The sequence below is a fragment of the Pseudomonas sp. BJa3 genome (assembly GCF_026343815.1).
Classification (GTDB): Bacteria; Pseudomonadota; Gammaproteobacteria; order Pseudomonadales; family Pseudomonadaceae; genus Aquipseudomonas; species Aquipseudomonas soli.
The window spans coordinates 115,343-168,581 of sequence record NZ_JAOXMC010000014.1; the positions used below are offsets into that span (position 1 = coordinate 115,343).

The following is a 53,239-nucleotide window of genomic DNA, read 5'->3' on the forward strand; positions in this document are numbered from 1 at the left end:
TGGGGGTGACGCCGAAGCCCGAGTAGCCCTGCACGTAGAAGGCGTTGGGGCGGTTGCTGAGGGTGCCGATCTGCGGGAACAGGTTGGCGCTGGTGGCCATCGGCCCGCCCCAGGCCAGGTCGATGCGCACGTCCTTGAGGTAGGGGAAGATCTTCAGCATCAGGTTGCGGTTCCAGGCCTTGAGGTCCTTGGGGATGTGCTCCACGAACGGCGTGGCGGCACCGAACAGCAGGCGGTTCTCGCGGGTGACGCGGTAGTAGTCGATCACCGGGCGGATATCGCTGTAGGCGCCGCGGATCGGGCTGATGCGCTGGATGAGCTCGTCCGATAGTGGCTCGGTCATCAACTGGAAGGCATAGGTGTTGACGGTGCGCGCATGCAGTTCGGGTTCGAGCTTGTTGAGGAAGCTGTCGCAGGCCCACAGCAGCTTGCTGGCCTTGACCGAGCCGCGCCCGGTGCGCACGGTGATGCGCTCGCCGTAGTGCACCTCCAGCGCCGGGCTGTGCTCAAAGATCCGCGCACCGTGGCCGACCAGGGCCTGGGCCTCGCCAAGCAGCAGGTTCAGCGAATGCACGTGGCCTCCGCCCATGTGCAGCAGGGCGCTGCTGTAGGCGTCGGAGCCGATGATCTGCCTGACCTCCGAGCCGCCGAGGAAGCGGATCTCGTCCTTGCCGTTGATGGCTTTGAAGTCTTTCTCCCAAGCGCGCAGGGTCTTTTCCTGGCGGGCGTTGAAGCCCATGTAGCCGTAGCCGTGGCAGAAGTCGGCGTCGATCTGGTAGCGGGCGATGCGCGCCTTGATGATGCCGGCGCCCAGCTCGCTGATCTCGAAGATCTCGCGCAGGCCTTGATCGCCCACACTGCTCTTGATCTTCTCCAGGTCGTGGCCGATGCCGGCCATGATCTGCCCGCCATTGCGCCCGGTGCCGCCGAAGCCCAGGTAGCGGGCCTCGAGCACGACGACATTGGTGATGCCTTGCTCGGCCAGTTCCAGGGCGGTGTTGATGCCCGAGAAACCGCCGCCGATCACCACGACATCGGCTTCGATGTCGCTTTCCAGGGTGGGGAAGCTGAGGTTGTACTTCTTGGTGGCGGTGTAGTACGTCGGCGTTTCGATGTTGATCATGGCGCAGCCTGGACAGTTGGAATTATTGGACAGCACGGCTTGCACAAGCGCTGGCGGTTGCAGGTATTGAGCACCTAACGACAGGTAGGTGTCTTGCCTGGGACTGCCAGGGTTTTGCTTCAGGCTGCCAAGTTGTCCATCGCGTCCAACACCGTAGGCATACGGCGGCAGCATGACCTCCACGGGAGAAGTGGTGATCATGCGCCTCATGAATATGTTAAGTAAATCACCCTCTGTGGTTGCTTGCCTGTAGACGCCAAATGGCGCTTACTTGAAATCCCACTGCATCTGCGTGGCGATGCTCACACCGCTGGACGACTTGACGCAGACGTCCAGGTAGTCGGTGAAGCGTGGCGGCATGGCAATGCCTTCTTCCAGCAGGCGGCTGTTGTCGAACAGGTAGTTGAGGTCGGCGAAGCCGCTGTACAGGCGCAGTGCGCGCAGCACCAGCCGTGGGTTGGCCGGGCCGATGCGGGTTTCGAAATGGCTGGCGAGCGATTTGAGGTCGTCCGCCTCGACCTTGCGATAGCGCTCGCCCACCGGCTCCGCGCCATTGGCCAAGGCGAAGGCCTGGTCGATCTCGGCGAAAGTGCAGGCCGAATGATGGCCGGCGGAGATATGGTAGAGGTCATGACCCAGGAGTGGCTTGAGCGCCAGGCCGATCAGCGCCTCGGCGCAGTAGTCCACCGGGATCACGTCGATCTGCTCGTCCAGGCCGCAGGTGAAGCTTTCCAGGGCGAAGCCCATGCGGAACACCCAGAAGATGCTGCCCGAGGCCTGGCAGCCGAGGCTGCGGTGGCCGACCACGATGGATGGCCGCGCCACCACCAGCGGCAGGCTGGGCAGCTCTTCACGCATGCGCCGTTCGATCTCTGCCTTCGAGGCGGTGTAGTCCACCAGTTGCTGCGCGGCCTCGGGGAACTCCCACGATTCGCTGATCGGCGACTCGCGCTGCGGGCCGCAGCACATGGCGGTGCCGACGTGGAGGAAACGCTTGAGACGACTTGAGCGGCTCAGCACCTGGGCAAAGGCGTAGGTGCCCTCGACGTTTACCGGCCAGATATTGGGGTTCTTCGAGAACGAGGCCACGGCGGCGCAGTTGATCACCCGGTCGACCTGCATCAGGCGCGGGGTCTCGCGAGCCAGCCAGGCAGTGTCGAGGAAGTCGCCGCAGAGGATCTGCGCTTCGCTCAGGGCCTGGCTCTGGCTGTCGCCGACACCGTGCTGGCGCAGGTTGTCGCGCAGGCGTTGCAGGCCCTGCGCCGGGTTGTCGGCGCGAACGAGGAAGCACAGGGCCTCGGCATGCCCTTCGGCGATCATCTGTGCGGCGACGGCGCCACCGAGAAAACCTGTGGCACCGGTCAGCAGAATACGCTCCTGGGCTGGACACGGGAGGGTGGGCGTATGAATGGCGGGGGTGTTCATAGGTTTCCTCGGCAAGTAATTTGCCAGTGCTTCATTCTTTGGAATGGGTGTGAAAGTTACGTGAAAAGTTTGCTCGTGCGACTAATTCAAGTCCGGAGCTATTGGGTTTTTGATAAACATGGCGTGAGCCGATATCACCTCGGAAAGCGCGTCGCATGGGAATCATGGCCCTGCACCGCGCAGGCAGATAGCGGCGAAGAGCAGGGCGGCGAGTTATTGTCTGGCGGGGCGAGGGTTATTTCAATTAACTGTTGGCACGGTTATGCAGGTTTTTGGTGAAACAATTTTAATGGGCCATGAGCAGGTGTAAGCAGCTGTATCGAATGTGTAAATATATTTAAATTTGCATGCGGTTAATTGTTCGTATCACTTCAATTGTTCGGGCACTTCCCAGATCCCTCCATCACCGATGACATAGACCCGCTGACCCGTTCCCGGCTGCAGCGTCATCGCGCCGGTGAAGCTGCCGAACGACGGCAACAAGGTCAGGTGCTCGCCGACCAGGAAACAAGGCAGGCGCACCTGTTGGCGGCCACGGCCGCGCAGGCGGTACGCCGGATGCACATGGCCCGCCAGTACATGCCGCTGCGGGTGCGTGCAGGGCTCGTGGTGCAGGGCGAACGGGCCGAGCGCCAGCGGCTCGGCCACCACCTCGATGCCCAGCCCGGCCGGCGGATCACCGGCATGCCGGTCATGGTTGCCACGCACCAAAGTGATGGGCAGCGCCGCATGGCGGGTGCGCCACTCGGCAAGGGCCGCCAGGGTTTGCGGGGTCCTGCCTTTGGCGCTGTGCAGGAAGTCGCCGAGAAATACCAGGTGCTGGCAGGCAAAGCGCTGCAGCAGGGCATCCAGGCGCTGCAGGTTGCAGGCGGTGGTGCCACTGGGCACCGGCTGGCCCAGTGCCCGGTAGCCGGCGGCCTTGCCCAGATGCAGGTCGGCGATCAGCAGGGTCCGCCGCTCTGACCACCATAGGGCTTTTTCCGCCAGCAGGCAGAGTTCGGTGCCGGCCACCTTTACGCTGATGTGCGAAGGAGGGGGGCTGGCCATGGCCTCAGGACCGCTGCCTGGCCGGGCGTGGCCGGCCGTCCTTGCTGCGCCTGGCCTTGCGCGCGCGGCCAGGTTCACGCGTGTCATCCTCGACCATCAGCGTGGTCAGCGGCGCAGGCTCCTGGGCCCCGGCACCTGCGGCCTGCTCCAGGTCGCTGACCATGCGCCGGATCCGGTCGGCGAGTTTTTCCGAGCTGAGGCTCTCGCGAAAGCGCTCGACCATCAGCGGAAAGGCGAACGGTGTGGCGCGCCTGATGCTCCGCAGTTGCAGCGGCAGAGGCTGCAAGCGCTGCAGGGTCTGGCGCAGGCGTTGCACATCCAGTTCCTGGCTCAGCACCTCCTGGCGGGCCTGGGTCAGCAGCAGGTTGTCCGGGTCGTGCTGCCTGAACACATCGAAGTACAGCCCGCTGGAAGCCTGCAACTGGCGCGTGCTCTTCGGCGCACCGGGGTAGCCGGTGAACACCAGCCCGGCGATCCGGGCGATCTCGCGAAAGCGCCGGCGCGCCAACTCGCCGGCATTGAGGCTGGCCAGTACCTCGGGCAGCAGGTCTTGGCTGTCGAACAGCGCCGGGGTCAGGGCACCGGCGTAGTCGATGGCGCTGGCGCACAGCAGTTCCAGGCCGTAGTCGTTGACCGCGATGGAGAAACTCAGCGGCGTATCCCGGGCCAGGCGCCAGGCCAGCAAGCTGGCCAGGCCCAAGTGCACCGAGCGCCCGGCGAATGGATAGAGAAACAGGTGCCAGCCCTCGCGGGACTTCAGGGTCTCGGCCAGTAGGACGTTTTTGCCGGGCAGCGCCGACCAGGCTTTCTGCACCTCCAGCAACGGGCGCAGCAGGCGCATTTCCGGGCCTTGGTACATCCCTTGGTCCGCCGCGTCCAGCTCGGCCAGCATCGCTTCGGCCAGTTCGCCCGAGAGCGGCATGCGCCCGCCGTTCCAGCGCGGGATCGCGGCCTTGCGGTCGCTGGCGCGGCGCACGTAGACGGTCATGTCGCGCACTTCCACCAGCTCAAGCGTGCGGCCAGCGAACAGGAAGTGGTCGCCCGGGCGCAGGCGGGCGATGAAGCCTTCCTCGACGCTGCCCAGCGATCCGCTGCCGCCGCGGGCCCAGAACTTCACGGTCAGGCTGGCATCGCTGACCAGGGTGCCGATGCTCATGCGGTGACGGCGTGCCAGGCGTGCGTCGGGCACCCGCCAGCGGCCTTCGGCGTCCGGCTCGGCGCGGCGGAAATCGGGGTAGGCCGTGAGCGAGAGACCGCCGTGGCGGATGAACGCCAGAGCCCATGCCCATTGCGTCTCGCTCAGGTCGCGGTACGACCAGGCGCTGCGCACTTCGGCGAGCATGTCCTGGGCATCAAAGCCATCGCCGAGGGCCATGCTCACCAGGTGCTGGACCAGCACATCCAGTGGCCGCTCGGGGGCCTGGCGCGCCTCGACCTTGCCTTGCGCCACCGCCCTGCGTGCCGCCGCCGCCTCCAGCAGCTCAAGGCTGTGGGTCGGTACCAGCGTGGCGCGCGAGGGCCGGCCCGGGGCGTGGCCGGAGCGCCCGGCGCGCTGCATCAGGCGCGCCACCCCCTTGGCCGAACCGACCTGCAGTACACGCTCCACGGGCAGGAAGTCCACGCCAAGGTCCAGGCTTGAAGTGCACACCACTGCCTTCAGCTGGCCTTTCTTCAAGGCCAGCTCCACCCAGTCGCGCACCTCGCGTGACAGCGAGCCATGGTGCAGTGCCAGCAGCCCGGCCCAGTCGGGGCGCGCCTGCAACAATGCCTGGTACCAGGTTTCCGCCTGCGAGCGGGTATTGGTGAATACCAGCGTGGTGGCACTGCCCTCTAGCTGTTCGACGACCTGACCGAGCATGCGCAGCCCAAGGTGCCCGGCCCAGGGGAAGCGTTCGATGGCGGCCGGCAGCAAGGTGTCGATGCGCAGGTCCTTGGCGTCATGCCCCTGCACCAGGCGGCCTGCCGGCATCAGTACTTGCCGGGCATGTTCCAGGTTGCCCAGCGTGGCCGAAAGCGCCCAGACCATAAGCGACGGCTGCCAAGAGCGCAGGCGGGCGAGGGCCAGTTGCAACTGCACGCCCCGTTTGTTGCCGAGCAACTCGTGCCATTCGTCCACCACCAGCATGCGCAGGCCGGCGAACGCCTCGCGCGCATTGGCCTGGGTCAGCAGCAGGGTCAGGCTTTCCGGTGTGGTGACCAGGGCGCTGGGCAGGCGCCGTGCCTGTCGGGCGCGTTCGGCGCTGCCGGTGTCACCAGTGCGCAGGCCGATGCTCCAGGCGATCCCCAGGTCATCCAGGGGGGCCTGCAGCGCCCTGGCCGTATCGGTGGCCAGGGCACGCATGGGGGTGATCCACAGCACGGTCAGCGGCGCCATTGCAGGCTTGCCGCGACCTGCTGACGTGGGCAGGGAGGCACACTGCCCGGCAAAACGATCCAGCGCGGCGAACCACACGGCATAGGTCTTGCCGGCGCCGGTGGCGGCGTGCAGCAGCCCCGATTCGCCGTCGGCCACGGCTTGCCAGACGGCCTTCTGGAAGCTGAACGGCTTCCAGCCGCGCTCGGCGAACCAGCGGCTGGAGGGCTGGCGGCGCTTGACCATCAAAGCAGCCCCTGCAAGGTGGCCAGCGTGTCGGCCTGCTCGATGGTCTTGTCGGTGCGCCAGCGCAGCATGCGTGGGAAACGCACCGCGATGCCGCTCTTGTGGCGCTTGGACAGGGCGATGCCTTCGAAGCCCAGTTCGAACACCAGGGTCGGCGTGACGCTGCGTACCGGGCCGAACTTGTCCACCGTGGTCCTGCGCACGATGGCGTCGACCTTGCGCATCTCTTCGTCGGTGAGGCCGGAGTAGGCCTTGGCGAAGGGCACCAGCACCCGCTCGCCGGGGGCACTATCGTCCCATACCGCGAAGGTGTAGTCGCTGTACAGGCTGGCACGCCGGCCATGGCCGCGCTGGGCATAGATCAGCACCGCATCGATGCTGAACGGGTCGATCTTCCATTTCCACCACAGCCCCAGGTCACGGGTACGGCCCACGCCGTACAGCGAGTCACGGCGCTTGAGCATCATGCCCTCGACACCCAGCTGGCGCGAGGCCTCGCGCTGGCGGGCGAGCGCCTGCCAGTCGTCGCCGGTCACGCGCGGCGACAGGCGCAGGCGAGCATCGCCTATGCTACCGACCAGCGCCTCGAGCTGTGCCCGACGCTGGTCCTGGCTGCGGCTGCGCCAGTCTTCGCCTTGCCACTCCAGCAGGTCGTAGGCCAGCAGCGCCGCCGGCAACTCGTCCAGCAGCTTCTTGCCCAAGGTCTTGCGGCCGATGCGTTGCTGCAGCAGGGCGAACGGCTGGACGCCAAATGCCTGTTCGTCGCTGTCGGGTGGCGCCTTCCAGATCACCAGCTCGCCATCGAGCACGGTGCCGTCGGGCAGCGCGGCGGCGAGTTGCGCAAGCTCGGGAAAGCGCTCGGTGATCAGCTCCTCCCCCCGCGACCACAGCCAGGCACGCCCATCGCGTTTCACCAGCTGGGCGCGGATGCCGTCCCACTTCCATTCCACCAGCCACTGCTGGGGCGGGCCGAGCACCGCGTCGAAGCGCTCGAGCGGCTCCTGCAGCGGGTGCGCCAGGAAGAACGGGTAGGGCTGGCCGCCGCGCTGGGCATGTTCCTCGGCCGACTCCTGGGCGATCAACGCCAGGTAGCGCTGGGGCGTCGGCTGGTGCGCAAGGTCGGTGTAGCCGACCATGCGCTGCGCCACGCGCTTGGCGTCGACCCCGGCCAACGCGGCCAGGGCGCGGGTCACCAGCAGCTTCGAGACGCCGACGCGAAAACCACCGGTGAGCAGCTTGAGGCTGACCATCAGGCTTTGCCGGTCGAGCCGCGTCCACAGCGCCTGCAAACGCGGCGCCAGTTCCTCGGGGGGCAGGCCGCGCAACGGCAGCAGTTGCTCCAGCCACCACTGCAAACTTTCATCCGCGACCTGGGTCGACTCTGGCAGCAACAGCGAAAGGGTTTCGGCGAAATCGCCGACGGCCTGGTAGCTCTCCTCGAACAACCACTCGGGCAGGCCGCACAGGCGGATCGCGAGGTCGCGCAGCACACGGGTCGGCACTACTTGGCGAGGGCGCCCGCCAGCGAGGAAGTACACCGCCCAGGCGGCATCGGCTGGTGGTGCGTCGGCCAGGTAGTCCTGCAGCGCGGCAAGCTTGGCATTGCTCGAGGTGGTGGCATCGAGCCGGGCGTAGAGTTCGGCGAAGGCTCTCATCGGTTGGTCGGCTCCAGGCTGTCGTCTTCCTCGCCGTACTCGGTCTGGAAGGCTCGGGCATCCAGGCCGCGTTCGGTCAGGTAGCGAACCAGCACGTTGACCTGGCCGTGAGTGACCATCACCCGCTCGGCGCCGCTCTGCTCGATGGCCCAGAGCAGGCCGGGCCAGTCGGCGTGGTCGGAGAGCACGAAGCCGCGATCGACGCCGCGCCGACGCCGCGCCCCACGCAGCAGCATCCAGCCGCTGGCGAAGGCGTCACTGTAGTCGCCGAAGCGGCGCATCCAGGTGCTGCCCCCCGCCGAGGGCGGGGCGAGGACCAGCGCCTGGCGCAGCAATGGGTCGCCCTTGCTGGTCGCCGTGGCGGGCAGGGTTTCCGGCAGGCGCACACCGGCGGCACGGTAGACCTGGTTCAGCGGCTCCACCGCGCCGTGCACCAGCACCGGGCCGATGCTGGCATCTATGCCATGGAGAATCCGCTGGGCCTTGCCGAAGGCATAGGCGAACAGCACGCTTGGACGCCCGGCGGCGGCATTGGCGCGCCACCAGGCGTCGATGTCGGCGAAAATGCAGGCCTGGTCTTGCCAACGGTAGATCGGCAGGCCGAAGGTCGATTCGCTGATGAAGGTGTGGCAGCGCACCGGTTCGAAGGCTTCGCAGGTGCCGTCCGGCCCGACCTTGTAGTCGCCGGAGGCGACCCACACCTCGCCGCGGTATGCCAGGCGTACCTGGGCCGAGCCGAGCACATGGCCGGCGGGGTGAAAGCTCAGGGTTACGCCGTGGTGCTCCAGCGGCGTGCCGTAGGGCAGGGTCTGCAGGTCGATGTCCTCGCCCAGGCGGGCGCGCAGTATCCCGGCGCCGGGCGTCGCGGCGAGGTAGTGGCGATTGCCGCGCCGGGCATGGTCGCCGTGGGCGTGGGTGATCACCGCCCGGTCGACCGGCCGCCAGGGGTCGATGTAGAAATCACCGGGTGGGCAATAAAGCCCTTCGGGGCGCGCGACGATCAGCTCCATGGCTCACCTTGGCCGAGGGGGTTAACAGCTCAGAGCCTGGCAAGGCGTGGCAGGTTCATTGTTCGTTGCAGTCACTTTGCCGCTTCGTAACCGTTCATCGTCGCCGTCGAACACCGCGTCAAAGCGTGGCTCCACTGGAGGCAATGCTGAATTCATAACCGACGAGGCCCGCCATGAATGCAATCGAATTGCTGGTACAAGACCACAAGACCGTGAAAAAGCTGCTCGACGAGCTGTCGGCCACCACCGAGCGCGCGGTGAAGACGCGTGGTGAGCTGCTTGCGCGCATCGAGCAGGAGTTGAAGGTCCATACCGAGCTCGAGGAGCGCATCCTCTACCCGGCCATCAAGCAGGCCGGTGGCCGGGAGGAGGAGAAAATGTACCACGAGGCCAAGGAGGAACACCGCACGGTGGACGCGTTGGTCCTGCCCGACCTGCTCGGCACTGCAACCGACACGGTCGAGTTCGCCGGACGGGTCAAGGTGATGAAGGAGTTGCTCGAGCACCATATCGAGGAAGAAGAGAGCGAGCTGTTCCCGACCGCAAGAAAACTGCTCGGCAAACAGGCGCTGGATGAGATGGGGCAGGCCATGCAGGCGCACAAGAAACTGCTCGGAGCCGGGCATTCCGCAGCCTGACTCGTGTGCCGGGCGAGGTCATTGCAGAAGGTCCTCAAGCGCGCTCGCCGCGCAGCCAGCGTTGGTGGTAATGCGCCAGTCGCGCCAGGCCATGCAGCGCGCCTTGGCGCATCACGTCGGGGCGCTCGCCAAAGAAGCGTTGGGTGCAGGTGAACACGGCCATCGGTTCGCCGGCAAAGGCCCAGGCAAAACACAGGGTGCCTGGGGATATACCGGATTCGGGGGAGGGGCCGGCAACCCCGGTGGTGGCGATGGCGACACTGGCCTGGCTGTCGCGCAGTGCGCCGCGGGCCATTTCCCAGGCCACCGCCTCGCTGGTCAAGCCGAATCGTTCGATGGTCTGCGGGTCGACCCCGAGCAGCCGCTGCTTGGCGTGCGCAGAGTAGACCACGTAGCCGCTCTCCAGTACCTCCCCGGTGCCGGGCACCCCGGCCAGTAACGCCACCATGGCGCCTGCGGTGCAGGATTCGGCGGTGGTCAGTAGAAGGTGATTCTGCTTGAGATAGGCGAGGGCGGCGTGCACCGGGTCTTGTCGCATCGGCATGACTCACTGAGCTGTTGAGTGATGGACGCCTACGCCTGCGGTTTGGTTCAGCGCCACTGCGCGGCGCCCGTCCATCTACGGCGCGGGATCCGCGCTGAACTTTGTCGGCGCCCGGGAATTCCTCTGTTCAAGGCCGCCGTGTCCATCTCCGGATCGGCGTCAGGAAGAGGATCGATCATGAGTGACCCCGTGACGTATTTCTGGATTGCCTTGGTGGCGATCCTCCTGCTGGTCGACCTGTGGGCGATCATCAGCGTGTTTCGCAGCGACAAGTCCGATGGCGTGAAGGTCTTGTGGTCGCTGCTGCTGGTGGTGTTCCCCGTGGTCGGGCTGGCCATCTGGGGTGTCGCCGGTCCGCGAGGCATCAAGCGTGGCACCGGACCGACTTCACCCGAACACAGCAAAGGTTAGGAGAAACGCATGAAACAGCAGGAGGATCGTCGCCCGCGCGAATCTGCGGGCGAAGCCGAGCGCGACAACGACGCCCATCGGCCAGACGGCTCCACCGGCACCCGGCATGACTCGACGGCGCAGAAGACCGCGCGCGGCAAGGGCCGGCGCCAGGGCTGAGCGCCGGCCCGGCCTGTCAGCTACGGAAGAAGGCGAGCAGGTCTTGGTTGATCACGTCAGCGTGGGTGGTGGGCATGCCATGGGGGTAGCCCTTGTAGGTCTTCAGGGTGCCTTTGGCCAGCAACTTGGCCGACAGTGGCCCCGAATTGTCGTAGGGCACGATCTGGTCATCGTCGCCATGCATCACCAGCACCGGCACCGTTACCTTTTTCAGCGACTCGGTGAAGTCGGTCTGGGAGAACGCGACGATGCCGTCGTAGTGCGCCTGGGCGCCGCCCATCATGCCCTGGCGCCACCAGTTGAGGATCACCCCCTGGTCCGCCTTGGCACCGGGACGGTTGTAGCCGTAGAACGGCCCCGCCGGGATATCTTGGTAGAACTGCGCGCGGTTGACCTTGAGCTGGGCCTGGAGGTCGTCGAACACCGATTTGGGCAGCCCGCCGGGGTTGCTGTCGGTCTGGACCATCAACGGCGGCACGGCGGCGATGATGGCGGCCTTGGGCACCTTGTCCTCGGGATGGCGAGCCATGTAGTGGATCACCTCGCCACCGCCAGTGGAGTGCCCGACATGGAACGCCCCCTCGACCCCCAGGTGCTTGACCACCGCCGCCACGTCGTCGGCGTAGTGGTCCATGTCGTGGCCGTCCCAGACCTGGCTCGAACGGCCATGGCCACGGCGGTCATGGGCGACCACGCGGTAGCCTTCGGCGACGAAGAACAGCAGTTGCGCGTCCCAGTCGTCGGCGCTGAGCGGCCAGCCGTGATGGAAGAAGATCACCTGGGCGTCCCGGGGGCCCCAGTCCTTGTAGAAGATCTCGAGTCCTTCCGGGGTTGTGACGTATGCCATTTCGCGTCTCCTGATTCTAGGGTGTGGAACGAGCTTTGCGGCGAAGGCGGGCCATTGAGGGTTCACTGGCCACCGGACAACTCTAGGATTAAAGTGCACTTCAAGGTCAATGCAATTGCAAAGGTGCTGCATGAGAATAGGAGAGCTGGCCAAGCTCACGGGCCTGGCCCCGTCGCGTATCCGCTTCTACGAGGCCAGTGGGCTGATCAGCTCGGTCGAGCGCAAGGCCAATGGCTACCGCGACTACGATGCCGATGCCGTATGGGTGCTGGAGATGATCACCAACGCCCAGGCTGCCGGGTTTTCGCTGGAGGAGATCCGCCGCTTGCTGCCGGCCAAGGCCAAGGGCTGGCAGCACGATGAACTGCTGGGCGGGCTCAGGCGCAAGGTTGAGGAGATCGAGCGCCTGCAGGAGCGTCTGGCACGCAACAAGGCGCAGCTGCTGCTGGTGATCGAGGGCATCGAGAGCAAGCCCGAAGGCATGCAGTGCGTGGACAACTCGCAGCGGGTGCTGGAGCGGCTGCGTGAGGAAATGGTCCAGGAAAAGGCGCGGCGGGGAGCGGACCTGTAGCAGCGCCGCTGCCACAGGGTGCCTGCGTCGTTTCAATCAAGCGCCGCCAATGGTTTGGGCGCATACAGCGCGCTCTGGAACTCGGGCACATACTCATACTTGAGCATCCGTCCCAGCTGCAGCTCATGGATATAGCGCGACAGCTCGCCATCACCCAGTACCAGTTCCGCTGAATCAGCCTGCATGCTCGAGGCATGGCTGACCTGCCGCGAGGTGGCGTAGCCGAAGGCCAGGCGGCCCTGGTGATCGAGGTTGGTGAAGCTGTTGGTCACAAGGCCTGGCTCGTGGGACAGCCCGTCGAGCTTCCTGGCCCTGAACACCACGTCCACCTTGCCGGACCTCGCATCGACGATATCGTAGGTCACCGCCTGGGCGTCCTCGCGCCGGTCGATCCCGGTCAGCCACTTGGGCAGATTGTAGCCCACCACGCCGCGCACCCGTGCCAGCTCGGTGTTGACCGGCAACTTGAGCACATAGCCCCAGAAATCCTTGGCCATCGACTGGCCGACCAGAGAGAAGGGCCCGAGGTTCGCCTTGCCGGGTTCGTTGGTAATGATCGACACGGCAACCTCGTTGTAGCTGTCGTTGTCGCAGTAGTCGTAGGTGTAGGCAGTGAACGCCACCAGGCCGCGCCCAGGCCAGACCTGCAGGGGCTGCACCCGCTCCAGCACGGCGGCGGGCATCAGCGCCCGCAGGCGTTCGAGATCGGCGGTGTAGACGGCGGTGACACGGCTGTTGCGGTAGTAGAAGTTTGGCGAGTACGACTCGAACCCCATGTCGACCCGGGTTTTCTCCAGGCTCTTGAACCAGCTCAGGTCAATGTCCGGCGCCTCGGCCTGGATCACCGCCAGCGGCGGGTTGGAGCGGTAGCGGTCGTACAGCCCGCCCTTGAGCACCGGCACCGGGTGCCCGGCGATGTCAATCTGCGTGGTGCCGGCATGCTCAGGAAGGCCGTTGGCGGCGTGGGTGACGGGCATAAGCAGGGCGCCGGCCAGGGCGGTGGCGGTTCCGAGGTTCACGGTGCGGTATCTCCAGGGTGGATGATGTCGGGGCTGCGTAATCACCCTAACGTTCAACCCAACTTGAGAGTCAATGCCGATTTTTTGGCCGGTTCAGGGCTTGACCTTAAAGTTGACTTTAAAGCTAACGTCTGCGGCACGAACTTTGTTGAGGTAACGCCGATGGACGTGTTCTCCCCCCTGACCCTGCCCAATGGCGCGGTCATCCCCAACCGCATCGCCAAGGCTGCCATGGAAGAAAACATGGCCGACGCCAACCATGCGCCCTCCGACCGACTGATGCGCTTGTACGAGGCATGGGCGCAGGGTGGCGCCGGCCTGCTCATCAGCGGCAACGTGATGGTCGACAACCGCGCCATGACCGGCCCCGGTGGTGTGGTGCTGGAAGATGACCGGCACCTGGAGCGTTTTCGCCAGTGGGCCGCCATCGGCCGCTCGAAGGGCGCGCAGTTCTGGTTGCAGATCAACCACCCCGGCCGGCAGATGCCCGCGAGTCTGGGCCAGGAAACCTGGGGCCCGTCGGCCGTGGCGCTGGACCTGGGCAGTATGTCCAGGCATTTTTCCACGCCGCGGGCGATGACCCACGAAGTGATCGAGGATGTGATCCGCCGCTTCGCCAACACCGCGCGGCTGGGGGAGCAGGCGGGCTTCAGTGGGGTGGAAATCCACGCGGCCCATGGCTACCTGATCAGCCAGTTCCTTTCGCCCCTGAGCAACCAGCGCACCGACCAGTGGGGCGGCACTTTGGAAAATCGTGCGCGACTGCTGCTGGAGGTGGTCAAGGCGGTGCGTGCAGTGGTGTCACCCGGCTTCGCGGTGGCCGTCAAGCTCAACTCGGCGGACTTCCAGCGTGGCGGCTTCAGCGCAGACGATGCGCGGCAGGTGGTGGTCCTGCTCAATGAGCTGGCGGTCGACCTGGTGGAGCTGTCCGGTGGCAGCTACGAAGCCCCGGCGATGCAGGGCCAGGCCCGGGATGGCCGCACGCTGGCGCGGGAGGCGTACTTCCTTGAATTTGCCCGGGACATCCGCACGGTGGCGAAGATGCCGGTAATGGTCACTGGCGGCATCCGCCGCCGACCAGTCGCCGAGCAGGTGGTGCACAGCGGCGTCGACATGGTCGGTATCGGGACCGCGCTGGCCATTGCGCCGGCCTTGCCCCGTGACTGGCAGGCGGGGGAGGAGGCGGTGCCGGAACTGCGCCCGATCACCTGGAAGAACAAGGCGCTGGCCTCGCTGGGCAACATGGCCATGGTCAAGTTCCAGCTGCGCAGGCTGAGCGAAGCCAAGGCGCCCGATCCCCAGGTGGCGCCCTGGTGGGCGCTGCTGCGCCAGCAATTGAGTGACGCCGCCCGTGCCAGGCAGTACCGGCGGCACATGGCGCGGCAGTAAAGGCAAGGAGATGTGATAATGGCCGGGCAATCACAAGAGGCACACCATGCTGACCATCTCCAACAACGTTCATCTGCCGGATGCCGAGATCGAGCTGAGCTACATTCGCGCGCAGGGCGCCGGTGGCCAGAACGTCAACAAGGTCTCCAGCGCCGTGCACTTGCGCTTCGACATCCAGGCATCGTCACTGCCGGCATTCTACAAGGAGCGGCTGCTGGCATTACGTGACAGCCGCATCACCGCCGACGGCGTGCTGATCATCAAGGCCCAGCAGTACCGCACCCAGGAACAGAACCGCGCGGACGCCCTGGCGCGCCTGGCCGAGCTGATCATCGGCGCCGCCAAGGTCGAGAAGAAGCGCCGGCCGACCAAGCCGACCCTGGGTTCGAAGACCCGGCGTCTCGACACGAAATCCAGGCGCGGTTCGATCAAGGCAGGGCGCGGCAAGGTGGACTTCTAGGCGACTACGGTTTCAGCGTCTTGCCGCTTGGCACGTGCAGGTAGGACATCACGCTTTCGGTCAGCTCCGTGGCCAGTTTCACCGCCTCCTTGTTGCGTGCCATGACCCCGGCCACCAGCCCTTCGATCAATGCGAGCACCGCCATGTTGGAGCTGGTCAGCACCGGATGATCGGCGGGTGCGTACAACACATGGTGGGCCATGGGCGCCAGCGGCGAGGCGGGTGAGTCGGTGATCGCCAGTACCGTGGCGTTGCGTTCCTGGGCGAACCGCGACAGCTGCAGGGTGTCTTGCGAATAGCGGGGCAGGGCGATGGCCAGCAGCACGTCCTGCTCGGTGATCGCCGCCAGGCGGTAGGCGGCATTCTCGTTGCCACCTTCCATGCTGATGGCACAGGTGTCCCTGCAGAACGGCACCAGGGTCGAGGCGGCCAGCCCGGCCAGGTAGACGCTGTTGCCGAAGCCCAGCACATAGACCTTGCGCGCTTCGAGCAGGCAGCCGACGAACGCCTCGAAGGTGTCGGCCTGGTTGTTGCTGGCGGTGGTCGCCAGGTTGCTGCTGGCGCACTGGATCTGTTCGTGCAGGCCAAAGTCGCCGGCTGGGCGCAGGGCAAGTTCGTTACGCAGCTTGTCCACCGGCGAGACCATCTGTTGCAGGGTGCTCACCAGCTCGGCCTTCATGCCGCTGTAACCGCCCAGGTCCAGGGCCTTGGCCAGGCGATTGACCGCCGCCGGCGAGGTCGCGGTGGCCTGGGCCATGTCCTCGATGGTCAGCGTCGCGGCCTTCAGCGGGTGGCGCAGGATGTACTCGGCGACCTTGCGCAACGACGGTGGCAGTTCGGCCAGGCTCTCCGACAGCTTGCGCATGACCGGCGCGGCGTAGACGGTGGTGTTCTTGGTATGGCTCGACATCCGGCGCGAAGCTCCCTGTGAATTGCCGGTAGTGTATCCGAAGGCGCTCCGCGGAGCGCCTCGGGGTTACTTCAGGCTGCCAGCGAGGAACTGGCGAAGGCGCTCGGACTGCGGCCGCGCCAGCACCTCGCGCGGGTCGCCGCGTTCCTCGGCCAGGCCCTGATGGAGGAACAGCAGCTGGTTGGACACCTCGCGGGCAAAGCCCATCTCGTGAGTGACCACGACCATGGTCCGGCCCTCCTGGGCAAGGTCCTGCATGACCTTGAGCACATCGCCGACCAGTTCCGGATCGAGCGCCGAAGTCGGTTCGTCGAACAGCATCACCTCGGGCTCCATGGCCAGGGCCCGGGCAATCGCCACGCGCTGCTGCTCGCCTCCGGACATGTGCGCCGGGTAGGCGTCGCGGCGATGGCTGACGCCGACCTTGGCCAGGTAGTGCTCGGCCTTCTCGCGGGCCTCCTTGCGGTTCATGCCGAGCACGTGCACCGGGGCTTCCATGACGTTGTCCAGGGCGCTCATGTGCGCCCACAGGTTGAAGTGCTGGAAGACCATACTCAGCCGCGCCCGCAGGCGCTGCAACTGGCGTGGGTCCGCCGCCCGCAGCCCGCCGCGGGGACACTCGCGCAGCTTGAGCTGTTCGCCGTTGACCAGGATCTGCCCTGCGTTGGGTTGCTCGAGCAGGTTGATGCAGCGCAGGAAGGTGCTCTTGCCCGACCCGCTGGAGCCGATGATGCTGATCACGTCGCCGGCATCGGCCTGCAACGAAACGCCCTTGAGTACCTGGTGGTTGCCGTAGCTTTTGTGCAACTCGTGGATATGCAGTTTGTTCATCAGACGGTACTCGCAGGGTTCAGTCGCTGAGCAGGCGACCTTGGCGGATGGAGGTGTTGCCGGCGACCTTGGCGAGCCACAGGCCGGGCTGGGCGAAGCGCAGGCGTTCACGGGCGTAGAGGATGCCGTCGGTGGTGGCCCTGACCACGCTGTGGCGGTCGCTGAGCGGGTCGAGCACTTCGAACAGCGGATCGCCCACGCGCACCTGCGCGCCCAGTGGCTGCAGGTAGCTGACCACGCCCGGGTGCTCGGCGTAGGCGTATTGCGCGCCGGCGAAGGGCGTGGGTTGGCAGCAGTTTTCCGGAGCGGCCGGCCACGGGCCGCGGATCATCCCCTGGTCGGCGAGGTAGCCGAGGATCTGCTCGGCGCTGGCCTGGCATTGCTCGCGTTCGGTGTCGGCCATGCCGCGCAACTCGATGGTGGTCGCCACGCAGGCCAGGGGGATCTCGGCCTCGGGGAAGTACTCGCGCAGGTGCAGCCAGGGCGCGGCGCAGGCTTCGTCGAAGGCATCGCCACCGGCGCCTTCGGCCAGCAGCGCCGCTTGCGCGCCGAGGCGGGCCGCCAACGGACGCAACTGCGCCCAGTGCTGCGGCATGGCGTACAGCAGCATCACCGACTCGAAATCGCAGTGCAGGTCCAGCACCAGGTCGGCATCGCAGGCATGGCGCAGCAGCAGGCGGCGCAGGCCATCGAGCTCCGAGTGTGGCGCGGGCAGTTCCTCAATGAGTTCGAGCATGGCCTGGCGGATTATCGTGACGTTGGCCTGGCCATCACTGCCCAGGCGGCCTTCCAAGTGCGCGGCCAGCGCTTCGGTCAGCGCCGGAAAAGCGCGATTGAAATTCTTGCCGCTGTTGAACTCGAAGCGGCCCTGGTGGGTGGCCTGGAACATCTGGCCGATACCGATCGGGTTGGCCAGGGGCACCAGTTCGATCACCGCGTCCAGACGGCCGTGGGCCTCGAGCTCCAGCAACCGGCGCTTGAGTTCGATGGCCACGCGCATCCCGGGCAGTTCATCGGCGTGCAGCGAAGCCTGGATATAGGCCTTGCGCGGGCCGCTGCCAAAGCGCAGCACGCGCAGCGAACGCTCGGTGCCGCAGGCGCTCCAGGGCAGGGTATGGTCAATGTGCTGCATGAAAGCTCCTTAGTGCTTGCGCGGGGCCAGGTATGCCAGCCAGTGGCGCTCGGCCAGCTTGAACAGGCGCACCAGCATGAACGTCAGGGCCAGGTAGATCAGCCCGGCGGTGATGAAGGCCTCGAAAGGCAGGTAGTAGCGTGCGTTGAAGGTCTTTGCCGCGCCGGTGATGTCCACCAGGGTGACGATCGACGCCAGGCTGGTGGTCTGCAGCATCATCAGCACCTCGTTGCTGTACTGCGGCAGGGCGCGGCGCAAGGCCGAAGGCAGCAGGATGCGCCGGTACAGCGTCAGGCGTGACATGCCCATGGCACGGGCGGCCTCGACCTCGCCGCGGGGCGTCGAGCGCAGGCTCCCTGCCAGCAGCTCGGCGCTGTAGGCGCTGGTGTTGATGGCGAAGGCAAGGCAGGTGCAGAAGGTCGCGCTGGACAGATACGGCCACAGCGGGCTCTGGCGCACGGCCTCGAACTGGGCCAGGCCGTAGTACACCAGGAACAGTTGCACCAGCATCGGCGTGCCGCGGATCACGTAGGTGTAGAGCCAGGCGGGGTAGCGCAGCAGGCAGGTGCGCGAGACACGCATCAGCGCCAGGGGGATCGCCAGCGCCAGGCCGCAGGCCAGCGAGATCAGCAGCACCTTGAGGGTCAGGGCAACGCCGTTCAGGTACAGCGGCAGGTTCTGCCAGATCAGTTGATAGTCGAGCGTCATCGGGCGGCTCCCCTAGAGTTCGGCGGCTTTGAAGCCGACCGAGTAACGTTGTTCCACGCCGCGCAACAGCAGCAGCGACACACTGGTCAGCAGCAGGTACAGCGCGGCCACGGCGAGGAAGAAGGTGAACGGCTGGTGGGTGGCGTCGGCGGCGTTCTTGGCCTTGAACATCATGTCCTGCAGGCCGATCACCGAGATCAGCGCGGTGGACTTGGTCAGCACCAGCCAGTTGTTGGTGAAGCCCGGCAGCGCCAGGCGCACCATCTGCGGCAGGCTGATCCGCCAGAACACTTGCAGGCCGCTCATGCCGTAGGCGGCGCCAGCCTCGGCCTGGCCCTTGGGGATCGCCAGGAAGGCGCCGCGAAAGGTCTCCGAGAGGTAGGCGCCGAAGATGAAGCCCATGGTGCATACCCCGGCAACAAACGGGTTGATGTCGATGTACTGTTGGTAGCCCAGCGCCAGTGCCAGGCGATTGACCAGGTCCTGGCCGCCATAGAACACCAGCAGGATCAGCACCAGGTCAGGGATGCCGCGTACCACCGTGGCATAGACCTCGCCCAGTCCCGCCAGCCATCGCAACGGTGACAAGCGGCAGGCCGCACCGAACAGGCCCAGGCCGATGGCCAATGCCATCGCCAGCAGTGCCAGGCTGACGCTCAGCCAGGCTCCATCGAGAATGCTCGATCCATAGCCATGAAGCATGATGAAAACCCTCGTCAGCCGGCGTTACTGGCCGTAGATGTCGAACGGGAAGTACTTGCGCTGCACCTGCTGGTAGGTGCCGTTGGCGCGGATCGCGGCGATGGCGGCGTTGAGCCGCGCGAGGTTGGCGCTGTCGCCCTTGCGCACGGCAATCCCGGCGCCGCGGCCGAAATAGTGCGGGTCGCCGATGTCCGGGCCGACCAGGGCGAAGCCTTGGCCCGCCGGGGTCTTGATGAAGCTCTCCTCGGTGTTGACGATATCGGCGAGGGTGGCGTCCAGGCGCCCGGAAACCAGGTCGAGGAAGGCTTCGTTCTGCGAGGCGTAGCGCACGATCTCGACGCCCGCCGGTTCCAGTTGTTCGGTGGCGAAGCGGTCGTAGGTCGAGGCGCGCTGCACGCCCACTTTGCGGCCCTTGAGGTCCACCGCCGGGGTTTCCAGGCGGCTGCCGGCCTTCATCGCGAACTTGCCGGGGGTGTGGTAGTACTTGTCGGTGAAATCGACCGATTTCAAGCGATCCTCGGTGATCGACATCGACGACAGCACGGCGTCTATCTTGCGTACCTTCAGCGACGGGATCATGCCGTCGAACTCCTGGATCACCCACTGGCACTTGACCTGCATCTGCGCGCACAGCGCGTTGCCGATGTCGTAGTCAAAGCCGGCGAGCTCACCTTCTGGGGTGCGGTAGGAGAAGGGCGGGTAGGCGGCCTCGATGCCGATGCGCAGGCTGGCGTCGTCGGCCTGGGCGAAGGCGCTGCAGGCACAGAGTGCCAGCGCGCCGAGAAGTCCTGTCTTGTTCATGTTCTTGACTCCGGTGGGTGGGGCGTACCGTCCAGGGCCTTGCTTGGGAGGGGCCTGGGCACGGAGAAGAACATGACATTAAATATTTCATTATGCAATACAGTGAAAATAATTGTGTCAGTGCAACTGGCTGATGATGCTCAAGCGCTATCGGGAGCCGGGCAACCAGGTGTTCGGCGTCAGAGCTGCGGCGGACACCTGGTGTCTCTCGCTAGACCGCTGTTGCCAGTACGTCGTCGGCAACATGCAAGCCTAATCCGTCCCGACCAGGTGCAAGCTCTGGCCGCAGGGTCAACGCCGGAATCGCATAATCCCCGCCGTTCTGCCGCCGGAACGGGATGGGCGCATCACTCCACAAGCCATCGAGCCGCTGGCCCAGCGCCCCACAGGCTGCCGCGAAGCCCGAGTCGTCGACCCGGCTGGTGCGATACACCGCAAACGGCGGCAGCACCTCGAACCCCGGGTAGAACAGGATGCCGTGCTGGATGGGAAACAGGATGTCGTCGAGCGGGCCGTTGATGCCGCGCTCGCTGTAATGCGAGGCCCAACCGCCCATGCTGACCATCAGCATGGCGCGCTTGCCCGCCATCCGGCCCTCGCCATAGCGATCTCCCCAGTGCCGGTCGGAGTGCTCGCCGACGCCGTAGGCGAAGCCATAGGCGTACACGCGCTCGACCCAGCCCTTGAGGATCGCTGGCAGGCCGAACCACCAGAGAGGAAACTGCAGGATCACCGCGTCGGCCCACTGCAGCTTGGCCTGCTCGGCGACGATGTCGGCCGCCTGGGTGCCTTCGGCGAACGCCCGGCGCGAGGCGTCGGAGGGGTTGAAGCGCTCGCCGGCGGGGTGTTCAACGCTGTCGTCGGCGTCCAGCACAGCCTTGAACTTCATGGCATAGAGGTCCGAGACCTGGACATGGTGACCCTGGCCTTCGAGGTGGCGGACGGCGAAGTCCTTGAGGGCGGCATTGAGCGAGCGGGGTTCGGGATGGGCGTAGACGATCAGGATGTTCATGGTCGGGCTCCGGTAGGGGATGGTCAAAGCATGCGGATACCCTGCATATTGGTGAAATGAATAGATTGAATTGCAGGTATTGCCATGCATGATTCCTTGCGAAGTCTGGACCTGAACCTGCTGGTGACCCTCGACGCGTTGCTCGCCGAGCTCAACGTCACCCGCGCCGCCGAACGCCTGCACCTCGCCCAACCGACGGTCAGCGTGCAGCTGGCACGACTGCGTGATGCGCTGGGCGATCCGTTGCTGTTGCCGGGTGCCCGCGGCATGCGCCCGACCGCCCGCGCCCTGGCGCTTCGTGGGCCGTTGAGCCAGGCCCTGGAGGCGCTACGCCTGGCCATCGCCGCCGAGCGACCATTCGACCCGTCCCAGGCACAACTGACCTGGCGGGTGGCCGCGACCGATTACACCGAAGCGACCATCTTGCGCCCTGCGCTGGGCCCACTGCGTGCGGCCGCCCCCGGCACGCGCCTGGCGATCGTCGACATGAACCCGCCGACGCTGGTGCGCAAGGCCGAGCAGGGCGAGCTGGACCTGGCTTTCCACATAGCCATCGATGCGCCGCCCGGTTTGCGCCAGCGCCCGTTGTTCGCTGACCGCTACGTGCTGGCCGGGCGCGCCGATCATCCGCGACTCAGGCGCAGGCCGACGCTCAAGCAGTTCTGCGCGCTGGAGCATGTGATCGTCTCACCCGACGGCGGTGGCTTCAGCGGCCCCACCGACGACGCCCTGGCCAAACAGGGCCTGGCGCGCAACGTGGTGCTGTCGGTACCGCGTTTCTCGGGTCTTGCGGCCATGCTGGTCGATAGCGACCTGGTGGCCATGCTGCCGCAGCGCCTGGTGGCCGGGAACCCGGCTCTCGCGGTGGTGGAGGCACCCCTGGCGGTGCCGGGCTTCGAGATGCTGATGCTGTGGCCGGAGCGGGTGCACCGCGATCCTGCGCATCAGTGGTTGCGCGAGCATCTGGCCCGGGGGGTATCGATCGCGTTGCGATAGGCGCAGGGCGCGGCCAGCATCGCCGCGAGCGAGGCCAGTACGCCGATCAGGAATACCGCAGGTACCCCTTCCTGGCGGGCGAGCAAACCGGCCAGCGGCGCCGCCAGGCCGATGGAAATATCGAAGCAGGCGTCATACAAACCAATGGCCAGTCCCAGGCTGTGCAATGGCACCGCACGCAGCGCCACCAATGCCAGCAAGGGATAGATCATCGACACGCCGAAGCCGCTCAGTACCGCCCCGAGCATCGCCTGGACGGGGCTCGCCGCCAGCCACAACAGCAACTGGCCGATGGCCTCGATGGCCAGCATCGACAAGGCCATGCCCGGCCCCCCGGTGCTGTCCACCCGAGTGCCGAACAACAGGCGGGCGCAGACGTAACCCGCACCGAAGGCGGCGAGGGCATAGCCGGCGCCGCTCCACTGATGGTGCGCGTAGGTGAGCGTGATGAACGACGAGACCGACACATAGCCCACAGTCGCCATCGCGAACACCAGACCGGGGCGCCAGATCCGAGCCAGCAGCGCCGCCAGGGGCATCGATGCGCCCGGTGTGTGGACGAGGCGGGCCGCCGGCGTGCGCAGTGCAATCAGCAGGCCGAGCAGCGGAATGATCGCCGTCACCGCCGACACCCAGGCAAAGCTTGCGACTTCACCCAACTGCGCTGCCACCGCCGCGCCGCAGGCAATACCGGCGAACATGGCGATACCAATCCAGGACAGCGCCTTGCCGGCCTGCTCTGCGCCGAACAGAGCGATCGGCCAGGTGCTGCCACCGGTAAACAGCAGGCTCTGGGCAAAGCCCATGGCGATTCGCCCGGTGATGATGGCTGCCAGACTGGCCGCAGGGGCATCCTGCAGTTGCGCGGCCACCAGGTAGCAGAGGCCGGAGGCCGCGCTGCCCAGCAGGCCCATAACCACCGTCCGTTTCGGGCCGCGACGGTCGGCAGCGGTCCCGGCGAAATGACGGGTGAGCAGGGTGGCCAGCGACTCGACGCCCATTACACACCCCACCACGAGCATGCCGTGGCCCAACTGCCCATGGACCCACAGCGGCACGCTGGCCAGCGGCATGCCCATGGTCATCAGGCCGAGGAACACCGCGGTGGCCACCGGTAGCAAGCGGCCGGTTTCGGTGTGCTGTGCTGGTTGCGTTTCAGTTGTCATGATCCAGGTCCCTGGTCAGGTAAACGGAGGGCAGGCAGGCGCTTGGGGCCACCTTGCTTTTGCCGTAGCCTATTGGAGAACCCGGGATCGATCTGGGCGATAAATTCCGCAGGTAGCGGAATTTTCGTCATCAATGGAGTAGCTGATGTACGCATCCGAACGGTTGAAGGGAATCGACGTCTTTGTCGCGGTGGCCGAAATGGGCAGTTTCAGCGCCGCCGCCGAGCGCCTTAGTCTCAGTGGGTCGGCGGTGAGCAAGGGGGTGGCGCGGCTGGAGGTGCGCCTGGGTGCGCGATTGTTCAACCGCACCACCCGCAGGTTGTCGCTGACCGAGGCGGGCGTGCTGTTCTACAAGACCTGCACCGGCGTGCTGGCTGATCTGGAAGAGGCCGAGCAGGCTATCTTCGCCGAAAGCGATGCGCCTCATGGCAAGGTACGGATCGACCTGCCAGCCGCCTTTGGCCGACTGCATGTGCTGCCGCTGATCGTAGCGTTCACTCAGGCCCATCCGCGGTTGCAGCCGCATGTATCGTTTTCCGACCGCTACATCGATCCGGTGCAGGAGGGCGTGGACATTCTTGTGCGAATCGGCGGCGGGCAAGCCTGGCCCGCGGCTCTGGGGCACCAGTATTTCGGTGCCCAGCGCCTGGCGTTCTGCGCCTCGCCCGACTATCTGACGCGGCATGGCACGCCACAGGATGAGCAAGCCCTGGAGCGCCACCTGTGCATCGGCTATGGCGAGGCTACAGGCCTGGTCACGCCGTGGTACCTGGGCGGCGGCCTGCCGGGCGAGGTCAGGCAGCGGATCGTCCAGCCACACCTGGCCATCGGCGATGGCGAAGGCATGCTTGGCGCGGTACTGGCGGGCCTGGGCATCGGCCAGCTGCCGACCTGGCTGACCCGGAGTCATATCGAGCGTGGCACGCTGGTCGAGGTGTTGCCGCAGCTCACCTCACAGGGGTTGCCGATGAACCTGGTCTGGCTGAAAAGGCGAGAAGGGTTGCCCAAGGTCCGGACGTTGCTCGATTACCTGTTGCCCCGGCTCACTGCCGAGGGCAGCCTCGGGGAGCCTCAGGCCAGGCAGTGATTCGACAGGGGCTTGGTTGCTCGGCATCCACTCATTCAAGGACAGTCAATGCTCATCGTCTTCAGCGGCTTGCCCGGTACCGGGAAAAGCACCATCGCCAAGCACCTGGCCGCAAGGTTCGGTGCGGTCTATCTACGTATCGACACCCTCGAGCAAGCCCTTCGACGTTCCGGCGAGCTGGCCGGGGAGGTCGGGCGTAGCGGCTACCTGGTGGCCTTTGAACTGGCGCTCGACAACCTGCGACTTGGTCGCACGGTGATCGCCGACTGTGTCAATCCCGTGGCCGAGAGCCGGGCGGCGTGGCGCGATGTGGCGACACGGGCAGGCATTCGGTTGGTGGATGTCCTGGTGATTTGTTCCGATAAGGTGGAGCACCGGCGCAGAGTCGAGCGCCGTGAGGTCGATATTCCGGGCTTGATGCCTCTGACCTGGGCCTCGGTGGTGAATCATGAGTACGAGTCGTGGGAAGAGGTGCCGTTTACGGTCGACACTGCCTTGATCTCTTCGGAGGAGGCTGCGCGGCTGATCGGTGAATGGTGTGTTTGCGGCGGATGAGTGTGGAGAGTCGAGGGTCCTGTGTATGTCTTCATCAGTGGTGAATTAGAAATAATTACATACTACGTGGTACGTATTGTGGTTGTTTCGGAGCCAGTGAACGCGTGATGGCCACAGGTGTTCGCCGTAACCCTTGCAGCGCCTATGAGACCGAGCGCCGCAAGATTTGTCGTCTTACACTTGGCTGCCCTGGCGCAGTCGTTCCCCCTGAAACATCAGACTTAACCGCTTCCTTGTAGGCCATTTCCCAAACATACTCCGACCGCTTTTTTTTCATTCCAAGGGCATCTAGTCTCGCCGGGTCGCTGCACATCAGCGACGCAGCTTTGACAGGTTGCGATGAACTGAAAGCAACATAGTTTCACCTGCAAGGGTGGCTGTGCATAGGGCACGCTCGCGTGCGCCGGTCTTTTCAGTTCCTCCGGTCTGTCAACCTATGCACAGCTGCCACCATCTGTTTGACAGCAGCGTGGATGGTTGCCCACATCAGGAACTGTTTATGCTCAAGATCGTCCCCGACCCACCCACCTTCCTTGAAGACACCCTGGTCCAGACCACCGAACACGTGCTCTGCGCCCTGGCCGTTGCGCAACAATCCGTCGCACTCATCTCCCGCTCTCCCGGTTCGATGTTGGTACTGGCCGCACTGCATGAGATGGAGGCAGTGCGCACGCTACTGGATTCGGCATTGGCGCAGTTACAGATGACCACGCAGTCGCCAACCCTGCACTGAGTATGAGTTGCCGGGCCGGCCCATCGCGGGGCAAGCCCGCCCTCACGCTTTGAACTCAGCTGGAACTCGAAACGTGGGAGCGGGCTTGACCCGCGATAAGGCCAGCCAGGCAAAGCCCTTTTCAAGGAGATCCCATGACGCCAGAAGACCCTCATACCACCGCCGGCAAGACCCGCTTCTACCAAGGCGAAAACAACACCCAACCGCTGTTCTGCATTGAGCCCGGCATTCCCTGTCAGCACGCCCGCGAACAGTCATCGGAACTGATGGACTGCGTACGTCACCTGACCCTGGTCGGGGTGATGGAGAGCGACCCGCGCATGGTCTGGGCCGCTCACTATCTCAGCGCCTTGGCCAAGGCGTTGATGGACGATGCCGAACTGGGTATGGGGCATCAGGTCTGAAAGAGGGGGCGCAAAGCGCCCCCGTGTTTGGGGCAGCCTCCCCAATACCTTCCACTTGTTTCTCCAACACTCTGATTTCAAACAATGTTATTGATGGCATAACGCTTGCTTTCACCCTCCACAGAACCCGTGAGTCCTGTGGAGGTGCAGCATGATCATTCCCCTCGAAGGCGCTACCCCATGCGTGCCGGCATGAACCGCAAGCTTCGCCCTGCATACCTGGGCTTGCTGCTGGGCACCGCGCTGATCGGCCTCGGCGTGGCCTACGAAAAGCTCTGGTGCGACCCCCGCGAACTGCTGCAGGAAGCCGCCGATCCCCAGGCCCTGCACACCCTCAGCCGCGACGGCGTCACCGTGGAGTTCGAGGCGCGGCCCCTGGCCGGCGGCGAACTGCGCGAGGGCGACTTTGCCAATATCCGTTTCAAGGTCAGCGACCAGAGCAGTGGCCAGCCGCTGTCGGGCATGGCCCCCGGCGCCTGGCTCGACCCTGCGCAGTCGGCACCGGTCGGTGACCGCGACAGCAGCTGCAAGGCGCGCGTGGCACTGTTTCTCAAGAGCAGCATCGGCGCTCGCCCTTTGCTCGACCTGAACAGCTACTTCCTGCTGGTGCTGAACAAGGATGCCAGCCTGACGGTGATCGACCCGACCGTGTCGGTGGGTGGGGTCACCAGCACGCTGGCGCGCATCGACCTTCCGGGGCGCCCCATGGACTGGGTGGCCAGCGGCGATGACAAGCAGGTGTTCGTGTCCATGCCCGAGCGTAACCAGGTGGCCTTGATCGACACCGAGACATTTACCCGCGTGGCCACCCTTGAGGCCGGCGAGCAGCCGCTGCGGGTGGCGCTGCAACCGGACCAGCGCCTGCTGTGGGTGGGCAACAACAGCCATGACCCGGCCAAGGGCGGGGTGACGGTGATCGATGTGCCCAGCCGCACCACGCTCAAGTCGTTCGCCACCGGCTCCGGCCACCACGAGATCGCCTTCAGCGCCGACTCGCGCTTTGTCTTCGTCAGCAACCGCGATGGCGGCACCCTGAGCGTCATCGACACCGCGCAGATGCGCCTGGTGAAGACCCTCGAGGTCGGCCCGCACCCGTTGTCGGTGGCCTATTCGCCGCTGTCGCAGGCGGTGTACGTGGTCGATGGCCAGGAGGGCACGGTGCGGGTGATCGACGCCCGCAGCCACACCCTGCGCCACATGGTCAAGGCCGAACAGGGCCTGGGGCCGATGCGCTTCAGCCAGGATGGTCGTTACGGCGTGGTGCTCAACACCCTGGAGAACCAGGCGCTGGTGATCGATGCCAGTACCGACCAGCTGCTCCATCGCATCCCGGTGGCAGCCGAGCCGTACCAACTGACCTTCACCAAGGCCTACGCCTATGTGCGTGGGCTGGCTTCGCCGAAGGTGAGCATGATCAACCTGGCGAGCCTCGGGCAGGGGCGCGAGCCGATTGTCCAGGGCTTCGAGGCTGGCCCGGCGGCGCCGCGCCAGGCCGGCGACCTGCCGTTGGCCCAGGGGGTGAGCATTTCCCGCGACGACAATGCGGTGTTCGTGGTCAACCCGGTGGACAACACTACCTACTTCTATGCCGAGGGCATGAACGCGCCGATGTCGGGCTATAACAACCGCGGCCACCAGGCCCGCGCCGCGCTGGTCATCGACCGCAGCCTGCGCGAGCTGGCGCCCGGCGTGTACGGCTCGACGGTGAAGCTGCCGGCCTCCGGCACCTTCGATGTGGCGTTCCTGCTCAACCAGCCGCAGATCATCCACTGCTTCAGCACCGATGTCGCGGCGTTGCCGCAGTCGGGAAGGGCCAAGCGGGCCCACGCCGAGTTCATCGGCACCGACCAGCCGCTGCTGCAGCACACCCCGTACCTGGCCAGGGTGCGTATTGTCGGCGAGGACGGCAAGCCGCGCCTGGGGCTTGGCGACCTGAGCCTGCGCTACTTCCTGGCGCCTTCGTCGCTGCCGCGCAACGTGGCGCTGGTCGAAGTGGGCGAGGGGCTCTACCAGGCGCCGCTGGAGCTTGCCGAGGCCGGCGCCTGGTACCTGCACGTGCAGTCGCCGAGCCTAGGGCGTGCCTTCACCGAAGAAAACTACACCAGCCTGCGCGTCCTGCCGGCCGCAGCAGAGCCCACCGCTTCCCAAGGGGAACCCAGGAGTGTGCGATGAACCGTCTGCATGGTGGAAAACTGCTGGGCCTGAGCCTGCTGCTGGCCAGCAACCTGGCGCTGGCCCACGCCGGCCACGATCACGGCGGCGCTCCCGAGCAACCGCCGGCCGCTCACCAGGAGAAAGCCAGCGTGCGCTTCGCCGATGTGGCGCTGCTCGACCAGGATGGCATGCCGGTGCGCCTGGAAAAGGACTTGGTTGGCGATCATCTGGTGGTCATGGGTTTCATCTACACCAGTTGCACCACGGTGTGCCCGGTGGTGTCTTCGATCATGAGCAAGGTCCAGCAGCAACTGGGCGGGCGAGTGGGCGAAGAGATCCGCCTGGTGTCGATCAGCGTCGATCCACAGCGTGACGACTCCAGGCGCCTGGCCGGCTACGCCCGGGCATTCCAGCACGGGCCGGGGTGGAGCTGGCTGACCGGTTCACCCTACGCCATCAGCGAAACGCTCAAGGGGCTCGGCAGTTTCAGCGCCAACCTCAGCGAACACCCGCCATTGATCCTGGTGGGTGACGGGCGCAGCGGGCACTGGACGCGTTTCTACGGCTTCACTGACCCCAGCGTGCTGATCGGCGAGGTCAACCGCCTGAGCGCGCGCCGGGTGCATGCCAAGAGCACGGCCATCGCCGGCCAGGAGGCACAGCCATGAGCGCCCACACTTCCCGCCATGCCAGCATGCGCAGTCTCGACTGGCTGGTGCTCGGCGTCTGCCTGTGGATCCTCGCCTCGGTGGCGTTCGCCCACGAAGGCCATGCGCCGACGCCACAACCGGCGCCGCAGACCATGACCAGCGGCGGTGGCACCCGCGATGCGCAGACCTGGTTCACCGACACCGTGCTCAAGGACCAGGATGGCCGCGAGCTGCGTTTCTACAGCGATGTGCTCAAGAACAAGGTGGTGATGCTCAACGTGATCTTCACCCACTGCAACGATGCCTGCCCGCTGATCACTCGCAAATTGCGCGAGGTGCGCGAGGCCATGGGGCCGGCACTGGCGGCGCAAGTGACGTTCGTGTCGCTGAGCAGCGACCCTCTGAACGACACGCCAGAGGTGCTCAAGGCGTTTGCGCAGAAGCAGGGGGTGGATGGGCCGAACTGGCTGTTCCTGACCGGCGACAAGGCCAGTGTCGATCTGGTACTGGGGCGGTTGGGCCAGTTCCTGCCCAGCCCCGAGCAGCACTCGACGCAGTTGATTGCCGGTGACGTGGCGGGCAAGCGCTGGAGCAAGATTCGCCCGGACGCGCCGCCTGCAGCGATCGCCCAGCGCATGCAACTGCTGGCACAGCCGTTGGCGGGGCGCTGACATCATGACCGCCGCTCTCAAGTTGGTTCTGCTCATGTTGTGTTGGTGCCTGAGCGGGGCGGTGCAACTGAGCGAACAGGAACTCGCCGGCAAACGCCTCTACCGCGAAGGCGTCTCCAGCAGCGACGCCCAGTTGCTGGCCCGGGTCGGCCCCGGCGACATGAGTGTCCCGGCCAGCGTGCTGCCTTGCGCCGGTTGCCATGGCAACGACGGGCGCGGCCGCAGCGAAGGCGGAGTGCGCCCACCGAGCCTGGACTGGCAGCGCCTGGCCCTTGGCCCTGGCAACCGCGAGGCCAACAACCGACGCTACCCGGCCTACACCGATGCCAGCCTGGCGCGGGTCATCCGCAGTGGCACCGACCCCGCCGGCAATCGCCTCGACCCGGCAATGCCACGCTTCGACCTGAGCCTGGCCGACCAACGCAATCTCACCGCCTACCTCAAGCGCCTGGGCGAGGACCGTGACCCCGGGGTGGAGGAGGGCACCTTGCGCCTGGGCACCTTGCTGCCCGAGCAGGGGCCGCTGGCCGAGGCCGGGCGGACGGTGCGGGCAGTGCTGGAGGATGGCGTCGCGCAGTTGAACCAGCAGGGGGGTATCCATGGGCGACGCCTGCAGCTGGTCGCGCTGGACCCAGGGCAGGACCCGGTCAGCACCGCACAGGCATTGGACACGCTGATGCAACGAGAACGGGTGTTCGCCTTGGTCGCGCCCCTGGCGCCACTGCTCGACAGCCGCCAGCTGGAGCGGGCCGGCCTGCCGCTGATCGGTGCCACGCCACGTAGCGGTGGCAACGGGCAGGTGTTCGATCCCTTGCCGGGCGTGCCCGGGCAATTGCTCAGCGTGGCGCTGCATGCCCGTGATGCCCTTGGCCTGGCGCCCGCAGCCTTGCGGGTGGTGTATGCCGGCGCAGAGCAGGCCGATGCGGCGCAGGTGCTGCAGCAGCGTTTGCGTCAACTGGGGTTCGCTACCGCGCCGCCCCTGGCGTTCATGGGCCAGGCCCCGGATGGCGAGGGCATCCTCTTCCTCGGTCACGCCCAGGCATTCACCGCGCTGGCGTCGAGCCTGCAGGCGAGCGGGCGCAACCCCTACCTGTTCGCCGCCTCGGGCCAAGTGGCCGGCGCCGTGCCGGGATTGCCACCATCATGGTCGCGGCGGGTGCTGCTGGCCTATCCCTTCGTACCCGGCGACTGGACCGCGCAAGGCCGGGCGACCCTTGCCGGGGTGCAGTTGCGCCAGGGGCTGGAGCCACGCCAGGCGTCGTTGCAGGTCAGTACCCTGTGCGCCTGGCAGCTGCTGGTCGAAGCCTTGAAGCAGATCGGACGCGACGCCAGCCGTGAGCAGTTGTTGGTCGCCCTGGAGCAGTTGCATGACATCGATACCGGCCTCACGCCGTTGCTGGGTTTCGGTCCCGGACGCCGCCAGGGCATGACAGGTGCACATGTGGTGGAGGTAAGCCTGCCGGGCCCTGGTTTCACTGAAGTGGCACCATACCGAGCGGTGCCGGACAGCCTTTGAGATTCAGGAGAAGATCACCATGCGCACCCTGATTGCCTGCCTGTTGTCGCTGCTCGCCCTGGCCAGCCACGCCGACACCCCAGCGGCGCGGGTCAATGGCGTGGAGATCGGGGTGCTGCGCCTGGAGCGCTACTTCAGCGAATACCTCCAGGCCCAGGGGCGGGCGGTGGCGAGCATCCGCAACCCCAACCTTTACCAGCGCCTGCGCGCGCAGGCCCTGGATGAACTGATCGACAAGGAACTGCTCTGGCAGGAGGCCCAGCGCCAGGGCATAGACATCAGCGATGCGCAGGTGACGGCGCGGGTCGGCGAGGTCGAGGCGGCCTTCGGCAGCCCTGCGGTGTTCGAGCAGCGCCTGGCGCAAGCCGGCTTCGATCGGGCAGGCTTCGCTGACTACACTCGACATGAGATGGCCGCACAGCAGGTTTTCGCCCGGCTGAGCGCGGTCGAAGAACCCAGCAGCGCCGAAGTTGCAGCCTTCCATCAGGCCAACTGGCAAAGACTGCAAGGAATGCAGAACCAAAGTGATAATACTTCTGTCCTACCAGAACACGGCCTGCGCCTGGCCAGGGACGCGCTCGTCGCACAACTCCAGGGTCAGGCCCGGCAAGCCGTACGCCAACGTTTGCGTGATTCCGCTACAGTGGAGCGCGCCGACTGAGGGGGCGGGCAGGGCATTCCCCATTGTTGGGGGAAACGCCTCCGGGCAATGTGCCATCATCTTCCCCGGATATGGGGAACGACCAGCCCGCAAGCTCTGAGGTGACAGACAAGCTTCAACGATATCAACGACTTGAAAGCGGTAAGCACTGATTTTTCATGCCTGGCACGAAGCCTGCTCAAGCCTCTACAAGGCCGCACTTCGCAGACCGGGAAACCGGGCAGTTCATGGGAGTGGACCTTGGTGAACAGAGTATTGGTAGTCGATGACGAACAGACCCTTGCGCAGAACCTGCAAGCTTATCTGCAGGCGCAAGGCCTGGAGGTCCATCTCGCCCACGACGGTGCCACGGGTATCGAAGAGGCCGAGAGACAGGCACCGGACGTGATCGTGCTGGATTACCGCTTGCCCGACATGGAGGGGTTTCAGGTCCTGGAGACCGTGCGCAGGAACAGGCAATGCCATTTCGTGCTGATCACCGCCCACCCGACCGCCGAGGTCCGTGAGCGGGCCGCCGAACTGGGTGTGACCCATGTCCTGTTCAAGCCGTTCCCGCTGATGGAACTGGCCCGCGCCGTCTTCGACCTGATGGGCATCGAGCGCCAGCGCAGAAGCACCGACCAGCCGGCCGAAGGGTACGTCGAACGACGCCAGAACAGGAACGAGTCGTTCCCCTTGCAGTTGTACGATGGCAGCTGGGTCCTGGCCGACCGCCGACGCAATGGCGGCAAGCCCACCGAACCTGACGACGAACAACTGCTCACCGGGGAATAGCGGCGCCCAAGGCCCCCAAGCCCGCGGCGCCGCCCCTGAGCGGAGTCGCAGGCCATGTCCCAGGCATTCGATGCAAGCAGTAAAGGCCTCGTCGCCGGCAATCCGGAACAGGCGACCCTTTATCTTCCATACTCCCGCGACCTCCTGGCCCAGGCCCGCCAGCAAGCCGGCCAAGAGCGCCTGCTGGCCTTCCTTGAACACCTGTCCAGCGACACCCCGGCCACTTTCACCCAGCGCCTGGCCACCACCCTGCATTACCCGGTGCTCGCCACCCAGGCCCTGTTCGCCTGCGCCCCGGCCTTTGACCGGGTCAGCCTGGCGCAGTGCCTGAAACACGAATTCGCCCTGGTCGAACACGACGGCGAGCGGGTCGGTGTGTTCGCCGACCCCTTCGACAGCGCTCGCCTGGCCTGGATTGACGATTGTCTTCAGGGCGCGCCGCTGTACCTGGCCCACGCCGCCGACCTGGCCGCGTTCCTGGCCCGCCACGAGGAAAGCTTCCACGCCGTCGATGCCCTCGGTCACGAGGCTGAACCCGGCAACGAGGCCGACCCGCTGCAGCGCCTGTCGCTGACCAGCATCAGCGAAGACCAGAGCCGCGTGGTCAAGCTGGTCAACTCCACCCTGTACGACGCCCTCAAGCTGCACGCCAGCGACATCCACTTAGGCATGACCGGCCAGGGCCTGACCATCAAGTACCGCATCGACGGCGTGCTCAACGGTGCCGGCAAGGCCAGCGGCAGCGCCTTCGCCGAACAGGTGATCTCGCGGATCAAGGTGATGGCCGAGCTGGACATCGGCGAGAAACGCGTGCCCCAGGACGGTCGCTTCAAGGTGGCCATCGGCGAGCGGCAGATCGATTTCCGCGTCTCGATCATGCCGAGCATCTTCGGCGAGGACGCGGTGCTGCGGGTGCTGGACAAGCAGGACCTGTCCGACCAGGTCAGCGGCGTGCAGCTGCAGGCCCTGGGCTTCGAGACGCAAACCTTGCAGGCCCTGCGCCGGCTGGCCGCCGAGCCCTATGGCATGATCCTGGTCACCGGCCCCACCGGCAGCGGCAAGACCACCACCCTCTACGCCATGCTCAGCGAGATCAACCATGGCATGGACAAGATCATCACCATCGAAGACCCGGTCGAGTACCAGCTGCCCGGCGTGTTGCAGATCCCGGTCAACGAGAAGAAGGGCCTGACCTTCGCCCGGGGCCTGCGCTCGATCCTGCGCCACGACCCGGACAAGATCCTGGTCGGCGAGATCCGCGACCCGGACACCGCCCAGATCGCCGTGCAATCGGCGCTCACCGGACACCTGGTGTTCACCACCATCCACGCCAACAACGTATTCGACGTGATCGGCCGCTTCAGCCAGATGCAGGTCGATCCCTATAGCTTCGTCTCGGCGCTCAATGCCGTGCTGGCCCAACGCCTGGTGCGCCTGGCCTGCCCGCACTGCGCGCAGGCCAGCGAGCCGGATGACGACTTGCTGGCCGCCTCGGGCCTGGCCCGTGACGCGGTGGCCGGCTGGCGCTTCGTGCGTGCCCAGGGTTGCGGCCAGTGCCGTGGCAGCGGCTACCGCGGGCGCAGCGCGATTGCCGAACTGCTGCACCTGGACGACGACCTGCGGCAGATGATCGTCGAACGTCGCCCGCTCTCGCAGATCAAGCAGCTGGCCTGCCAACGTGGCCTGCGCCTGCTGCGCGCCTCGGCCCTGGACCTGGTCCGCGATGGCCGTACCACACTCGAGGAGATCAACCGTGTCACATTTATCGCCTGATCGGTATTGCGCGGTGCTGGGCGCCGAGGGTGTCGGCCTGGGCCATTGGCACGGCCGGCAGCATCAATGGCTGGGCAGTCGCGCGTTTGCCTGCGACGCCGCCCAGCCGGCCTGGGCCCCGGCACTGCAGGCCCTGGCCGGGCTGCTGGGTGAGCATCCGGCACGCGGCGCGCAGTTGCGCGTGCTGCTCTCGGCCCGCTACAGCCGCTTCTGTCTGGTGCCCTGGAGTGATGCCATTGGTACACCGAGCGAACTCGACGCCTATGCACGGGCCTGCTTCGAGAACCTCTACGGGCAGCCTCTGGATGACTGGCGCATTGTGCTTTCGCCGGAGCCGGCGGGCGCTGCGCGCATCGCCACCGCGCTGCCCGAAGCTTTGCTTCAAGGCCTGCAGGCCCTGGGGCGGGAAAATCGCCTGAGCCTGCGCTCGGTGCAGCCGTACCTGATGGCCGCCTACAACCGCTGCTCGGCGCAACTGACCCAAGGCGACTTCCTCTTCGTGCTGGCCGAGCCGCGCCGCAGCGTACTGCTGCTGGCTTCAGGCGGTGCCTGGCAGCAGGTGCTGGCCCAGGGCTGCGCCGATAACGACCAGGCGCTGCAGGCGCTGATCGAGCGTACCTGCGAACTGTATGGCGAGCAGCTGCCTCGGGTGTACCTGCATGCCCCGGGGCGCACGGCGGCCTCGCAAATGGCCGCGGTACAGCTGTGCGCCGCCAGTGCCGAATCCGATCCGTTGTGCGCCATGTGGCGAGCGGTGGCCTGACATGCGCCGCCTCGACCTGGAATTCCAACCCCGCCACAGCAGCCCCCTGGCCTGGTCGTTGCTCGCCCTCGGCGGCGCCGTGCTGGCTGTGCTGGTGCTGGCCCAGCAGCAACTGGTGAGCGAGCAGGTGCACCTGGAAAGCCGCGTGCACCAACTCGAACTCAAGCTCGGCCGGCGCCCGGCCACCGCCGCGGTGCAGAGCAGCGCGGTGATCCGCGAGCAGGCCGAGCGCCTGGCGCAGATGCGCAGCGTCTCGCAGCAGTTGCAGCGGCCATGGCAGCAGCTGTTCGCCATGCTCGAGGCGATGCCGCAGGAGGACGTGGCGCTGCTCAGCCTGACCCCCGATGCCCGCAAGGGCCAGGTACGCATCAGTGCCGAGGCGCGCAACCTCGAGGCCATGCTGCAGTACCACCAGCGCCTGGAGCGCAGCGCCGAGCTGTCAGACGTGTCGCTACTCAACCACGAGGTGGTGGCCGGGCAGGTCGAGCATCCGGTGCGCTTCAACCTCACCGCTACCTGGGAGACCGGCCATGCGCGTCCGTAGCCTGATCGTCCATGAAGCGCTGCGGCGCCTGGGCCGGGCAGGGCTGGCCGCGGTGCTGGTCGGCGGCCTGGCCCTGGCGGTCGCCCTGGCCGGGGTGCTGCCCCAGTGGCAGGCGGTCCGCGAACTGCGTGCCAACGAAGCCGATGCCAGTGCCCAGGTGCAGCGCCTGGCGCGTGGCGAGCTCAAGGTGCGGGCCAAGCCCGAGCAGCAGGCGCTGGACGACCTGCGCCAACAACTGCCCGGCCAGCCCCAGGCCAGCGAGCTGATCGAGCGCCTGTACCACCTGGCCAGTGCCGAGCGCATCAGCTTGGCCCGTGGCGAGTACGCCCTGGGCGTGGACCCGAAGACCCAGCTGGCGCGCTACCAGATCGTCCTGCCGGTGCGCGGCAGCTACCCGCAGATCCGTGGCTTCCTCAAGGCGCTGCTCGGCCAGTTGCCGACGCTGGTGCTGGAAGACCTGGAACTGCAACGCAAGCGGATCGGTGACCGGGAACTGACCGGTCGTGTGCGCATGACCCTTTACCTGTCGAGGTCGTGATGAACACTCAGCGTGCGGTGATGTGGGCCGGTTTCCTGGGGTTGAGCGCGGCGCTGGCGTGGGCGCCGGGGCACTGGTTCGGCGTGGGGGAGGATGAGCTGGCAGGCCCTGTCGCGGAGAAAACCCGCCCACACCCGACACCCACGAACGTGGCAGCGAGCTTGCCTCGCGATGAAGCCAAAAGCCTTTCACGCGACCTGTTCCCCAGCCAGCAATGGACCCCACCCCAGGCCCTGGCCACCGTCACCGAACAACCCGTGGTCACCACCCCGGAGCCCGCCGCAGCTGCCGCCCCGACGCTGCCGTTTCGTTTCATCGGTCGCATGGGTGAGCGCGACGACCTGCAGATCTTCCTGCAGAGCGGCGAGAAGCTCTACGTCGTGCGCCAGGGTGACGTGATCGACGACACCTACCGTCTGGACCGTGTTTCGGCCACCGAGTTGAGCCTGGTCTACCTGCCACTGCATCAGCCACAGACCCTGTCTGTCGGGAGCGCACCATGAAACCGTCGAAGTTGTGCAAGCCTGCGCCGTTCGTGCTCCTGGCCCTGTGCGTGGCCATCGCCGGATGCGGCACCAGCGCCGTGCGCAAGGACAGCCAGGAACTGATCAAAGAGGGTCAGTACGAGGCCGGCATCGCTCGCCTGGAAGAAGCCCTGCGCGAAGATCCGCGCGACACCGAGCTGAACATCGCCCTGGCCCACGGCCGCCAGGGCGCGGTCGAGGCGCTGCTGACCCAGGCCGACAGCGACCGCGTGCGCCATGACTTCGCCGGCGCGCGCATGGGCTACGGCCGGGTGCTGACCATCGAGGCGAACAACCGCCGCGCCCAGGAGGGCATCCGCCAGCTGGAGCTGATCCGCACCCTCGACGACCGTGTCGCCCTTGGCCAGGCGGCACTGCGCCAGGGCGACCTGTTCGGCGCCGAGCGCTACATGCGCGAGGTGCTGCGCCTCGACCCGCAAAACCAGAAGGGCCAGATGCTGCGCAGCGACATCGAGAACGTCCAGGCCCGTACCGCCACGCCGTACCCGCAACTGCGCAGCAAGCTGGAGCGCCCGGTTACCCTGGAGTTTCGCGATGCCGACCTGAAGACCATCTTCGAGGTGCTGGCCCAGGTCGCCGGGATCAACTTCATCTTCGACAAGGACCTGCGCCCGGACATGAAGGCCACCATCTTCGTGCGCGAGGTGCGCATCGAGGACGCCGTGGCCCTGCTGCTGGAGCAGAACCAGCTACGCCAGAAGATCGTCAACGACAACACCTTGCTGCTCTACCCGGACTCGCCGCAGAAGACCAAGGACTACCAGGAACTGGTCATGCGCACCTTCTACCTGACCAGCATCGACGCCAACACCGCGCTGAACATGGTCAAGACCATGCTCAAGACCCGCGACGTGTTCGTCGACGAGCGCCTCAACACCCTGACCATGCGCGACACCCCCGACGCCGTGCGCATGGCCGAGAAGCTGCTGCAGTCCCAGGACCAGTCCAACCCCGAGGTGGTGCTGGAAGTGGAAGTGATGGAAGTGGCCACCTCGCGCATCCTCGACCTCGGCCTGCAATGGCCCAACACCTTCGGCGTGCTGACCAGCGACGGCAAGTCAGTCAGCGTGCTCGACCAGTTGCGTGGCATCGACTCCAGCCGCATCAGCATCTCGCCCGCGCCGCAGGCCAAGATCAATGCCCAGGACAAGGACATCAACACCCTGGCAAGCCCGGTGATCCGGGTCAGCAACCGTGAACAGGCGCGCATCCACATCGGCCAGCGGGTGCCGATCATCAGCGCCACCTCGGTACCCTCGACCCAAGGCCCGGTGATCACCGAAAGCGTCACCTACCTGGATGTCGGCCTCAAGCTCGAAGTGCAGCCCACCGTGCACCTGAACAACGAGGTGGCGATCAAGGTGGCCCTGGAAGTGAGCAACGCAACGCCCCTGGAGGCCACCCGCCAGGGCACCATCCCGGTCCAGGTCGACACCCGCAACGCCCAGACCAGCCTGCGCCTGCACGATGGCGAGACCCAGGTACTGGCCGGCCTGGTGCGCAACGATCACAACGCCAGCGGCAACAAGATCCCGGGGCTGGGCGACATTCCCGGCCTGGGCAGGCTGTTCGGCAGCAACAAGGACGACATGAGCAAGTCCGAACTGGTGCTGGCGATCACCCCGCGCATCGTGCGCAACCTGCCGTACCAGAGCCCGTCGGACATGGAGTTCGCCACCGGCACCGAATCGGCCCTGCAGGTGCGCCAGCTGGCTCAACCGGCACCGGCCAGCGCGCTGCCCGCCGACGCCCCGGCTGACGAGCCGGCCGCCGCACCGCTGGTCGAGGGGCAGATGGCCGTGGTGCCTGCAGCCGCGAGGCCACGGCCATGACACGCCGCCAGCAGGGTTTCAGCCTGATCGAGGTGGTGCTGACCCTGGCACTGCTCGGCTTGCTCGCCAGCATGGCCGCGCCCCTGACCGAGACCGTGGTGCGCCGGGGCAAGGAGCAGCAGTTGCGCGAGGCGCTGTACCAGATCCGCGACGCCATCGACGCCTACAAGCGCGCCTTCGACGCCGGCTACATCGAGAAGCGCCTGAACGCCAGCGGTTATCCGCCGAGCCTGCAGGTGCTGGTGGACGGCGTGCGCGATGTACGCAGCGCCAAGGGCGCGAAGTTCTACTTCCTGCGGCGCATCCCCCACGACCCGCTGCGCACCGCCAAGGACGACGACCAGGGTGGCTGGGGCCTGCGCGCATACGACAGCGCGGCCGACAGCCCACGCGAAGGCGAGGACGTGTTCGATGTGTATTCCAAGGCCAGCGGCAAGGGCCTGAACAACGTGCCCTACGGGCAATGGTGACGGCGATGAAAGCGAGCAGAGGCTTCACCCTCATCGAACTGCTGGTAGTGATGGCGATCATCGCCACCCTGATGACCATCGCCATGCCGCGCTACTTCAACAGCCTGGAGGCCTCCCGCGAGGCCACCCTGCGCCAGAGCCTGGCGGTGCTGCGCGAGGCGCTGGATCACTACTACGGCGACACCGGGCACTACCCCGATTCGATCGACCAGCTGGTGGAGCAGCGCTACCTGCGCAATACCCCGGTCGATCCGATCACCGAGCGGCGCGATGCCTGGCAGCTGGTGCCGCCGCCCGAGGGCGTGGCCGGCGCGGTGGCCGATATCAAGAGCGGAGCAACCGGGAGGGCGCGCGATGGCAGCCTCTATGCCGAATGGTGAAGCCGGCTTCACCTACCTGGGCGTGCTGCTGCTGATCGCCGTCAGCAGCGTGGCCCTGGCGGCCACCGGCACCCTGTGGGCCACCAGCCTGCAGCGCGAGCACGAGCGCCAGCTGCTGTGGGTGGGCGGCCAGTACGCCCAGGCCCTGCGCAGCTACTACCGCGCCTCGCCGGGCCTGGCCCAGTACCCGCAGGACCTTGCGGAGCTGGTGGAAGACAACCGTTTCCCGTCGCCGCAGCGCCACCTGCGCCGGCTCTACCCGGACCCTGTCGGTGGCGGCGAGGAATGGGGCCTGCTGCGCGCGGTCGATGGCCGCATCACAGGGGTGTACAGCCGCTCCGACGCCGCGCCGCTCAAACGCAGCGGTTTCGACGCTCAGTGGAGTGCCTTCGAGGGGCTGGAGCACTACAGCGACTGGCAGTTCGTCGCCGAGCAGGCCTTCGCCGAAAGCGCCGCAGGCGCCCGTCCACACGCCGGCCTGGGAGAGGCGCCATGAAACGCTTGGCCGCGTGGGTGTGCCTGTGCCTGGCCCTGTTGCATGGCCAGGCGCAGGCCGGGGCCGAGGACGAGATGATGGGCTTCATCGTCGACAACACCATCTCGCACATCGGCCACGACTTCTATCACGCCTTCAGCGACCGGCTGCGCGCCACCAGCCGGCTGGATTTCAACCTGGTGGTGCGCGAACGCCCGGATGCCCGCTGGGGCAGCCTGGTGACGGTGGAGTACGAACGCGAGGTGCTGTACCGGCGCTTCCTGCCGCCCAACACCACGCAACTCAACGACGAGGCCATCGCGGCCGCCGACCTGGTCCGCCAGCAGATCATCCAGCGCAAATTGCAACGGCTGCTGCAGGACACAACCGATCTGGAGAGGGACGAGCTATGAGCAACCACCTTGCACGACGCATCGCCGCCTGCCTGCTGGCCGCCGGCCTCGGTGGCCAGGCCCTGGCCACGGAGCTGGTGTACACCCCGGTCAACCCGTCCTTCGGCGGCAACCCGATCAATGGCGCCTGGCTGCTGAACAACGCTCAGGCGCAGAACGACTACGACGACCCCGACCTCAAGGACCGCAGTTCGGCATTCGCCGGCACCTCGGCCCTGGAGCGCTTCAGCAACCAGCTTGAGTCGCGCCTGCTCGGGCAGTTGCTGGACAAAATCAGCAACGGCAACACCGGCAGCATGTCCACCGACGCCTTCCTGATCGACGTGATCGACGATTCCGGGGCGCTGAGCATCAAGGTCACCGACCGGGCGACCGGGGAAGTCTCGATCATCGAGGTCAGCGGCCTGAACCCCTGAGAGGGACGGGTCTTTACTGGGGAGAGAACGCCATGAAACGCCTGCTGAGCACACTGCTGATCCTCACCGCCCTGGCTGGCCTGCAAGGCTGCGGCCTGCGCGAGCCGATGCCCGCGGAGCAAGACTCCGAGACCCCGACGCTGACGCCGCGGGCCTCGACCTACTACGACCTGGTCAACATGCCGCGGCCACGTGGTCGGCTGATGGCGGTGGTATACGGCTTCCGCGACCAGACCGGGCAGTACAAGCCGACCCCGGCCAGCTCGTTCTCAACCAGCGTCACCCAGGGGGCGGCGAGCATGCTGATGGACGCCCTCAGCGCCAGTGGCTGGTTCGTGGTGCTCGAGCGCGAAGGGCTGCAGAACCTGCTGACCGAGCGCAAGATCATCCGCGCCTCCCAGAAGAAGCCTGACGTCGCCGAGAACATCCAGGGCGAACTGCCGCCGTTGCAGGCGGCCAACCTGATGCTCGAAGGTGGCATCATCGCCTACGACACCAACGTGCGCAGCGGCGGCGAGGGCGCCCGCTACCTGGGCATCGGCCTGTCCCGCGAGTACCGGGTCGACCAGGTCACGGTCAACCTGCGGGCGGTGGACGTACGCACCGGGCAGGTGCTGGCCAACGTGATGACCAGCAAGACCATCTACTCGGTCGGGCAGAACGCCGGGGTGTTCAAGTTCATCGAGTTCAAGAAGCTGCTCGAGGCCGAGGTCGGCTACACCACCAACGAACCGGCGCAACTGTGCGTGCTGTCGGCCATCGAAGCCGCGGTGGGCCACCTGCTGGCGCAGGGCATCGAGCGGCGGCTGTGGCAGGTGGCCGGGGATGGAGTGGGGGACAAGGCGGTGTTGGACAAGTACCTGAGTCAGTACCAGCAGCAGTAGCGACCTACGGGGGCATATGGTCCGCGGATGCTCCCTGCAGTCGGCATTCAAAGCAAATCAAACTTTGCAGCCGTGGCGGTATCTCCCATTAACACAACCAGGAGAAATCACCATGTCAGATCCACGCCATTCGCCGGCCAAGCAGGGCCCGCACTCATCCGAGCAGGCCACCGAACCCGATGACCTCGGCTTCGACCCGGACTCGCCGGATGTCGATGACCCGCAGGTTGATCCCCAGGGGCCGGCAAAGCCACCGAGGGATGTCGAAAAAGAGGGCTGAATCATTCGCCGCATTGGTCGTACAGCTGGCGCGCCAGAAGAATTGCCGGCATGTTCGACTCCGCCCACTGCGCCAGACGCTCCACCGTGCCGCCCAGTGTCGCGCCCAGCTCGGTGAGGGCGTATTCGACTGTGGGCGGCACGGTCGGATACACCTGGCGCTCCACCAGGCCGTCGCGTTCGAGCCGCTTCAGGGTTTGCGACAGCACCTTCTGCGAGACGCCGGCCATATCCCGGCGCAGTTGGTTGAAACGCACCCGCTCACCGGCGCTGAGGCGGTCGATGAGCAACAGCACCCACTTGTCGGCGAGGCGCTCGAGCACCAGGCGGGCCGGGCAGTTCGGGGCGAATACGTCGTAGGCGGGGCATTCGCGGTAATGGGCCATGGGTTACTCCGAGGTAATCAGGTGAGTGAAAAGTGCCTTCTTGAGCGCCTGGGCGGGACTGGTTAGGCTTTTATCCATGGTTCGCGGCCGCGCCATACCCTCCCGTTGAATGCACTGAAGGAAATTGAGATGAACACCGAACCCAAGGCTTCGGCGCTGCGTGCTGGCCGCTGGATCACCCTGCTGCTGCTGAGCGCGGCGGCCAATCCGGGCAATGCCGGCGAGCTGGTGGCTCCGGCCACCCTGGTCGTGGACCAGAGCCTGCCCAAGGCCCAGCTGGAGCAGCAGATCCTCGCCGCCCGCCGCTACGACACCTTCTGGAACACCGGCGACGAGGCCATGGCCCGCGCCGCGCTGGCCAGCGACTTTCGCGACAACACCCTGCCGCCGGGACGACCACAGGGCGTGGAAGGGCCATTGAGCGCTTCCAGGGCATTCCGCGCAGCGGTGCCGGACCTGCGCTGCGAGGTCCTGCAGATGATCGTCGCAGGCGACCGGGTCACCGCGGCGCTGCGTTTCACCGGGCACTTCAGCGGCAAGCTGGGCGAGCACCAGGGGCAGGGCCAGGCCATCGATTTCATCGCCATGGATATCTACCGTGTCGCCGAAGGCCGGATCGTCGAGGACTGGCATCTGGAGGACAACCTTGCGTTCATGCGCCAGGCGGGGTTGGTGGGGCGCTGAACACACGGGCTGGTCTTGATCCAGGGTTACCAGGACTGGCCTCATCGCCGGCTTGCCGGCGAAAGGGCGCGAAGCGTCCCCGTTCGGTCAATCGAACACACGTGGCGGATTGACAGGTGTATCGGCCTGGGCCAGGGCCCAACGGGCAATCTCGTCCTTGCGCATGAACGATACGCCGGCATGGCCGCGGGCATAGGCGAAGAACTGATCCAGCGCGCGCACGACGGTAGGCGTGCCGCCGATGCGGTCATGCGCCGACAGCGACATCAACCGGCGCCGTTGGCGGCCTTCGGCATAGAGCACGTCGAACTCGTCCTTGAGCTCCTGCAACAGCGCGGCGCCGGTCATCGCCGTGGACCCGGCGATGCGGCCGATGTCGTTGTTGCGCAGGGTGTAGGGCACCACCGCGAACGGCTTGCCGCGCACCGGGGTGATCGAGGGTTCGTCGCGGGCCAGGTCGTCGATGTGGTAGAGAAAGCCGAGGTCCTGGAGGATGTTCAGGGTCTCGCGGGAATGACGCATCCAGAACGCGTTGAAACCTACCGGGCGTTGGCCGGTGACGCGTTCGATGATGGCGCTGGCCTGCTCGTACTGGCGACGCTCCTCTGCAGGCGTCAAGCTGTACTGCGGCGCCCAGTGCAGGCCATGGCCGGCGGCTTCGTGGCCGCGCCTGACCACCTCGGCCGCCAGCTCCGGGTAAGCCTCCACAGCCTTGCCGACCATGTGCGAGGTGACCTTGATGCCGTGCCGGTCGAACAGCGCGAGCAGGCGCGGCACGCCTTCCAGCGGGCCGTAGCGGTACCAGCTGGGGGCGATGGTGTCGGGGTAGCGTGAATCCAGAGGCGGGAACGGGCTTTCGGCGTGTTCCGGCTGGCCACCGGACTCGAATTGCAACGACACGGAAATCACCAGTTGCGCGCCATTGGGCCAGAACCCTTTGCCACCGGCGCTATCGGGCGGCGTCCCGGTGCTGTTGCCCGGCTCTTGCGCCAGTACCGCGCCCGCCGCGACGGCAATGCCGCCGGCGAGGGTGCCTTTCATGAAATCTCTTCTGCTGGTCATCGGGTTGTTCCTGTGCGGGTGTCGATGCCGGGCAGTGTAATTAGCGAGGAAATCACCAATAATCGGGCGAAATCCAAAATCATATTTCGGAAAAATCGAAAAGTATGCTGGATAACCTGGCGTTGTTCCTGACCATCATCGAAAAAGGCAGCCTGTCGGCGGCGGGCCGCGAGCGCCGCTTGTCACCGGCCACGGTGTCCGAGCGCCTGGCGGCGCTGGAGGCGCACTACGGGGTGGCGCTGCTGACCCGCAGCACCCGTTCGCTGAGCCTCACCGACGCCGGCCGGCAACTCGCCGAGGGCGCACGGCGCCTGCTGGCCGAGGCCAACGAGCTGGAAAGCCGTCTCAGGGACGGCCAGCAGAAGATCTCCGGACTGGTGCGCCTGAGCGCGCCGGTGGACCTCGGCCAGCACCGCATCGTGCCGCTGCTCGACCGCTTCCTGGCCGAACATCCGCAAGTCTCGATCGACCTGGACCTGACCGATGGCTACGTCGACCTGGTGGGGCAGGGCATCGATTTCGCCATTCGCTACGGCACCTTGGCCGACAGTTCCCTGCGCGCACGGTCCCTGGGCGACAACCGCCGGGTGGTGTGCGCCGCGCCCGACTACCTGCGCCGCCACGGCACGCCACTGCACCCGGACGATCTGGCGCGCCACGATTGCATCGTCATGCGCTTCGGCATCCACGCCGAACGGGTCTGGCCATTTCGCCTGGACGGCGTGGCCTACCCGGTGAGCGTGCGCGGACGGCGGATTGCCAACAACGGCGAGCAGGTGCGCCGCTGGGCGTTGGACGGGCACGGGCTGTGCCTGAAATCGCTTCGCGATGTGCGCGACGACCTCGACAACGGCCGGTTGGTCGAAGTGCTGGCAGACTTCAGCGCCGGCCAGGTGGCCCTGCAGATCGTCTACCCGCCGACGCGGGTGCAGCCACGGCGGGTAAGGGCGTTGATGGAGGCGATCATCGAAGGCCTGCGCTAGTGCGCCCCGTGGCAGCTGGCCGAGCCATTGCCACAGGGCGGAGCGGTATCAGCTTTCGGCTTGTCTGGCGGCCTCGACACCGGCGGACGACAGCTTGATCGGGTAGTTGACGCTGAGCGTGTGGCCGGCTTCGACATTCACGCTGCCATCGTGGATCAAGCCTTGCTCCTGCAGGGTCTTGAGCATGCCGGCCACGGCTTTCTCGCCGCGGTAGTTGTCCAGCACTTCCTTGCCCAACCCTTGCGGGTGGGCGTGCAACAGGCGGGTCAGGACTTCCGAACGCAGTGCATCATTGCTCATGGGAGCCTCGCTTTGTCAGTGGGGCGGGTTACTGGCCGTGCTTGGCCTGCAGTTCCTTGGCATGCTTCAGGTGCTCTTCGAGCTTGGGCAAGGTCTCGCCGGCGAAGGCCTTGAGTTCGGCCTTGTCGGACGAGGCGGCCTCTTTCCTGAACAGTTCCACGGCTTTCTCGTGGGCCTCGACCTGGTTGTTGACGTAGGAGCGGTCGAACGACTCGTCGCGCCATTCCAGGATCATCTTCTTGACCTTGTCGGTCAGCGCCGCTTCATCGGGCACGCTGATGTCCAGTTTGCGGGCGATGTCGCCGAGCTTCTGGTTGGCCTGGGTGTGGTCGGTGACCATCTGCTGGGCGAAGGTCTTGATTTGCGGGTCCTTGCTCTTGTCCAGCGCCAGCTTGCCGGTCACCACTTCGGCGATGCCGGCTTCGGTGGCGGCGTCGACGAAGTCATCCGACGAGGCGGCCAGGGCCTGTAGCGAGGCCATGCCCAGCACCATGGAAAACCCGACCCGCTTGAGGAACAGATTGCTCATGTGTGACTCCTTATCCGTTGGCGCGACGTCAGTGTCGCGTACGGTTGAGAGCAGGCGGCGGGCAAAGGTTTAATTTTTCTGCGCGTTTTGAACCGATGCTGACCACCAAGGCTCACACCTTCAAAGGTGCAGAGGAACCCGACCATGAGCATCGAACGCAGCATTCCCGAACTCGAGGCCTGGTACGCCCAGTACGACGATGCCAGCTATCGCCGCGAATCGCCCGACGCTTATCACCATGAGCTGCTGCGCACGGCCGAGGCGCTGCGCGATGATGGCGCGATCGACTGGGACGACTGGCTCAGGCTCAAGGAACTGGCAGACCAGGCCCACCTGGGGGCACTGCAAGACGCGGTGCAGGCCCGCGTGGACGACCCCGACGCATGAAAGCGCTGAAGATCACCACGTTCAATGTCAACGGCATCCGCAGTCGCCTCGACAACCTGCTGGCCTGGCTGGCGCGCGAGCAACCCGACATCGTCTGCCTGCAGGAACTCAAGGCCAGCGACGCGCAGTTCCCCCGCGAGGCCATCGAGGCTGCCGGCTACGGCTGTCTGCATTTCGGCCAGGCGTCATGGAACGGTGTCGCCATCCTCGCCCGCGACAGTCAGCCCCTGGAGGTGCGCCGTGGCTTGCCGGGCATGGAGGACGACAGCCAGAGCCGCTATGTCGAGGCGGCGGTGCACGGCGTTCAGGTGGCCTGCCTGTACCTGCCCAATGGCAACCCGCAACCGGGCCCGAAGTTCGCCTACAAGCTGCGCTGGTTCGAAAGCCTGATCGCCCATGCCGACACCCTGCGCGGCGCCGATCACCCAGTGTTGCTGGCGGGGGACTTCAATGTGGTGCCCACCGACCAGGACATCTACAACCCGAAGTCGTGGCTCAAGGACGCGCTGCTGCAGCCCGAGTCACGCGCCTGCTACCAGCGTTTGCTGGAGCAGGGCTGGAGCGATGCGTTGCGGCAGTTGTACCCGCACGAGCGGGTCTACACCTTCTGGGACTATTTCCGTAACCACTGGCCGCGCAACGCCGGGCTGCGCATCGACCACCTGCTGCTCAACCCGGCCCTGGCGCCTTACCTGAAGGACGCAGGGGTCGACGCCTGGGTGCGCAACGAGGCCCACGCCAGCGACCATGCGCCAGTGTGGATCAGTCTCGGCACACGCAAGCGGCGCTGAACTATAGTCATTGGCGGCCAAGGCTCGATGACAAGGGATTTCAATGCGCGTAGTCAGGAAGCAGACCGAGGACGGCCTTTTCCCGGTGACCGGAGAAGGCCGCGCAGTGTCGCTGTTCCGCCTGATGCTCAGTTTCATGGCGCTGGTGATGCTCGACCTGGACTGTTTCAAGGCCTACAACGACCGCTACGGGCATCCAGCCGGCGACCAGTGCCTGCGCCGCTTCGGCGAGCTGTTGCGCCAGGCGCTGAAACGCCCGGGCGACCTGGCGGTGCGTTATGGTGGCGAGGAGTTCACCTTGTTGCTGCCCGACACCGATGCCGCAGGGGCCAGCCAGATCGTGCAGGAGATCCTGCAGTTGCTGCGCCGGCAGGCCATCGAGCACGGTGGCAGTCCGTTCGGCCATGTCACGGCCAGCGCCGGCATCGCTGTGGGTGCGCCGAAGTTGGCGACGGTCACTCCGGAGAACCTGATGGCGGCGGCGGACGCGGCGCTCTACCAGGCCAAGCGGCAGGGGCGCGATCGCTACTGCCTGGCGGCCAGTGTGGAGCAGCATCCGGCGCATTGAAGGCATCGCTCGAGGGCTGTCATGCCAGCAAGGTGCGACGTTACTCCACCTCGACCAGCACTCCGTCACGGCTAATTCGAAAGCGCGCCAGGTCCCGGGCCAGGGTCAGGTGCCCCTTGTAGTGTGCCAGTGCCTCTTCGCGTACCTCCTCGATGGAACCGCCGCGCCCACCGCCTGACTGGTAGCGGGCGCTGAAGTGCGTCAGTACCAGGTTCTTCACCGCCGCCATCTCGGCGAAGCGCGCCACCGCAGCGGCGGTGCTGTGACCGAAGCTGGCCTGGGTGCGTTCGACCACCGGTTGGGTGAAGGTGGCTTCGTGGACCAGCACGTCCACATTGGCGGCCAGCTCGCTCAACAGCTCAGGACGGTCGTTGTCACCGCAGACGATGATCCTTTGCGCCGGACGCGTCGGTTGCAGATAGGCCTGGGGGTCGATCTGGCGACCTTCGTGCTCGACCGTCCGGCCACGGGCGATCTGCCCCCACAGCGGCCCGGCCGGGATGCCGTCGGCGCGCAGGCGCTCGGTGTCCAGGTGCGGTTGCGGATCGCGTTCCTCGAACACGAAGCCGTAGGAGGGTACCCGGTGCGACAGCTCGACCACGCCGACCTGGATATTGCCGTGGTCCAAGCCACCGAAGGTCTCCAGCGCCTGCATCTGCAACTCGAAGGGCAGGTAGGTGTCGCTCACCATCAGGCTCTGCCGCACCCAGGGATGCAGGTCGGCCGGCATGACCAGCTGCAACGGCTCCTTGCGTCCGGACATGCCGGCGCTGGCCAGCAGCCCCGGCAGGCCGAAGCAGTGATCGCCGTGCACATGGGTGATGAAGATGGCGCGCAGATCGCGCACTGACAGCGGGCTGCGCAGCAGCTGGTGCTGGGTGCCTTCGCCGCAATCGACCAGGTACCACCCGTTGCCGGTGGCTTCAATGACCGCGGTCGCGCTGACGTTGCGGGCCTTGGTGGGCACCCCGGAAGAGGTGCCCAGAAACTGCAGGTCCATTGCCTGACTCCTTGATTCGACGTAGTCGCGACCCCGCAGGGCGGGGCGCGCGGAGGCTAGCATGGTGCTGCCGAGCCGGCCAGCAATGCTTTGATCGCCTCAACATCGAGCTTAAGCGCTACAAGGTCAGTCTAGTAGACACCGCCCTGGGCAATGGCGGCGATCCGTTCCTTGAAGGTGCCCGCCAGGACCTGCAAGCCGCGCATCAACACGGTGGTGTCGACGCCGACCGCGACGAACGCCGCGCCCAGTTCGATATAGCGTCGTGCCAGCGTCTCATCGGCGCTGAGGATGCCCGCTGCCTTGCCGGCGCGGGTGATGCGCACGATGGCCTCCTCGATGGCCGCCTGCACCTCGGGATGCCCCGGATTGCCGCGTTGGCCCATGGCGGCGCTGAGGTCGGCGGGGCCTATGAACACGCCATCGACGCCTTCGACGGCGCAGATTGCATCGAGGTTGGCCAGGCCTTCGCAGTTCTCCACCTGCACCAGCAGGCACATCTGGTCGTCGGCCTGGTCCAGGTAGTCGGGGATGCTGTTCCAGCGCGATGCCCGCGCCAAAGCGCTGCCAACACCGCGCACGCCGTGGGGCGGGTAGCGCATCGCCCGCACCAGCTGGCGCGCCTGCTCGGCGCTTTCGACCATGGGTACCAGCAGGGTCTGTGCGCCGATATCGAGCAACTGCTTGATCAGCGCGGTATCGCCGATCACCGGGCGCACGATGGGCTGGGCCGGGTAGGGGGCCACGGCCTGCAACTGGGCGAGCAGGCTGCGCAGGTCGTTGGGCGCGTGCTCGCCGTCGAGCAGCAGCCAGTCGAAGCCGGCGTTGGCCGCCAGCTCCGCGCAATACGGGTCGGCCAGGCCAAGCCACAGGCCGATCTGCGCCTGGCCGCTGCGCAGGCGTTGCTTGAAGGTGTTGATGGGCATGTCCATGGGCGCTCCTCAGACGAAACGGCAGGCGATCGAGCCCAGTTGATCGTAGTCGACGTGGAAGGTGTCGCCGCGGCGAGCTGCCACCGGGCGGGTGAACGAGCCGCCGAGAATGATCTGCCCGGCCAGCAGGCTCACGTCATGCGCGGCCAGCTTGTTGGCCAGCCAGGCCACACCTTTGGCCGGGTGATTGAGCACTGCGGCCGACACCCCGGACTCCTCGATCACACCGTTGCGGTACAGCACCGCCGGCACCTTGCGCAGGTCGATGTCGCCCGGGCGCACAGCACGCCCGCCCATTACCACGCCAGCGTTGGCGGCGTTGTCGGAGATGGTGTCGAACACCTTGCGGGTAGCACCGCTGAGCGGGTCGACCTGTTGGATGCGTGCATCGATGATTTCCAGCGCCGGGATCACCCACTCGGTGGCGTCGAGCACGTCGAACAGGGTCACGTTCGGCCCCTTGAGCGGCTTGCCGAGGATGAACGCCAGTTCCACCTCGACCCGCGGCACGATGAAACGCTCGAAGGGGATGTCGCTGCCCTCGTCGAACAGCATGTCGTCGAGCAGTGCGCCGTAGTCCGGCTCGCTGATGTTCGACGAGACCTGCATGGCCCGGGAGGTCAGGCCGATCTTGTGGCCGACCAGTTGGCGGCCGTCCTCGATCTTCTGTGCCACCCAGGCACGCTGGATGGCGTATGCGTCCTCGATACCGATCGAGGGGTGTTCCAGGGAAAACTGGCCGACCTGTTCGCGGGTCCGCTCGGCCTGGTCGAGGCGGGCGGCGGCTTGCTGGATGATGCGGGCGTCGAGCATGGAGACCTCAGGGCTGGCGGGTGAACAGAGGGTGCAGGCTGCTGTGCTTGGCGTCGTACACCTGGGCCTGGCTTTCGTCGATCTGCAGGGTCACGCCCACCGGGCGACGTTCCAGCAGCATATCCAGGTGCCGGCGCAACACCGCCAGCAGCGCGTCACCGACCTGCTGGTGCACCGCGGCGCTGCGTCCGCCGCCCATGCGCAGGTTGGCGTAGACGAAACCGTAGGCGCCGCGGCCATCGGCGATTGCCGCATGGGCTGCGGGGTAGGCCAGCACACGGGTGCCGCCGGTGGGGAACACCTGGCGATGGTGTTCGTCGTGCTGGGCGAGCATGCAGTCGGCCAGGGCGCGGCACAGGCCGGGCATATCGGCGTCGGCTTCGATATCCGGGCTGTAGAGCAGGACCAGATGGGGCATGGTGGTGCTCCTTACAGGCGGCTTGTGGAGGTGACCCCGGCCGGGTTCGAGGCCTGGGCGGCGGGGATCGTGCTGCCCTCCTGCGGGGTGACCGGGAAGATCGCGTTGATCTGGCCGGTGCCGGAGGAACCGAAATAAGGCGTCACCACCTCGGCCTTGCCGTCGTATCGCGACCAGCCAAGCGCGCCGAGCAACATGGCGGTGTCGTGCATGAAGCCTTCGCCATGGCCCTTGACCGCGTACTCGGGCAGCATCGCGCAGAAGTCGGCCCAGTCGCCGTCCTGCCACATGCGCACCACGCGGTGGTCGAGGGTCTCCAGGAACGGGCTCCAGACCTTGGTGGCAAACTCCGGGGCCTGGCCGTTCTGGGCGAAACGGTGGGACAGCGAGCCGCTGGCCAGGAACGCCACGCTGCCGTCGTAGTGCTCCTCGACCGCCTTGCGCATGGCCCAGCCCAGACGGGCGCTGTCGTTGAGGTAGTGCGAGGTGCACAGCGCCGAGACCGAGATCACCTTGAAGTGCTGGTCGGTGTTCATGTAGCGCATCGGCACCAGGGTGCCGTATTCAGGCGCCAGCGTGGTGGCGTCGTGGGCCATGGTTTCCACGCCCAGGCGATTGCATTCTTGCGCGAGGATGCGTCCCAGCTCGGGGTTGCCGGGGAAGCCGTAGTTCATGTTGGCGATGAAGTGCGGCAATTCGTTGCTGGTGTACAGGCCTTCGAAGTGCGCGGCGCAGTTGATGTGGTAGTTGGCGTTGACCAGCCAGTGGGTGTCGAACACGACGAGGGTGTCGACGCCCAGTTCGCGGCAGCGCCGGCCAATCTCGAGGTGGCCGTCGATGGCCGCCTGGCGAAAGCCCTGGCGCGGGCCGGGCAGTTCGGACAGGTACATCGACGGCACGTGGGTGATCTTGGCGGCGAGAGCGAGTGTGCCCATGGGAGTCTCCGGTAACGGGTTGTTGTTATGTATCCATGGCGAGGGCTTCGCCCTCGTTTCGCCGGCAAGCCGGCTCCCACAGTGTGCGGTGATCCCTGTGGGAGCCGGCTTGCCGGCGATGGGCTGCCCAGCAGCCCCGCGTTACACCCCCCAGCGCGGAATGTGATGGCTACCCATGGATATACACACGTTCTTGATCTCGGCGAAGACCTCGAAGCTGTATTGCCCGCCTTCGCGGCCGGTGCCCGAGCCCTTGACGCCGCCGAACGGTTGGCGCAGGTCGCGCACGTTCTGGCTGTTGATGAACACCATCCCGGCCTCGATGCCACGGGCCAGGCGATGGGCCTTGCCGATGTCCTGGGTCCAGATGTAAGAAGCCAGGCCGTACTCGGTGTCGTTGGCCAGTTGCAGCGCCTCGGCCTCGTCCTTGAACGGGATCAGGCACACCACCGGGCCGAAGATCTCTTCCTGGGCGATGCGCATCTTGTTGTTCACATCGGCGAACACCGTCGGCTGGATGAACTGCCCCTTGGCCAGGTGCTCCGGCAATCCAACCGGGCGCTCCAGGCCACCGGCCAGCAGGCGCGCGCCTTCTTCCAGGCCGATGCGGATATAGCCGGTGACCTTGTCGTAGTGCTGCTGGGTGATCATCGAGCCGACCTGGGTCTTCGGGTCGGTGGGGTCACCGACGATCAGGCGTTTGGCGCGGGCGGCGAACTCGGCGACGAACTGCGGGTACACGCCCTCCTGGATGAAGATGCGGCTGCCGGCGGTGCAGCGCTCGCCGTTGAGCGAGAAGATGGTGAACAAGGCGGCATCCAACGCACGCTCGAGGTCGGCGTCCTCGAAGATCAGTACCGGCGACTTGCCGCCCAGCTCCATCGAGTACTTCTTCAGGCCTGCCGTCTGCATGATCTTCCTGCCGGTGGCGGTGCCACCGGTGAAGGAGATGGCGCGCACGTCCGGGTGACGCACCAGGGCATCGCCGGCTGTGGCGCCGTAGCCCTGGATGACATTGAGTACGCCATTGGGGATGCCGGCCTCGACCGCCAGGCGCCCCAGCTCATTGGCGGTCAGCGGCGACAGCTCGCTCATCTTCAGCACCGCGGTATTGCCCAGGGCCAGGCACGGCGCGGTCTTCCAGGTGGCGGTCATGAACGGTACGTTCCACGGCGACACCAGTGCGCACACGCCTACCGGCTGGTACAAGGTGTAGTTGAGCATCTGGTCGTCCACCGGGTAGCTGTGGCCGTCCATGCGCGTGCACACCTCGGCGAAGAAGTCGAAATTGTGCGAAGCGCGGGGAATCAGCACATTGCGCGTCTGGTGGATCGGCAGGCCGGTGTCCAGGGTTTCCAGCTCGGCCAGCTGCGGCACGTTCTGCTCGATCAGCTCACCCAGGCGGCGCATCAGGCGCGCGCGTTCCTTCGCCGGTGTATTGGCCCATTTCGGGAAGGCTTGCTTGGCCGCGGCCACGGCCAGGGCGACTTCCTCGGCGCCGCCGCTGGCGACTTCGCAGATGGCCTCGCCGGTGGCCGGGTTGTAGTTGACGAAGGTGTCGCGGCTCTCGACTTCGCGGCCATCGATCCAGTGCTTGATCATGCTGTTGCCTCTTGTGCGTTGCGGGCGAAGAACTCGGCTTCGCTGACGATCCGGTTGACCAGGCGGCCGACGCCTTCCACTTCCACCACCACCTCGTCGCCCGGGACCACGTCGGCCAGGCCTTCCGGGGTGCCGGTGGCGATCATGTCGCCGGGTTGCAGGGTCATGAAGCTGGAG

At 66.2% G+C, this 53,239-nt stretch carries 62 protein-coding genes and 1 pseudogene (2 of these 63 cut by a window edge); 35 read left to right on the forward strand and 28 right to left on the reverse strand.

The genetic code is table 11. From position 1 onward, the window contains the following. The 6 genes from OH705_RS18450 to OH705_RS18475 all read right to left on the reverse strand — a co-directional run. Window positions 1–1,123: the 5' portion of an NAD(P)/FAD-dependent oxidoreductase gene (locus OH705_RS18450; RefSeq protein WP_046855715.1), read on the reverse strand. It extends 176 nt beyond the left edge of the window; the window shows 1,123 of its 1,299 coding nt (coding positions 1–1,123); it begins with the start codon at window positions 1,121–1,123; its stop codon lies beyond the left edge, outside the window. Window positions 1,124–1,390: 267 nt separating this feature from the next. Continuing rightward, entirely contained in the window at window positions 1,391–2,548 is a 1,158-nt protein-coding gene (gene cprA, locus OH705_RS18455) for a cationic peptide resistance protein CprA (protein WP_094012156.1), read from the reverse strand. Window positions 2,549–2,914: 366 nt separating this feature from the next. Continuing rightward, window positions 2,915–3,595 carry a ligase-associated DNA damage response endonuclease PdeM gene (pdeM, locus tag OH705_RS18460; RefSeq protein ID WP_104443915.1) on the reverse strand — a complete coding sequence of 227 codons (681 nt, stop codon included), beginning with the start codon at window positions 3,593–3,595 and terminating at the stop codon, window positions 2,915–2,917. A 4-nt stretch (window positions 3,596–3,599) separates the two neighbouring features. Beyond that, a complete protein-coding gene (locus OH705_RS18465; protein ID WP_267302716.1) occupies window positions 3,600–6,194 on the reverse strand; it encodes a ligase-associated DNA damage response DEXH box helicase in 2,595 nt (864 codons plus the stop codon). Continuing rightward, window positions 6,194–7,849, reverse strand: coding sequence for an ATP-dependent DNA ligase (locus OH705_RS18470; protein ID WP_094012159.1), 1,656 nt, complete (start codon window positions 7,847–7,849; stop codon window positions 6,194–6,196). The genes OH705_RS18465 and OH705_RS18470 overlap by 1 nt, the downstream gene beginning before the upstream one ends. Beyond that, complete coding sequence (locus OH705_RS18475) at window positions 7,846–8,859, reverse strand: ligase-associated DNA damage response exonuclease (protein WP_267302717.1); 1,014 nt, start codon at window positions 8,857–8,859, stop codon at window positions 7,846–7,848. Before OH705_RS18475 ends, OH705_RS18470 begins: the two co-directional genes overlap by 4 nt. A 173-nt stretch (window positions 8,860–9,032) precedes the next feature. Here OH705_RS18475 and OH705_RS18480 point away from each other — a divergent pair, with 173 nt between their 5' ends. Further along, window positions 9,033–9,497 (forward strand): hemerythrin domain-containing protein, encoded by a 465-nt coding sequence (locus tag OH705_RS18480; RefSeq protein ID WP_104443913.1) that lies wholly within the window; start codon window positions 9,033–9,035, stop codon window positions 9,495–9,497. Window positions 9,498–9,531: 34 nt separating this feature from the next. Here OH705_RS18480 and OH705_RS18485 read toward each other — a convergent pair whose 3' ends face one another. Then, window positions 9,532–10,035: a CinA family protein gene (locus OH705_RS18485; RefSeq protein WP_104443912.1), complete on the reverse strand. Its 504-nt coding sequence runs from the start codon at window positions 10,033–10,035 to the stop codon at window positions 9,532–9,534. A gap of 183 nt (window positions 10,036–10,218) precedes the next feature. Between OH705_RS18485 and OH705_RS18490 the strand changes: the two genes are divergently transcribed. Together OH705_RS18490 and OH705_RS18495 are read left to right on the forward strand one after the other, a co-directional pair. After that, the gene (locus OH705_RS18490) at window positions 10,219–10,452 is read left to right on the forward strand and encodes a PLD nuclease N-terminal domain-containing protein (protein ID WP_104443911.1); all 234 of its coding nucleotides are present in this window, start codon (window positions 10,219–10,221) and stop codon (window positions 10,450–10,452) included. A gap of 9 nt (window positions 10,453–10,461) precedes the next feature. Continuing rightward, window positions 10,462–10,611: a hypothetical protein gene (locus OH705_RS18495; RefSeq protein ID WP_181425880.1), complete on the forward strand. Its 150-nt coding sequence runs from the start codon at window positions 10,462–10,464 to the stop codon at window positions 10,609–10,611. A gap of 16 nt (window positions 10,612–10,627) precedes the next feature. Here OH705_RS18495 and OH705_RS18500 read toward each other — a convergent pair whose 3' ends face one another. Continuing rightward, window positions 10,628–11,458: an alpha/beta fold hydrolase gene (locus OH705_RS18500; protein ID WP_023631430.1), complete on the reverse strand. Its 831-nt coding sequence runs from the start codon at window positions 11,456–11,458 to the stop codon at window positions 10,628–10,630. Between the two features lie 130 nt (window positions 11,459–11,588). Here OH705_RS18500 and OH705_RS18505 point away from each other — a divergent pair, with 130 nt between their 5' ends. After that, the gene (locus OH705_RS18505; protein ID WP_094012164.1) at window positions 11,589–12,029 is read left to right on the forward strand and encodes a MerR family transcriptional regulator; all 441 of its coding nucleotides are present in this window, start codon (window positions 11,589–11,591) and stop codon (window positions 12,027–12,029) included. Window positions 12,030–12,061: 32 nt separating this feature from the next. On the opposite strand, the gene OH705_RS18510 is transcribed toward OH705_RS18505, so the two are convergent. Next, window positions 12,062–13,006 carry an acetoacetate decarboxylase (ADC) gene (locus OH705_RS18510; RefSeq protein WP_267302737.1) on the reverse strand — a complete coding sequence of 315 codons (945 nt, stop codon included), beginning with the start codon at window positions 13,004–13,006 and terminating at the stop codon, window positions 12,062–12,064. Window positions 13,007–13,210: 204 nt separating this feature from the next. Between OH705_RS18510 and OH705_RS18515 the strand changes: the two genes are divergently transcribed. Together OH705_RS18515 and arfB are read left to right on the forward strand one after the other, a co-directional pair. Continuing rightward, window positions 13,211–14,437 (forward strand): NADH:flavin oxidoreductase/NADH oxidase family protein, encoded by a 1,227-nt coding sequence (locus OH705_RS18515; RefSeq protein WP_038706086.1) that lies wholly within the window; start codon window positions 13,211–13,213, stop codon window positions 14,435–14,437. 46 nt (window positions 14,438–14,483) lie between these two features. After that, entirely contained in the window at window positions 14,484–14,897 is a 414-nt protein-coding gene (gene arfB, locus OH705_RS18520) for an alternative ribosome rescue aminoacyl-tRNA hydrolase ArfB (RefSeq protein WP_023631427.1), read from the forward strand. 4 nt (window positions 14,898–14,901) lie between these two features. Here arfB and OH705_RS18525 read toward each other — a convergent pair whose 3' ends face one another. From OH705_RS18525 to OH705_RS18555, 7 genes are all read right to left on the reverse strand, one after another. After that, the gene (locus OH705_RS18525; protein WP_094012165.1) at window positions 14,902–15,807 is read right to left on the reverse strand and encodes a MurR/RpiR family transcriptional regulator; all 906 of its coding nucleotides are present in this window, start codon (window positions 15,805–15,807) and stop codon (window positions 14,902–14,904) included. Between the two features lie 66 nt (window positions 15,808–15,873). Further along, window positions 15,874–16,638, reverse strand: coding sequence for an ABC transporter ATP-binding protein (locus OH705_RS18530; protein WP_102685258.1), 765 nt, complete (start codon window positions 16,636–16,638; stop codon window positions 15,874–15,876). 19 nt (window positions 16,639–16,657) lie between these two features. Next, window positions 16,658–17,770 carry a succinylglutamate desuccinylase/aspartoacylase family protein gene (locus OH705_RS18535; protein ID WP_038706089.1) on the reverse strand — a complete coding sequence of 371 codons (1,113 nt, stop codon included), beginning with the start codon at window positions 17,768–17,770 and terminating at the stop codon, window positions 16,658–16,660. 9 nt (window positions 17,771–17,779) lie between these two features. Next, window positions 17,780–18,478, reverse strand: coding sequence for an ABC transporter permease (locus OH705_RS18540; protein ID WP_038706090.1), 699 nt, complete (start codon window positions 18,476–18,478; stop codon window positions 17,780–17,782). A 12-nt stretch (window positions 18,479–18,490) separates the two neighbouring features. After that, the gene (locus OH705_RS18545; RefSeq protein ID WP_104443907.1) at window positions 18,491–19,180 is read right to left on the reverse strand and encodes an ABC transporter permease; all 690 of its coding nucleotides are present in this window, start codon (window positions 19,178–19,180) and stop codon (window positions 18,491–18,493) included. 24 nt (window positions 19,181–19,204) lie between these two features. Next, entirely contained in the window at window positions 19,205–19,981 is a 777-nt protein-coding gene (locus tag OH705_RS18550) for an ABC transporter substrate-binding protein (RefSeq protein WP_160290688.1), read from the reverse strand. A 211-nt stretch (window positions 19,982–20,192) separates the two neighbouring features. After that, window positions 20,193–20,993, reverse strand: a complete 801-nt coding sequence (locus OH705_RS18555; RefSeq protein ID WP_160290687.1) for an NAD(P)H-dependent oxidoreductase — start codon at window positions 20,991–20,993, stop codon at window positions 20,193–20,195. Between the two features lie 84 nt (window positions 20,994–21,077). Between OH705_RS18555 and OH705_RS18560 the strand changes: the two genes are divergently transcribed. Next, a complete protein-coding gene (locus tag OH705_RS18560) occupies window positions 21,078–21,989 on the forward strand; it encodes a LysR family transcriptional regulator (RefSeq protein ID WP_267302718.1) in 912 nt (303 codons plus the stop codon). On the opposite strand, the gene OH705_RS18565 is transcribed toward OH705_RS18560, so the two are convergent. Next, window positions 21,938–23,155 (reverse strand): MFS transporter, encoded by a 1,218-nt coding sequence (locus OH705_RS18565; protein WP_267302719.1) that lies wholly within the window; start codon window positions 23,153–23,155, stop codon window positions 21,938–21,940. The genes OH705_RS18560 and OH705_RS18565 overlap by 52 nt on opposite strands. A 145-nt stretch (window positions 23,156–23,300) precedes the next feature. On the opposite strand from OH705_RS18565, the gene OH705_RS18570 reads away from it, so the two are divergent. From OH705_RS18570 to OH705_RS18680, 23 genes are all read left to right on the forward strand, one after another. Beyond that, window positions 23,301–24,242 (forward strand): LysR family transcriptional regulator, encoded by a 942-nt coding sequence (locus OH705_RS18570; RefSeq protein ID WP_232888222.1) that lies wholly within the window; start codon window positions 23,301–23,303, stop codon window positions 24,240–24,242. Window positions 24,243–24,290: 48 nt separating this feature from the next. Then, window positions 24,291–24,797: an AAA family ATPase gene (locus OH705_RS18575; RefSeq protein ID WP_094012175.1), complete on the forward strand. Its 507-nt coding sequence runs from the start codon at window positions 24,291–24,293 to the stop codon at window positions 24,795–24,797. Between the two features lie 499 nt (window positions 24,798–25,296). Further along, window positions 25,297–25,530 carry a hypothetical protein gene (locus OH705_RS18580; protein ID WP_094012176.1) on the forward strand — a complete coding sequence of 78 codons (234 nt, stop codon included), beginning with the start codon at window positions 25,297–25,299 and terminating at the stop codon, window positions 25,528–25,530. A 134-nt stretch (window positions 25,531–25,664) separates the two neighbouring features. Then, window positions 25,665–25,934, forward strand: a complete 270-nt coding sequence (locus tag OH705_RS18585) for a DUF3077 domain-containing protein (RefSeq protein ID WP_094012177.1) — start codon at window positions 25,665–25,667, stop codon at window positions 25,932–25,934. 192 nt (window positions 25,935–26,126) lie between these two features. Continuing rightward, a complete protein-coding gene (locus OH705_RS18590; protein WP_267302720.1) occupies window positions 26,127–28,106 on the forward strand; it encodes a cytochrome D1 domain-containing protein in 1,980 nt (659 codons plus the stop codon). Beyond that, complete coding sequence (locus OH705_RS18595; protein WP_038706092.1) at window positions 28,103–28,756, forward strand: SCO family protein; 654 nt, start codon at window positions 28,103–28,105, stop codon at window positions 28,754–28,756. The genes OH705_RS18590 and OH705_RS18595 overlap by 4 nt, the downstream gene beginning before the upstream one ends. Continuing rightward, complete coding sequence (locus tag OH705_RS18600; RefSeq protein ID WP_038706093.1) at window positions 28,753–29,409, forward strand: SCO family protein; 657 nt, start codon at window positions 28,753–28,755, stop codon at window positions 29,407–29,409. Before OH705_RS18595 ends, OH705_RS18600 begins: the two co-directional genes overlap by 4 nt. Window positions 29,410–29,443: 34 nt before the next feature. Beyond that, on the forward strand, window positions 29,444–30,925 hold the full coding sequence (locus tag OH705_RS18605; protein ID WP_038707533.1) for an ABC transporter substrate-binding protein: 1,482 nt from the start codon (window positions 29,444–29,446) through the stop codon (window positions 30,923–30,925). A gap of 19 nt (window positions 30,926–30,944) precedes the next feature. After that, window positions 30,945–31,586: a SurA N-terminal domain-containing protein gene (locus OH705_RS18610; RefSeq protein ID WP_046855696.1), complete on the forward strand. Its 642-nt coding sequence runs from the start codon at window positions 30,945–30,947 to the stop codon at window positions 31,584–31,586. 240 nt (window positions 31,587–31,826) lie between these two features. Continuing rightward, window positions 31,827–32,360 (forward strand): response regulator, encoded by a 534-nt coding sequence (locus tag OH705_RS18615; RefSeq protein ID WP_023631301.1) that lies wholly within the window; start codon window positions 31,827–31,829, stop codon window positions 32,358–32,360. A gap of 54 nt (window positions 32,361–32,414) precedes the next feature. Continuing rightward, on the forward strand, window positions 32,415–34,133 hold the full coding sequence (locus OH705_RS18620) for a GspE/PulE family protein (RefSeq protein ID WP_094012181.1): 1,719 nt from the start codon (window positions 32,415–32,417) through the stop codon (window positions 34,131–34,133). Then, on the forward strand, window positions 34,114–34,896 hold the full coding sequence (locus tag OH705_RS18625; RefSeq protein WP_038706095.1) for a hypothetical protein: 783 nt from the start codon (window positions 34,114–34,116) through the stop codon (window positions 34,894–34,896). The genes OH705_RS18620 and OH705_RS18625 overlap by 20 nt, the downstream gene beginning before the upstream one ends. A 1-nt stretch (window position 34,897) precedes the next feature. Beyond that, window positions 34,898–35,440 carry a pilus assembly protein gene (locus OH705_RS18630; protein WP_094012182.1) on the forward strand — a complete coding sequence of 181 codons (543 nt, stop codon included), beginning with the start codon at window positions 34,898–34,900 and terminating at the stop codon, window positions 35,438–35,440. Then, on the forward strand, window positions 35,427–35,978 hold the full coding sequence (gene pilO, locus OH705_RS18635; protein WP_267302722.1) for a type 4a pilus biogenesis protein PilO: 552 nt from the start codon (window positions 35,427–35,429) through the stop codon (window positions 35,976–35,978). The genes OH705_RS18630 and pilO overlap by 14 nt, the downstream gene beginning before the upstream one ends. Beyond that, entirely contained in the window at window positions 35,978–36,481 is a 504-nt protein-coding gene (locus OH705_RS18640) for a hypothetical protein (RefSeq protein WP_110604739.1), read from the forward strand. The genes pilO and OH705_RS18640 overlap by 1 nt, the downstream gene beginning before the upstream one ends. After that, complete coding sequence (locus OH705_RS18645; RefSeq protein ID WP_267302723.1) at window positions 36,478–38,355, forward strand: secretin N-terminal domain-containing protein; 1,878 nt, start codon at window positions 36,478–36,480, stop codon at window positions 38,353–38,355. Before OH705_RS18640 ends, OH705_RS18645 begins: the two co-directional genes overlap by 4 nt. Beyond that, window positions 38,352–38,825, forward strand: a complete 474-nt coding sequence (locus OH705_RS18650; RefSeq protein WP_038706099.1) for a type II secretion system protein — start codon at window positions 38,352–38,354, stop codon at window positions 38,823–38,825. Before OH705_RS18645 ends, OH705_RS18650 begins: the two co-directional genes overlap by 4 nt. A 5-nt stretch (window positions 38,826–38,830) precedes the next feature. After that, window positions 38,831–39,205 carry a type II secretion system protein gene (locus OH705_RS18655; RefSeq protein ID WP_038706100.1) on the forward strand — a complete coding sequence of 125 codons (375 nt, stop codon included), beginning with the start codon at window positions 38,831–38,833 and terminating at the stop codon, window positions 39,203–39,205. Continuing rightward, window positions 39,180–39,701 (forward strand): type II secretion system protein, encoded by a 522-nt coding sequence (locus tag OH705_RS18660; RefSeq protein ID WP_267302724.1) that lies wholly within the window; start codon window positions 39,180–39,182, stop codon window positions 39,699–39,701. Before OH705_RS18655 ends, OH705_RS18660 begins: the two co-directional genes overlap by 26 nt. Continuing rightward, complete coding sequence (gene csgE, locus OH705_RS18665; RefSeq protein WP_038706102.1) at window positions 39,698–40,093, forward strand: curli production assembly/transport protein CsgE; 396 nt, start codon at window positions 39,698–39,700, stop codon at window positions 40,091–40,093. Before OH705_RS18660 ends, csgE begins: the two co-directional genes overlap by 4 nt. After that, a complete protein-coding gene (locus tag OH705_RS18670) occupies window positions 40,090–40,509 on the forward strand; it encodes a curli assembly protein CsgF (RefSeq protein ID WP_267302725.1) in 420 nt (139 codons plus the stop codon). The genes csgE and OH705_RS18670 overlap by 4 nt, the downstream gene beginning before the upstream one ends. 32 nt (window positions 40,510–40,541) lie before the next feature. Further along, complete coding sequence (locus tag OH705_RS18675; protein ID WP_023632252.1) at window positions 40,542–41,393, forward strand: CsgG/HfaB family protein; 852 nt, start codon at window positions 40,542–40,544, stop codon at window positions 41,391–41,393. 112 nt (window positions 41,394–41,505) lie between these two features. Further along, a complete protein-coding gene (locus OH705_RS18680) occupies window positions 41,506–41,673 on the forward strand; it encodes a DUF6021 family protein (RefSeq protein WP_177410828.1) in 168 nt (55 codons plus the stop codon). A 1-nt stretch (window position 41,674) separates the two neighbouring features. Here OH705_RS18680 and OH705_RS18685 read toward each other — a convergent pair whose 3' ends face one another. Continuing rightward, window positions 41,675–42,058 carry a winged helix-turn-helix transcriptional regulator gene (locus OH705_RS18685; RefSeq protein ID WP_038706103.1) on the reverse strand — a complete coding sequence of 128 codons (384 nt, stop codon included), beginning with the start codon at window positions 42,056–42,058 and terminating at the stop codon, window positions 41,675–41,677. A gap of 129 nt (window positions 42,059–42,187) precedes the next feature. Between OH705_RS18685 and OH705_RS18690 the strand changes: the two genes are divergently transcribed. Beyond that, entirely contained in the window at window positions 42,188–42,742 is a 555-nt protein-coding gene (locus tag OH705_RS18690; protein WP_267302726.1) for an ester cyclase, read from the forward strand. 87 nt (window positions 42,743–42,829) lie between these two features. Here OH705_RS18690 and OH705_RS18695 read toward each other — a convergent pair whose 3' ends face one another. Next, window positions 42,830–43,804, reverse strand: a complete 975-nt coding sequence (locus OH705_RS18695; RefSeq protein WP_267302727.1) for a polysaccharide deacetylase family protein — start codon at window positions 43,802–43,804, stop codon at window positions 42,830–42,832. Between the two features lie 104 nt (window positions 43,805–43,908). Between OH705_RS18695 and OH705_RS18700 the strand changes: the two genes are divergently transcribed. Next, the gene (locus tag OH705_RS18700; protein WP_267302728.1) at window positions 43,909–44,787 is read left to right on the forward strand and encodes a LysR family transcriptional regulator; all 879 of its coding nucleotides are present in this window, start codon (window positions 43,909–43,911) and stop codon (window positions 44,785–44,787) included. Between the two features lie 48 nt (window positions 44,788–44,835). Here OH705_RS18700 and OH705_RS18705 read toward each other — a convergent pair whose 3' ends face one another. Next, window positions 44,836–45,087 carry a hypothetical protein gene (locus OH705_RS18705; RefSeq protein ID WP_023631356.1) on the reverse strand — a complete coding sequence of 84 codons (252 nt, stop codon included), beginning with the start codon at window positions 45,085–45,087 and terminating at the stop codon, window positions 44,836–44,838. 28 nt (window positions 45,088–45,115) lie between these two features. Continuing rightward, on the reverse strand, window positions 45,116–45,616 hold the full coding sequence (locus OH705_RS18710) for a DUF4142 domain-containing protein (RefSeq protein WP_094012187.1): 501 nt from the start codon (window positions 45,614–45,616) through the stop codon (window positions 45,116–45,118). Between the two features lie 144 nt (window positions 45,617–45,760). On the opposite strand from OH705_RS18710, the gene OH705_RS18715 reads away from it, so the two are divergent. The 3 genes and pseudogenes from OH705_RS18715 to OH705_RS18725 form a co-directional block, all read left to right on the forward strand. Next, complete coding sequence (locus OH705_RS18715; RefSeq protein ID WP_023631358.1) at window positions 45,761–46,003, forward strand: hypothetical protein; 243 nt, start codon at window positions 45,761–45,763, stop codon at window positions 46,001–46,003. Continuing rightward, entirely contained in the window at window positions 46,000–46,794 is a 795-nt protein-coding gene (xth, locus tag OH705_RS18720) for an exodeoxyribonuclease III (protein ID WP_023631359.1), read from the forward strand. Before OH705_RS18715 ends, xth begins: the two co-directional genes overlap by 4 nt. A 136-nt stretch (window positions 46,795–46,930) precedes the next feature. Then, a pseudogene (locus OH705_RS18725) lies at window positions 46,931–47,362 on the forward strand (GGDEF domain-containing protein); the annotation flags it as partial. Window positions 47,363–47,402: 40 nt separating this feature from the next. Here the strand turns inward: OH705_RS18725 and OH705_RS18730 are convergent. The 7 genes from OH705_RS18730 to OH705_RS18760 form a co-directional block, all read right to left on the reverse strand. Further along, complete coding sequence (locus tag OH705_RS18730; protein ID WP_267302729.1) at window positions 47,403–48,362, reverse strand: ribonuclease Z; 960 nt, start codon at window positions 48,360–48,362, stop codon at window positions 47,403–47,405. Between the two features lie 131 nt (window positions 48,363–48,493). After that, window positions 48,494–49,294, reverse strand: coding sequence for a 4-hydroxy-2-oxoheptanedioate aldolase (gene hpaI / locus OH705_RS18735; protein ID WP_038706108.1), 801 nt, complete (start codon window positions 49,292–49,294; stop codon window positions 48,494–48,496). A 9-nt stretch (window positions 49,295–49,303) separates the two neighbouring features. Further along, the gene (hpaH, locus tag OH705_RS18740; RefSeq protein WP_094012189.1) at window positions 49,304–50,107 is read right to left on the reverse strand and encodes a 2-oxo-hept-4-ene-1,7-dioate hydratase; all 804 of its coding nucleotides are present in this window, start codon (window positions 50,105–50,107) and stop codon (window positions 49,304–49,306) included. Window positions 50,108–50,114: 7 nt separating this feature from the next. After that, a complete protein-coding gene (locus tag OH705_RS18745) occupies window positions 50,115–50,525 on the reverse strand; it encodes a 5-carboxymethyl-2-hydroxymuconate Delta-isomerase (RefSeq protein ID WP_031315920.1) in 411 nt (136 codons plus the stop codon). 11 nt (window positions 50,526–50,536) lie between these two features. After that, complete coding sequence (gene hpaD / locus OH705_RS18750; RefSeq protein WP_094012191.1) at window positions 50,537–51,460, reverse strand: 3,4-dihydroxyphenylacetate 2,3-dioxygenase; 924 nt, start codon at window positions 51,458–51,460, stop codon at window positions 50,537–50,539. Window positions 51,461–51,601: 141 nt separating this feature from the next. After that, window positions 51,602–53,062 (reverse strand): 5-carboxymethyl-2-hydroxymuconate semialdehyde dehydrogenase, encoded by a 1,461-nt coding sequence (gene hpaE / locus OH705_RS18755; protein ID WP_267302730.1) that lies wholly within the window; start codon window positions 53,060–53,062, stop codon window positions 51,602–51,604. Next, a protein-coding gene (locus OH705_RS18760; RefSeq protein WP_094012193.1) for a fumarylacetoacetate hydrolase family protein crosses the window boundary here: on the reverse strand, window positions 53,059–53,239 show its 3' portion. The gene runs 599 nt beyond the window's last position; 181 of the gene's 780 nt are visible here — the last part of the coding sequence; the start codon falls outside the window, past its right edge; the stop codon is at window positions 53,059–53,061. Before OH705_RS18760 ends, hpaE begins: the two co-directional genes overlap by 4 nt.

Coding starts and splice junctions, on each gene's coding strand:
- OH705_RS18470 (WP_094012159.1), bottom strand. CDS start 7,849: ATGAGAGCCTTCGCCGAACTCTACGCCCGGCTCGATGCCACCACCTCG.
- OH705_RS18630 (WP_094012182.1), top strand. CDS start 34,898: ATGCGCCGCCTCGACCTGGAATTCCAACCCCGCCACAGCAGCCCCCTG.
- OH705_RS18620 (WP_094012181.1), top strand. CDS start 32,415: ATGTCCCAGGCATTCGATGCAAGCAGTAAAGGCCTCGTCGCCGGCAAT.
- xth (WP_023631359.1), top strand. CDS start 46,000: ATGAAAGCGCTGAAGATCACCACGTTCAATGTCAACGGCATCCGCAGT.
- OH705_RS18605 (WP_038707533.1), top strand. CDS start 29,444: ATGTTGTGTTGGTGCCTGAGCGGGGCGGTGCAACTGAGCGAACAGGAA.
- OH705_RS18515 (WP_038706086.1), top strand. CDS start 13,211: ATGGACGTGTTCTCCCCCCTGACCCTGCCCAATGGCGCGGTCATCCCC.
- OH705_RS18575 (WP_094012175.1), top strand. CDS start 24,291: ATGCTCATCGTCTTCAGCGGCTTGCCCGGTACCGGGAAAAGCACCATC.
- OH705_RS18510 (WP_267302737.1), bottom strand. CDS start 13,006: ATGCCCGTCACCCACGCCGCCAACGGCCTTCCTGAGCATGCCGGCACC.
- OH705_RS18565 (WP_267302719.1), bottom strand. CDS start 23,155: ATGACAACTGAAACGCAACCAGCACAGCACACCGAAACCGGCCGCTTG.
- OH705_RS18480 (WP_104443913.1), top strand. CDS start 9,033: ATGAATGCAATCGAATTGCTGGTACAAGACCACAAGACCGTGAAAAAG.
- csgE (WP_038706102.1), top strand. CDS start 39,698: ATGAAACGCTTGGCCGCGTGGGTGTGCCTGTGCCTGGCCCTGTTGCAT.
- OH705_RS18475 (WP_267302717.1), bottom strand. CDS start 8,859: ATGGAGCTGATCGTCGCGCGCCCCGAAGGGCTTTATTGCCCACCCGGT.
- OH705_RS18530 (WP_102685258.1), bottom strand. CDS start 16,638: ATGAACAAACTGCATATCCACGAGTTGCACAAAAGCTACGGCAACCAC.
- hpaH (WP_094012189.1), bottom strand. CDS start 50,107: ATGCTCGACGCCCGCATCATCCAGCAAGCCGCCGCCCGCCTCGACCAG.
- OH705_RS18675 (WP_023632252.1), top strand. CDS start 40,542: ATGAAACGCCTGCTGAGCACACTGCTGATCCTCACCGCCCTGGCTGGC.
- OH705_RS18485 (WP_104443912.1), bottom strand. CDS start 10,035: ATGCGACAAGACCCGGTGCACGCCGCCCTCGCCTATCTCAAGCAGAAT.
- hpaD (WP_094012191.1), bottom strand. CDS start 51,460: ATGGGCACACTCGCTCTCGCCGCCAAGATCACCCACGTGCCGTCGATG.
- OH705_RS18540 (WP_038706090.1), bottom strand. CDS start 18,478: ATGACGCTCGACTATCAACTGATCTGGCAGAACCTGCCGCTGTACCTG.
- OH705_RS18745 (WP_031315920.1), bottom strand. CDS start 50,525: ATGCCCCATCTGGTCCTGCTCTACAGCCCGGATATCGAAGCCGACGCC.
- OH705_RS18560 (WP_267302718.1), top strand. CDS start 21,078: ATGCATGATTCCTTGCGAAGTCTGGACCTGAACCTGCTGGTGACCCTC.
- cprA (WP_094012156.1), bottom strand. CDS start 2,548: ATGAACACCCCCGCCATTCATACGCCCACCCTCCCGTGTCCAGCCCAG.
- OH705_RS18695 (WP_267302727.1), bottom strand. CDS start 43,804: ATGACCAGCAGAAGAGATTTCATGAAAGGCACCCTCGCCGGCGGCATT.
- OH705_RS18545 (WP_104443907.1), bottom strand. CDS start 19,180: ATGCTTCATGGCTATGGATCGAGCATTCTCGATGGAGCCTGGCTGAGC.
- OH705_RS18570 (WP_232888222.1), top strand. CDS start 23,301: ATGTACGCATCCGAACGGTTGAAGGGAATCGACGTCTTTGTCGCGGTG.
- OH705_RS18655 (WP_038706100.1), top strand. CDS start 38,831: ATGAAAGCGAGCAGAGGCTTCACCCTCATCGAACTGCTGGTAGTGATG.
- OH705_RS18490 (WP_104443911.1), top strand. CDS start 10,219: ATGAGTGACCCCGTGACGTATTTCTGGATTGCCTTGGTGGCGATCCTC.
- OH705_RS18715 (WP_023631358.1), top strand. CDS start 45,761: ATGAGCATCGAACGCAGCATTCCCGAACTCGAGGCCTGGTACGCCCAG.
- OH705_RS18495 (WP_181425880.1), top strand. CDS start 10,462: ATGAAACAGCAGGAGGATCGTCGCCCGCGCGAATCTGCGGGCGAAGCC.
- OH705_RS18505 (WP_094012164.1), top strand. CDS start 11,589: ATGAGAATAGGAGAGCTGGCCAAGCTCACGGGCCTGGCCCCGTCGCGT.
- OH705_RS18500 (WP_023631430.1), bottom strand. CDS start 11,458: ATGGCATACGTCACAACCCCGGAAGGACTCGAGATCTTCTACAAGGAC.
- OH705_RS18610 (WP_046855696.1), top strand. CDS start 30,945: ATGCGCACCCTGATTGCCTGCCTGTTGTCGCTGCTCGCCCTGGCCAGC.
- OH705_RS18710 (WP_094012187.1), bottom strand. CDS start 45,616: ATGAGCAATCTGTTCCTCAAGCGGGTCGGGTTTTCCATGGTGCTGGGC.
- OH705_RS18595 (WP_038706092.1), top strand. CDS start 28,103: ATGAACCGTCTGCATGGTGGAAAACTGCTGGGCCTGAGCCTGCTGCTG.
- OH705_RS18660 (WP_267302724.1), top strand. CDS start 39,180: ATGGCAGCCTCTATGCCGAATGGTGAAGCCGGCTTCACCTACCTGGGC.
- pilO (WP_267302722.1), top strand. CDS start 35,427: ATGCGCGTCCGTAGCCTGATCGTCCATGAAGCGCTGCGGCGCCTGGGC.
- OH705_RS18680 (WP_177410828.1), top strand. CDS start 41,506: ATGTCAGATCCACGCCATTCGCCGGCCAAGCAGGGCCCGCACTCATCC.
- OH705_RS18730 (WP_267302729.1), bottom strand. CDS start 48,362: ATGGACCTGCAGTTTCTGGGCACCTCTTCCGGGGTGCCCACCAAGGCC.
- pdeM (WP_104443915.1), bottom strand. CDS start 3,595: ATGGCCAGCCCCCCTCCTTCGCACATCAGCGTAAAGGTGGCCGGCACC.
- OH705_RS18600 (WP_038706093.1), top strand. CDS start 28,753: ATGAGCGCCCACACTTCCCGCCATGCCAGCATGCGCAGTCTCGACTGG.
- arfB (WP_023631427.1), top strand. CDS start 14,484: ATGCTGACCATCTCCAACAACGTTCATCTGCCGGATGCCGAGATCGAG.
- OH705_RS18685 (WP_038706103.1), bottom strand. CDS start 42,058: ATGGCCCATTACCGCGAATGCCCCGCCTACGACGTATTCGCCCCGAAC.
- OH705_RS18535 (WP_038706089.1), bottom strand. CDS start 17,770: ATGCAGCACATTGACCATACCCTGCCCTGGAGCGCCTGCGGCACCGAG.
- OH705_RS18590 (WP_267302720.1), top strand. CDS start 26,127: ATGAACCGCAAGCTTCGCCCTGCATACCTGGGCTTGCTGCTGGGCACC.
- OH705_RS18705 (WP_023631356.1), bottom strand. CDS start 45,087: ATGAGCAATGATGCACTGCGTTCGGAAGTCCTGACCCGCCTGTTGCAC.
- OH705_RS18580 (WP_094012176.1), top strand. CDS start 25,297: ATGCTCAAGATCGTCCCCGACCCACCCACCTTCCTTGAAGACACCCTG.
- OH705_RS18525 (WP_094012165.1), bottom strand. CDS start 15,807: ATGTCGAGCCATACCAAGAACACCACCGTCTACGCCGCGCCGGTCATG.
- OH705_RS18550 (WP_160290688.1), bottom strand. CDS start 19,981: ATGAACAAGACAGGACTTCTCGGCGCGCTGGCACTCTGTGCCTGCAGC.
- OH705_RS18465 (WP_267302716.1), bottom strand. CDS start 6,194: ATGGTCAAGCGCCGCCAGCCCTCCAGCCGCTGGTTCGCCGAGCGCGGC.
- OH705_RS18650 (WP_038706099.1), top strand. CDS start 38,352: ATGACACGCCGCCAGCAGGGTTTCAGCCTGATCGAGGTGGTGCTGACC.
- OH705_RS18645 (WP_267302723.1), top strand. CDS start 36,478: ATGAAACCGTCGAAGTTGTGCAAGCCTGCGCCGTTCGTGCTCCTGGCC.
- hpaE (WP_267302730.1), bottom strand. CDS start 53,062: ATGATCAAGCACTGGATCGATGGCCGCGAAGTCGAGAGCCGCGACACC.
- OH705_RS18690 (WP_267302726.1), top strand. CDS start 42,188: ATGAACACCGAACCCAAGGCTTCGGCGCTGCGTGCTGGCCGCTGGATC.
- OH705_RS18555 (WP_160290687.1), bottom strand. CDS start 20,993: ATGAACATCCTGATCGTCTACGCCCATCCCGAACCCCGCTCGCTCAAT.
- OH705_RS18700 (WP_267302728.1), top strand. CDS start 43,909: ATGCTGGATAACCTGGCGTTGTTCCTGACCATCATCGAAAAAGGCAGC.
- OH705_RS18640 (WP_110604739.1), top strand. CDS start 35,978: ATGAACACTCAGCGTGCGGTGATGTGGGCCGGTTTCCTGGGGTTGAGC.
- OH705_RS18670 (WP_267302725.1), top strand. CDS start 40,090: ATGAGCAACCACCTTGCACGACGCATCGCCGCCTGCCTGCTGGCCGCC.
- OH705_RS18585 (WP_094012177.1), top strand. CDS start 25,665: ATGACGCCAGAAGACCCTCATACCACCGCCGGCAAGACCCGCTTCTAC.
- hpaI (WP_038706108.1), bottom strand. CDS start 49,294: ATGGACATGCCCATCAACACCTTCAAGCAACGCCTGCGCAGCGGCCAG.